Genomic DNA, 57,671 nt, shown 5'->3' with positions numbered 1-57,671 from the left:
TCCCAAGAGCACCAGTACGCGCCTGTGCGAGAACTTCGTGGTGCGGAACTGTCGGGTGGTGAGCCACACCTCGGCCTTCAAGCTGGGCACTTCCTCGCGGGGCGGATTCCGCAATATGCTGGTAACGGACTGCGACTTTTCGGATACGCGAATGGGAGCGATAAAGCTGATGATCGTAGACGGTGGTTTGATCGAAGGAATTCGTATCCAAAATATCGTGGCAAACAACGTGGAAGGGCCGCTGTTCATTCGCCTTGGAAATCGAGGGCGAGCCTATGACGCGCCCACCGAGCAAATCTATGCGACCGATGCGAAATCGGAGGGCGTGCCTCCGGGGATCGTGCGCGATATACATATCAGCAACCTGAAGGCCACGGTGGTGAGCGACGATCCGAAGCGTTGCGGTATCATGATTTCTGGGATCCCGGGGCATTATATCGAGGACGTCCTTCTCGAAAATATCGAAATCTCCTTTCCCGGCGGCGGCACGGCTGAGGACGCGGCAAGGGTCGTTCCCGAGCGGGAGGCCCAGTATCCGGAGGCTTTCTTCTTCGGGACGCTACCTGCGTGGGGCGCTTATATTCGGCATGCTAGGAACGTCGAATTCCGCAACGTGCGCCTGAGCGCGCGAGCCCCGGACTTGCGGGAGCGCGTTATCCTGGAAGACGTGCAGGACTTCACGCAGCGGTAACCCCCCGCCAGTAGACTTCTTGAGTTGGAGGGCTATTCGTCGTTGAAGAGCCCAAGCTTGTAGGCTTTGCCGACTGCGGAAGGAGCGTTTCGAACCTGGAGTTTTTCGTAGATGTGCCTGACGTGGGTATCGACCGTGGTGTAGCCGATGCCGAGCTGGTCGGCGATTTCCTTCTTCACGAGTCCTTCTCCGAGCAGGGTTAGGATCTCCAGTTCGCGTTGGGAGAGTTCGATGCCCAGCGCGTTTTGAGGGATGTGCTTTTTGAGCTTTTGCAAGAGGAAGTGGGCTACGCTCGGGTCGAGGGTGGCGGCTCCGTTCTGTACGGCGCGAATGCCGCTGACGATTTCGTCCAGGGTGGCGGATTTGAGCAGGTATCCGGAGGCGCCTAGGGATATGGCGTTGAGGACGTCGGATTCGCTGTCGGAGAGGGTGAGGACGATGATTTTAGTTTTGGGCGAGTAATCCTTGATGAATGGAATGGCTTCGAGACCAAGCATCCCCGGGAGCCGGAGGTCGAGGAGGATGATGTCAGGGCGTTTGTTGGAGAGGTCTTGCAGGTAGCGGAGGGCGATTTCGCAGGTGCCGAATTTCTCTTCTAGCTCGAGGTCTTCTACCTCGGCTAGGGCGAGTTTTATGACATCGCGGTATTCCTGGTTGTCCTCGATTAAGACGATGCGGGTAGGGGGCGTGTTGCTCATTGAGAATGGTTGGGGGCTGATGGCTTAGAGGTTCATCTTCAGTTTTATGGAGGTGCCTCCTGTTTCGTTGGAAGATAAGGTGACCTTTCCGCCGATTAGCCGGGCTCGCCGCGCTAGGGAGCGAGGCGGGGCGCTTGCGTGTGGGGCGGGGAGTCCTTTGCCGTTGTCGGCTATTTCGATGGAGAGGTCTTTGGAAGTGATGGTTAGCTTCGAGCGGGCCTGGGTGGCGTTGGAGTGCCTGAGGAGATTGATGAGGCTTTCTTTATAGAAAAGGAAAAGGTCGATCCGCTTCCGCTGCTTTACTTTATATAGAAAATTTTCGCCCTCGATTTCTAGGGTGTGTTCGAGGTCGGGCATGAGTCGCTTGGCGATTTGTTTCATTTCCGTGGGTAGGTCCTGGTATAGGCCTTTCGTTTCGAGCATGTTGGTGCAGCGCTTGACGGCGGCCCCGGTGCGCCGGACGAGGACGCGGATGCGTTCGACGTAGGTAGCGGATTTCTGGGGCTTGTCCTTCGAGGCAAGGGCGAGGTCTCCGAGAAGCGCGATGGCGTGTAGGTTGGCTCCGAGTTCGTCGTGTAAGTCGGCTGCGATGCGTTCGCGGGTTCGGTAGATGGCGCGTTGGCGGAGGATGCGGTCGATCAGGAATATGAATACGGCGAGGGTGGCGAATGCGACGGCGCTCCAGGTCCAAATGCGGAGGTTTCGTTTTTGGGATTCAACGCGGAGCTCAATCGCTTGGTTGATGAAGGGGAGTTCGTACTGGAGGTCGTGGCGGCGGGCGAGTTGGTTTAGCCACTCTTTGAACCCTAGGATCTCGCCGAATATGTTGTGTCCGTCGGTGGCAAGCGAGAGGGGGCGGTGGCGTTCGAAGAGAGGGTCGTTGAAGCTGGAGCTTACGGGTTTGCCTTTGGCCACGTTTGTTTCGCGGGAGAAGATTTCGACTTCGGCGAATCCGATTCGAGTGCCGATGAGTGGCATGCCGTTGTCGGCGTACCCTTCGAATATAAACGGTTCAATTTGGCGGAGGCGGATATAGCGGACAGGAGGGGAGGCTTCGATTCGTTTGGTGATGATCGGCGATATTTCGAAGAGGTCCTCGTGTTTGAAGTCCCAGAGGAGGATGGCGTCGGAAAAGTCAGGGTTGTTGGCTCCTTCGAATAGGAAGCGTTTGGGAAGAGCGAAATTTGGTTGGAGGGCGTGCGGGACGGTGTCTGCTTGCTCTATGGTGTGTATCCGAAGTTTGGTTATGGGGTGGGCGTCCACCAGGTCGAATATGATGCTGGATGTTTCGCCGATTCCGATACCGCTTAAGTAGGGATTGCTCTTCGTCCCCTGCGCCGCATCCATGATGTAGGGAAGAAATCCGTCGACTAGGTTGGCGCGACGATAGGCAGCTCCGACGCCGGCTCTCTGTTCGGAGGATGAGGATACCCGTTGGTTGAGCGCGACGTTGTCGGATTCGCTGAAGACCATGATTTCGGAGAACTGCAGAATGTAGCTTCCGTCATGGAATCTCGGCGTGAGTTTTTTGGATTCGATACGTACCCAGGATGCGGTTACGTTTTCTAGGGGGATGATAAGGGGAGCGACTCGCGGTATGTGGTGCGGACCGGCTTTGACCTCCTTGATAATGGTTCCGTGGGGCGTCTTCGAATTGCCGGCGACGATTAGGAATTCGGTGGGGAAGCCGTCGTCCCGGTAGCCGTTTTCGTTGTCTCTCCAGATTGCTGGGACGAGGGCGACTTGGTCGATCTCGTACTCCTTGTCGAAATCGATCTGCACCCATTCCGGCGCGTCCTCGCTGGACTGGGGCATGGAACGGAAGCAGATCGAACCGATGCCTACGCGAAGGTTGAAGTTCGCGAGCTGCGTCAGTTCGGCTTCGATCTCGTGACGGCGCGTCTGCAGTTCCTCGAGGGAAAGTTTGCTGATGCCTTGCGGAGTCGCGTGGGCGATGCAGGCCATGGCGAAGCAGGCTAGCAGCAGGATAAGCTGCCGGAGGGGCGGCCTCGCGGTGAAAGGGTTAAGGGGGAAAGGGAGGGGCATTGCGGGAAATAAGCTTAGGTCGAGGGAAGGGGGAGTCAAACCGTCGTAGGGAGGGTAGATCAACCAGTTTGTAGGCGTATCACGTGAATACGGGATAACGGAATCGAGGGCTTGCGGTATCTTCGTTTCGGTCGTTGGGCGCTGGAGCCCCGGCCCTACCTCGAACCCTTATCCCTTACCCGCGAATGAAGACGTATCTTGTTGGGCCGCTTGCTGCGCCCGTCATCGCGCCTGGGCGGCAGTTGGGAGGAGCGAGGGCAGGGCTGGACTACGAGAATTAACAATTTCGATGAAAAAGATTAAAAGACTTACGGTAGGATTTATGGCTGCTTTTGCTCTGCAGTGTTTGGCTGGGAGCAAGAACATGGACGAGATGTGGGGTGGGGAAACCACGAGGCAAGGGGCTGCGGATAGCGAACGCGTGGCCTTGTTTCGGGACGGGAACTATGGCATGTTCATTCACTGGGGCCTGTATTCGAAGCTTGCCGGCAAGTGGGAGGGAAAGACCTACTACGGGATTGGGGAGTGGATCATGAATCCGCGCGTGGCGGGAATCCCGCCCAAGGAGTACATGAAGGTCGCCGCTGACTTTAACCCGAGCGAATTCGACGCGCGTTACATCGCAAGGGTGGCCAAGGAGGCGGGCATGAAGTGGATCATCATCACCTCCAAGCACCACGAGGGGTTTGCAATGTTCAAGTCCGAGCACCCTTTCAATATCGTGGATGCGTCGCCGTTTAAGAGGGATCCCATGAAGGAGTTGGCGGAAGCCTGCGAGGAGTTCGGTCTCGGATTCGGATTCTACTATTCGCACAATCAGGATTGGACGGCGCCGGGCGGCTCTGGAGGACCGAAGGTCAACGAGGATGGGACGCCAGCGACCTTTGCCCAATACTTTGAGGAAAAGTGCTTCCCGCAGGTGAAGGAAATTTGCACGCAGTATGGAGATTTGGACTACATCTGGTTCGATACGCCGGGAAATATCCCGAAGGAGTATGCCGAGAAGTTGGCTCGGTATGTTGCGGAGGTTCAGCCAAATGCGCTGCTTTGCAGCCGTATCGGACATGGCATGGGCGACTATGCGAGCAAGGGTGACATGGATGTACCGGTGCGAAATGCTGATGGCCTCTGGGAGTCCTGCGATACCACTAACGACTCCTGGTCTTACGCTTGGTACGACAGCAACTGGAAGGATGCACACGAAATACTCAAGCGAGTCGTTTCGACGGTCGCTCGTGGCGGAACCTACTTGCTGAATATTGGGCCGGACGGATCTGGGAGGGTGCCTGAGGAAGCGGTAAAGTACTTGCTTGAATCCGGTAGGTGGATACAGGAGAACCCGAGCGTCGTTTACGGTGCGGACCCGTCGCCCTGGGGACGTGCCTTGCCTTGGGGGGACGTCACCGTGCAAGGGAATACATTGAATCTCGTCGTATTCGACTGGCCGGATGACGAATTGATCTATCTCCCCGGCCTTCGCAACGACATCAAGTCGGCAAAGGTTGTAGCTAAGGGGAAGTCTGTTCCGGTGGAGTGGCGCAAGAAATCTGGATGGGTGGCCTTGGACTTGGCGGATGTCCAGCGATCCAAGGTTGCGACGCTTGTCCAGGTCGAGCTTTCCGGAGCCCCTGAGGTGGACCAAACGTTGGCGGTGCTTCCCAATTCGCGGTCCGATATGTATGTCGAGTTCGCAGAGGTCGAAAACGCGGTGAAGGAAGAGATCCGTTGGATGGAGAAGTTTGGCGAATGGAAGCACATGAACCAGGTAAGCAAATGGTCGAATGGCGGGAAGGCTGTATGGACTGTCGATGTGGCGGAGCCGGGCGACTATTACATCGACCTTACCTACAAGGGGACGGAGCGATTGACCTGGAGGATCGAGGGCGGTGAAGGCCGGATCCTGCAGAACAATCAAAATGCGTCGCACGTTTACCATCGATACCCGATGGGGCTGCTGCGATTCGATTCCCCTGGAAGGCATACCCTCAGCGTCAGCCTTGTAGATGGAAACCCCGACACGGCTAGCTTGAGCTTGCTGTCTATTCGTCCGACGCGCTGACGAAACCGCGGCGCGTATCCTGTAAAGACGTGATGCCGGGATTGGATCCCATTTGATATCATAGCGCCCTAGACGGTGGTGATCCAATCGATTGCTAACCGTAAAAGCTATCCCTCAAGTTTGCCCTCATTTTGCTTCGAAAGGCGTGACGCCTTCAGTCCATTGTCTCGGTAGCTGTCCGGCTTTCGAAGTAAACCTAAATGATATAACCCCAGATTTCCCTAGGAAAATGCAGCAATATTGAACCTTCGATTTCTGTATTTAACTAGGAGAATGTTATCAAATAAACGAACCCATAAATTATGAATAAAGAACAAACAGTATGTTCCAATCGCCGATTGCGGTGGTTGTTACCCCTCTGCGCTGTGGCAGCAACCGGAGTTTTGTACGGACAAGAGGAGGAAGAAGAAGAGATCTTCGTTTTGTCTCCGTTCGAAGTGAACGCGGATTCCGATGACGGTTATCGCGCCACCCAGACGCTTGCTGGTGGCCGACTCAATTCCAAGATCGAAGACATCGGCACTTCGATTCAAGCAGTAACCAAGCAAATGCTAGAGGACCTTGCGGCAACGTCCACCGAAGAGTTGCTGGTATATACCACCAATACGGACACTGCAGGACCCAGCGGAAACTTTACTGGAACGGATAGTTCCGGGGTTCAGAACGATGGCGAAATACGTCAAAATCCTGCAGCCGGAAACCGTATCCGAGCTCTTGCGGCTCCCACCCGTACGCGCGGTTTCTTCGAGACGGACATCCCTTTTGATTCTTATATAACAGATCGAGTCGACATCCAGCGCGGCGCCAACTCGTTCCTGTTTGGTCTTGGCTCTCCGGGAGGCATTATCAATAGCGATGTTGCTCAGGCGAACTTCTCTGACTCTACGGAACTCGGGTTGCGTTTGTCCACGGACGAGTTTGACGGAAATCTAAGTACGCGTGTTGACTTTAACGTAAACCGAGTGCTTGCAGAGGATCGATTTGCAGTGCGGTTCGCTGCGTTGAAGGAAGATCAGGAGTATCTGCAAAACTCAGCGTTCCGGGATTCGACCCGATTCTATGGAGCGATGAAGTGGCGTCTGCTCGATGAGAGCAACACCTTCCTGAAGCTCAATTTCGAGACGGGAAAGATCAAGTCGACTCCACCGTCTTCGTTGGGACCTTTGGAAACCTTGTCTACTTTGATCGACAATACCATTGGCATTGAGATGCCGAACGGCGAGCGCTTTAGCTTGGATGGATTTGGCAACGTCGTGAACGGGAACGTAGACTTCGAGGGTCTCGATGCGAACGGCGAACAGATCGATATCCTGACCTCCGGTACGGCGGCGGGCTCCGAAGTCAGCGCTCGCTTTTGGGCCAACGTTTTTGATGGGACCTCTAGGAATGGGCTGCCAGCCTATGCGTTCCAGACTACGGTAGATGGTGGCGCTTGGGGCGCTCCCGACGGAAATGGCAATGTTCCCATCGGAAATATAACCTATGACCCTGACGGAAACTGGACGGGATCCGACGCCGCCGTACGGTTTATCGGTATGCCTAATTACGGCGACCTGGTTACCGGCTACACTTCCCAAGGATTGACGAACCTGGAAACCTTCGACTTCCGGAAGAACCTCTATTCGGGCGGTTTGGATCGTTACGATAACGATTTCGACGCGTTGAACCTTTCGTTCACAACGGAAAGCAAGGATGGAAACTTTGGCCTCGAGCTTGCATACGATGCACAGAACTGGAGTCGCAATAGTTTCGTTATGGGTGGTTCGCCCACGATCTATTTCGACGTGAACAAGACATTGCCGATCGGTCCAAACGACTTGTTCGGCGCGACGAACCCGAACTACGGGCGTCCCTTTATCGCTTCCAAGTCTTCGAATACAACCGATCTATCGACGGATAGGGAGACGATTCGCGCTACCGCTTTCGCGCAGATCGATTTCGAAGATAAGTTCGATAATGGTATTCTACGTTGGTTGGGCTCGCACCGCGCCGTGGGGCTATTCGATGAGAATAGGGTTGATAGCGTGAATAAGCAGTACCGGATGGCGAGCAATGGAAACAATGCTGCGGTGAATCTGATCCAGCCCGATGCCACTGCGTTTCAGCGTCAAAACTCGAATATATTCTATGTGGGACCTCAGCAGCTAAACGTATTCACCGATCCGAACCTGACCATCGAGGACGTTATCATCACTGGAGTGGAGCCAGGCGTTACCCTTGAATATCCTGCTGGCTTGGAAGTGCCTTTGGCGTACTTCGACATGACTGAGGGTGTTACCAAGGTTGGAACCTATACGCCGGAGTGGGTCAACTTCTCCGGTCGAATGGAGGAGACTAAGGTAAGCAGCCAGGCCCTAAACCTGCAGAGCTTCCTTTTGAAGGACCATCTCGTTGCCAATTTGGGTTGGCGTAAGGACAAGTGGGAAAATGCGGTAGCTACCGCTCCGGCCGATGCCGAAGGGATCCGTTTGTTTGGTGCCGAGGACTTCAACCTTGATTCCAGCCCGATCAACACGGTCGAGGGCAATAACTTCTCCTATAACCTCGTCGCGAAGCTGCCAAAATCCTGGCTGCCGGACGGTACGAGCTTGTCCTTCCACTATGGAGATTCCTCGAATTTCATTCCTAACTTGTCGGGGGGGAATATCCGCGGCAATCCCTTGCCGAGTCCATCTGGCGAGAGTATTGACTATGGCTTCACCGTCACGGCCTTCGATGAAAAGCTGATCACGCGAGTCAACTGGTACGAGTCGACGATCCGAGACGAGCAGTTCCATCCGGTTTCCTTTGGATACAACTGGACGACGAACGTATCCTTGATACGCGGTTGGGGCGAGTTGTATCGCGAGACCTTGCGTTACGACAAGGACGGCGACCGTCAGTTTGACAATCCCGCATTCGACGCGGATGGGAATGGGATTATCGACCAGGTCAATACCTCGGCGGGTCAGGAGTACATGACGCTAGATCAACTATGGGACCTGAGAGAAGCGTATGAAGCGATCTTCCCCAATAGTTACTTGTTGGATACAGCAGAATTCTCCTATACGCCTCACCCAACGAATCCCGACCAAAACGGAAGCTTTACGGTTGGGACGGCGCTTTGGTCGATTCTGGCCGATACCGCGGACGTAAAGGGCGAGGGTCTGGAGGTCGAGACGATCTTCAATCCCACCAAGAACTGGAGAATCTCTGCCAGCATCGTCCAGCAGAAGGCGGTTCGTACCAATCTGGCTCCCGGTTTCACGGAAGTGTTTACCGGCCTGATGAACGCTCTTGAGAGCGTAGAGAACGCAAAGGGCTCGATCTTTGGGGCTAACAAGCTGCGTACCCCGCTTCAGGATCCGCTGGCTGGCGGCACAGGCTGGAATCAGCTTATCCTTGGAGCCTATGCCGGGAATGCCTATTTCTCGAACACGGCTTTGGATGGAGCGGATAATCCTGAGGTTCGCGAATGGCGGGCAAACATCATCACGAACTATCGTTTCACCGATGGTAAGATGAGGGGTTGGAACATTGGTTCGGCCTACCGCTACGTTGATTCGGCCTCGATTGGCTATGCGCTTACGACCTTGCCAGGCGACGTTATTGCTCCGGACGTAACCAAGCCTATCCAAGGTCAAGATGACCATACTTACGATTTGTGGTTCGGCCGATCCAAGAAAATCAAGAACGATACTATTAATTGGAGAGTTCAGCTTAATATCCGCAACCTGTTCGCGGGAGATGGCGTTGAGGTCATCCGCGCTCAGCCGGATGGAACGGCCGCCCGCGTAAAGGCCGAAGCCCCGCGCACCTTCGTGCTCACCAACACCTTCGAGTTTTAGTTTGTAGCATGTCCTGAGGGTAGCCCGCTTGGATTGCTCTCAGTCGTTTAAAATCGGCCTCGAGACGGATTCGTCTCGAGGCCTTGTAGTTTAAAATTCATTACATCTGAACATGATCAGATGTTACTATCTGGTTCTCGTGATGTTTTAAGAAGTATATCGTGTATATGGAGGATGGATAATTCCTCTGGATTTAGGTATATTGTTTTACCCTGTGGTCCCCTGCTTTGGGGGTAGCTATCGTTGATGCGGTTAGCCCTCAAGAAACTTGTCTGACATTGATTCGTTTATGCCCATGAAAACCCGAATGATTGCGAACCTTTACCCTGTCGTGTTTAGAACTTTTTTCCTCTTGTCCGTATTTGTTTTGCTGGGGCGATCTTTGCCCGAGGTGAATGCAGCGATGAACCGAAACTATACTTATATTAGTTTCGAAAATGGTTATCCGATGAGGGTCGGTTGGCCTGGTAGCTCCCTTGCTCGGGAGAGTCCTAATCTAATCGTACAGACGGGTTACTATAGTCTGAAGCTTGAGTGCAAGACGATGCAGCTTACTGGCTACGACGCACTCGAGGGAAGCGATTACGAGTCGGCATTGACGGAGGACGTTACGCAATTCACACCGGCAACCCTAAATTTGTATGCGTATGTTGGAGACACGCGTTACCGCTGCGTTTCCGGTGTGGTGCAGGACAATACAGGACGAATGTATGTGCGCTTGATTGAAAGCGGGCAGTATGTGCAGCGTTTCGACCACTTGGGGCTAGTTTTTGAGGATGCGAATGGGAACGTGCTGGTCGGCAACCCTCGTTTAGAAGTTACCGCATGGGCAGATCACGTTACTTTCAAACTCGATTTGGAAGAGGTGCCGGGAGCCACGCGAGCGACGATTCAGGTTGTGTCGCCCTCGAACGTGCAGCATTTGGCCGATGCGCTCGGGAATGTGGCCCGTCTGTCGCTGAGTCCTCACACCGATACCGCTTACGAGCAGATGGAGGTAGGCGACTATCTGAGCGATGCCTTGGATCTAGGGTCGGGATCACCATTGGATTCCGAGTACGATACGGATGAGATGGCGATCAAGGCGATCGTCCCAGCGGGAAGCGTGAGCTACCCTCGAGATACCAACCGGTTGGACGAATATCAGTTTACGGTGAGAAATCCCACGGATGAAGAGATCGAAGTGCCGATGATCTTCGATCCGATTTCGGCGAGGGCGGTTACGGGTACGGTTATGCTTTTGACCGAAGTGGACGGAAGCCCGCTGGGAATTCCGGTGCAGATCTCGAAGAACTGGCACCAGAGTTTGGATACGGTCCATATGGGAACCTGGCTGCGCGGTTACACGATGCTTCCTTTGGCCCCGGGGGAGTCCAAGACCTTTCGCTTGCGAGTGGTCTACGGGTACTGGAGCGACGGCACGGTCGCGGCAGCATCTCACTCCTTTCTTTCGATCGTAGGCTGGAACGATAAGGCGAACTGGAAATGGGACGAGTCGGCCCTCGGAGCCTGGGGGGAATCCTTGACTTATGATCCGACTCGTCATGCTGGGCGAGCTCACATGGCCGATGTGCGGCCTACCTTTACTACCAGCACGGGCGGCGGCGATCACGGGTGGACGGAGAATATGGGGGGAGGCAACTTCCTCCAGTATTACGACAGTTCGAATACCTTCCGTTTTAGCAAACTCATGAAGACCTGTTACAAGTGGTCCGGTCCGAACGTTACGGAAGTTTTGTATTCGGGGATAAGCGACGACGGGAAGATCCGCTACGTAAACACGGTGCGCGGAGTGGCGGGCCTGGACTACCACCGGAAGTTCAACGCCTTTCGTTACGAGTTCTTGGACGACGTGACCGACCCGAGGCGGCTTATCTTTTTTCAGATGGGAGCCGATGGCTACAACGGGCCGCAGCATACCGCTTATCACCACGGGAGTGCGGAGGGGTTGACTCAGAGTTACGCCAGCTCTCCTGGAGGCAATCAGTACAAGGGGGATCCGCTTTTGTTTAGGGATAGCTGGGTGATTCCTAACGATACGACTGCCTGGAATGGAGGAGTCAACTATGCGTATCGGGGATTTTTGGCCCTGAGCTCGACCTTGAACGGGGAACCGTTCGACTTGTACATGCATCCGTATGGGTTGAGCGCCAGCACGCCGAAGATGCTCTTCGACCTCAGCTCCGAATCGGTAGGCCGTTCCTATGCGGCAGGCGATGTGGTGGAAGGCGAGATGGAGTTCATGATGCCTCCGAAGAACGCTGAATCCTATTGGGGCGCGGATGAGGAATTCAGGTCCCGCTTGGCTGCTTACACCAGCGAATGGGGTGCCGTGTACGATGAATTCAGGTACAATCGGGATCTTGAGGTCGTCGCGACGACAGGTTCCGTGTTGAGCAATTATCCTTTGGAGATTTCTTCGGAGTCTGGCGATGTCTTGGCCGACTTCACCATTGATGGCGGAGGCATTGGCCATGTACCTGTCATTTTGAGAAACGTTTCGAAGGAAGCGGTTATCGGAGTGCAGCGCTATTTGGATGGCGAATGGGTTTGGTACGAGGATGGTTCATTTAATAAACGAAACTATTTTCAGGGATTCTATAACGCGGAGGGCTCTCTCGATTGCGCGTTTAGTTTCAAGCGTCCCAGCGAGGATTTGAGCGAAAGTTGGCGAATCCGTATTTTGGGCAATGCAGTGTATGACGGAGGAGGAGAAGGGGCTCTCGAATCGGAGATAGAAGGGGAGGACTATACCTCCACTTCCGGCTGTCTCCTGAGGACTGACAGTCCTGGTTACTCGGGCGCTGGCTATATGGATATGGGTGGCGCAGGCACGTGGCTGCAATGGGAAGGAGTCGGTGGCGGCGCTGGTGGAGAGGTGAAGTTGACCTTTCGATATGCCTCCGCAACGGATCGATCCTGTACGATAACGGTTAACGGTATCGCGATCGGATCCCATGTCTTTAGCTCGACGGGCACTTGGGACAATTGGCAGGAGAAGACGATCGTGGTAGCATTGTTGGCTGGCGAGAACACGATCCGTATTACGGTGAATACGGATGCGGGCGGCCCGAATGTCGACCGCATCTCTCTTGCTGCGAACCGTTTGAGCGCGGGGGAGCAGTTCCAGGTTTGGGCTCAAGCAAAGGGCCTTTCCGGAAGCGATTTGGAGCTATCGGCAGACCCGGATCGGGACGGGGTGGTGAATCTCGTGGAGTATGCCTTGGGCGGGAATCCGCTCTCAGGGGAAGATCGCGGGATGTTTCCGCTTTTGCAGAGAAAGGAGGAAGGCCTGGAATTCGTTTACCAACGGCGTCGGGACGCTGAGGATAGAGGGATCGTGTACTCGATTATGGATACGCGGCCTGTTGATTTCCTAAACTGGAAGGAGGGTGCGGTAACGGAAATCGCTAGGGAAACCGTTGACGCAGACTATGAGCGCGTCCGCGCGACGACGCCGGACGATGATGCCTTCTTCATGAAGCTGAAAATAGCGCTGCAGGATTAGGGATGAAGCAATGTTTGTGTAAATCTAAAGAATAATTATCAATATGAAGAACTGTTTTATAAAAATACTAGTATTGCTTTCCGTTCTGGGAAGCTTGCCCGCGGTCGCCTCCGGCGAAGTGGTCTTGAATGTGAGGGATTACGGAGCGGTTGGGGATGGTGTTGCGATGGATACGCTTGCCCTGCAGGAAACGATCGATGCCTGCGCTGAGAAAGGGGGCGGTACGGTTTGGGTGCCAGCAGGGGATTATCAGATCGGCTCTATCAAGCTTAAGAGCCATGTGACCTTGTCGCTCGATTACGGAGCGACCTTGCTGGGAAGCCAGGATATCGCCGATTACGTAAACGATATGGGAAAGAAGCGGGAGGGCAGCGGACATTGCCTCATTTACGCGGTAGACGCTACCGATATCAGGATCGAGGGCTTGGGCGAAATCGACGGGCGTGGCACGCCGGAGGCATTTCCGAGAAAGCAGGGGTCCCCGCGGCCTCATCTGCTAAATATCATCAATTGCGAGCGCGTAACCTTGTCGGGCGTGACTTATAGAAGGCCCGCTTCCTGGGGATTGCATTTCGTCGATAGCAAGGACATCCATATCGATGGCGTCACGGTTCGGTTTCGGAATAATGGATACAATAACGATGGTCTAGACTTGGATGGTTGCGAGAATGTGTTGATCGAAAACTGCGATATCGATGCGGGCGACGACGGGATTTGCTTGAAGAGTTCCAAGAACCCGTGCCGCAATTTCGTGATTCGCAACTGCAAGGTAGCCAGCAATACGGCCCCTTTGAAGCTGGGGACTTCCTCTCGTGGCGGATTTATAGATATCAAGGTAACGAACTGCTATTTTTACGATAGTCCAATGGGAGCGATCAAGTTGCAGCTGGTTGACGGAGGGCGTTTGGAGAACGTGGATATTTCTCGAATTGTCATGGAGGACGTTGGGAATCCGATCTTCATTCGTTTGGGCAATCGCGGACGTTCCTATGAGAACTTCAAGGGGCAGAAGTACAATGCGGACGTGGAGCCGGAAGGCGTGCCGGTTGGGACTCTTCGCAATGTGCGTATTCGCGATGTGAATGCGGTCGTAACGGTGGAGACGCGCGAGAATGCTTATCGCGCTACGCATATGAAGAAGGACCTGATGAAGCGTTCGGACGAGGAGTGGGAGAAGATGGCGAAGACGAAATCGGGCCCGATCATGATATCTGGAATTCCCGGTCATCTGGTAGAGGACGTTCTTTTGGAAAACATTAGGATTTCGTTTCCGGGAGGAGGGACCGAAGAAGATGCGGCTCAAGTCGTTCCCGAAGACATCGCACGCTATCCCGAACAGTTCTTTTTCGGCGTGCTTCCGGCCTGGGGCGCGTATGTACGGCATGCAAAGGATGTTACGTTCAGAAATGTAGCGTTGGAGCTTCGGGAACCGGATGCTCGTGAGCGGATCGTTTTGGAAGACGTTGTTGGATTTACTGAAGAATAGCTTCGGTTCCGTAGCGGAACGTTGCCGAGAGCCGGCTCCGTGAGGGAGTCGGCTCTTTTTTTGCTGGATAAGGGCCTCTGGGGAAGGGACGGAATCACGAGAAGGAGGAGGGCGGAGCGAGAGCCAACTTGGGAGGTTGGGTGCCGGTGTGCGTTTTGGAAGCCTTACCTTGCCGGCGCAAAAAAGCGACATCCCGAGAGATGTCGCTTGGCCCTTGTTTGGTGAGCTTAGTTGTTATCAGTTTCCTGATACTTCCAGTTTATCTATGTTGGGTCCGCCGGCCGCGGTGTCGGCGGTTACGCGGACGGTATTATTTCCGCTGGATAGATTTACGGTGATCGAGTCGCTCTGCCATGCAGTCCAGGCGCCGGTGGCTGCGAATGCCACGGAGCCGGCGGGGGTTCCGTTTACGCTGATTAGGCAGGAACGGGCCTTGCTGGTGGCGTAGGTGAAGGTGAGCGTGGCGTTCCCGCCGTTTCCTCCGTCGATGTTGTTCCACTCGAAGTAGGATCCGTTGCCGCCCATGTCGACGTATCCGGAACCGGTGTATCCAGCGTGGGCGCTCTGGGTCGAGCAGCCTGAAGTCGAAGTGTAGCTTTCGGCTTGGGCGGTGCTGGTCGGTACGGAGCTGCCGCTGGAGATCGACAGGGTGTCGAAGACGGCGCTGCAAAGCGTGCCGTCGTTGTGGGATGTTACAGCCAGCCCCGCGTAGGCCGAGGAGTTCATTGAGATGTTTTGGGCGCTTCCGATCTGGGTCCAGGGGCCGGTTGCGCTGTTGGTGGAATAGTACCCGGCAAAGCTGTTTCCGGAGCGGACCAAGCGCAGGTATTTGGCGGAAGCGGTACCGCCAAGGAGGGAGGCGTTCCATGCGGCGTTGCCGCCGGTGGCGGATCTCCATTGCAGGCAAACTTGATTGTCGGGCCTCTGGACGACGGAGACGAACTTGGAATTGGCGTCGAGGCTTTCGCGGATCATGATGCCAGCTTTCGCCCAGGCGTTGGTGTTTTCGACGCTAAGGACGCGAGCGATGATTTCGCCGTCGCCCTCCAAGCTGTCGTGCACGAATCGAAATTCGTCCGCGGTGTTCCAGATGTCGGCTCCGGATCCCGCTACGGTGTAGGTGCCGTTGGACAGGGAGGTGCTTCCGCTGGCTCCGACGGCTCCGATGTCCTGGGATGTCAGGCCGCCAGTGGTGGGGCCGCCTTGTCCGAGAATTCGGATACGCCAGGAGCTGCTTAGGTCCGAGTTCGGGCGCTTCAGGCTGAAGGCGTAATCCATGTTTCCGTTGGCGTTCAAGTAGCCCTGGTAGTAGTCGTGTTCTGTAATCGAACCTTCGTCGTACCAGGTCCATGCTCCATTAAGGTAGCGTTGTACTTGAATATTGGATATGTTGGAGTCCACGTTTTTCAGTACCATCGGCACGTGGCCGATGCCACCTGCGTTTATGGTAAAGTCGGCTAGGACGGTATTGGAGGTGGAAGCGATTTCGATTGGGTAGCTGCTTAGGAGCGTGCCTTGGTTTGCGGTGACGCTAAGGTTTCGGTTGTATCTAAATTCATCGTGCACGGCGCTCCAATTGTTCGAGTAGGACGCGAGGCGCGATTGGAATTCTGCATCGTCACCCCAGTAGTCTGCTGCGGTTTTCGCTGGCATGATGAATTCGATTTCGCCCTCGACGACGTCCCCTGCGGAGTAGGAGCGGCTAACGGAGTTGGCGCTCAACTCGAATTGCATTCGATCGTCGCCCCAGGTGCGACCGTAGCGATGCATATGGGATTGCAGGCTAGCTCCGTTGAGTTTGGAGGAGAGGGAAAGGATGCCGCGGTTGGCGTAGCATGTGTCTCCGCCGAATGTCGTGGTATCGTCGATCGAGAGCCAGCGGCTGTCGAAGAGCAGGGGAGTATCGACGTATTCGTTGCCACCGGGGTCGGCGGTGTAGCTGGAGAGGAGGCCGCTGTTGTTTCCTCGGTAGTAAGTCGTGAATTCGGGTCCGATATAGTAGTCTGTCGCCATCGAGAAGTAGGTAAGGCGAGTCGGGTTGATGACGTCCTGGAGGAACTCGTATTTGTATTTATGAAAACGGCGGTGGTAGTCCGTGGTTCCGACGGACCGAGCTTGGTAGGTGAACTTGATCTTATCGTCGTCGGTGGTTCCTGAATACAGGACGTTCGTAAGGAGCGGACCTGCCCAGAGGTAGCATGTTTTTAGTTTTTTTGCCCAGCGGAAGGTATTGGCGTTGTCGTAGTATACGAGGAAGTCTCCGCCGCCGGTGTTCTCGGTCCAACCGTATTCTCCGTTGTTTCTGCTGGTGGTGAAGTTGGGACGAACGTCTGCCATGAAGGCTCCTGCTGCATGTTGGGTGGGATCGTAGGTGAACGCTTCGCCCCATGCTCCGAGGGCGGATTCGTCCCATTTCCAGCTAGAGTTGGTGGACCATCCGATGACGGAAAGGAAGCTATGGGTAGCGGCGGCGATGTCACCTCCGGCGTAGAATCCATAGACGACGCGCAGTTTGAAGGTTCTCGTCTCGCCTGCTTCGAGGGGGATCATGGTGTATCCGCGTAGCCATGACCCCATGTGCAAGGTTGTGTGGGAGGTATGCCAATTTTTAGAGATTTGTACGGGGATGCCAAGGGGGCTTCCGTCTTGGTTGGCCAGCATCATCATGGTACCCGTAATAGCGGTCCCTCTGCCTTGGTCGAAGATGAGTGGAAGGTCGATAGCGTTGCTGGTCGGGTTCGTTACGGTGACTTGGATCTCGTCGACTCGATCCTTGTCGGCGGGGTAGGAAATGGGATTATTTGGAATGTCGATTTTGAAGGCATCTTCTTCCGAGTCGAAGCTGGTTGCGAGGGGGGTGCCACTGGGCAGGGCGCTTGCAGCTGTTATGTAGTTTGCAGCAGCTCGATCTTCGAGCTTGGTGTCGGTGTGGGGCTCGAGCGTTAAGCTGGTGTGGTCCGCGAGGGTGTCGGAAAGGAGTTGGGTCCCCGAGGGAGTTATGAGTTGTATGGTGGTACGTTCCACGTTTGGTACGTCGACGAAGTCCAGCAGAAAGGTCACGTGGTCGGCCCATGCTGTGACTTCTAGGCGGCCGGTGACTCCTAGCTGGTTTCCTTGGCTATCGGTGAAGACCAAGCCAAGGTGGTCGAATCGTTGCACGTATTGTCCGCTTTCGATGAGGCGAACGAGCTGGTCTGCGCTATTCTGAACGATACCCGATGTGCATTGGTATCTCGTTCCGTTAACGTAAACGAAGAGGTTAAGCGTGGCTGGAGTGAAGGTGGTGACATCTTCGGTGAGGGCCGAAAGGTAGTCGGATCCGTTGGCTGCGTTGTATCCGGCAAGCTGCATGGTGTCGCATTCCAACTTGAGGTTGTAGTAACCGGTTTGGATGACGAGGTCAGGATTGTTGCGAGCGGCGACGTTGGCCTGCGATTGGGGGCGTCGCGTCGAGAGTGGGGTTGGGTATCCGTTTTCGAAGTATATATAGGTATAGTTAAGCTGAGACGATGCTCGCGCTTGGGTAGGAGCTTGGGCGCACCATAGCGAGGTCGCCAGTAGGGAGACCAGGAGCGGTATTCTTATTTTCATATATCAGTATTGGTGGGGTTCTTGGTTCGAAGGGGACTTCCCTTTTGAAAGGCGCTGCGAGTAAGTCGAAGCGGAGCGATTTAGGGGATGGCGTGATAGGCGACCATTGAGCCTCCGGTGCGGATCGGGGGGGGGAGATCCGATCTCGTTCTCGCTTTTGCTTTGGGGGTAGACGTGGGGGGATCGGGGGCGGGTACAGTTTGCCATCAAGCCGCATTCCCGCCCATCCTGTAAATACAGGATGCCGAGTTGCGAGTGCGGGCGGGAGACGCGTGGGACGTTCCTTGCATTTCTTTGCTGACTCTGCCCCTAGGGGAGGGATGATGATGCTACCCCATGGATAAGATCGATTTTAAGAAGGAACGTAAGGATTTGTATGCTCCCTCCGCGAAGGAGGTTTCGGTGGTCGATGTGCCGGCAATGAATTTCTTGATGATCGATGGGGCGGGGGATCCGGGAACGTCCAAGGCGTTTATGGAGTCCATCGAAGCGCTCTACCCGCTGGCCTACACCTTGAAGTTCATGGCGAAGCTCGGTCCCGTCGGGCAGGACTATGTGGTCCCGCCGCTGGAGGGGCTTTGGTGGGCGGACGATATGGGAGCCTTCGTCGAAGGGAGGCGGGACGAGTGGAAGTGGACGCTCATGATTATGCAGCCGGAGTTCGTTTCGCAGGCAATGTTCGAGGAAGCGGTGGTAACCGTGCGCAAAAAGAAGAATCCGCCGCTCTTGGAGAGCGTGCGCTGGGAGCGTTTCGAGGAGGGGGAGTCTGCTCAGATCTTGCACGTGGGGCCGTTCGACGAGGAGGGACCCAAGATTGCCCGCGTTCACGAAAGGATCGAGCAGCTGGGCAAGCGGCTCGCCTTGAAGCACCACGAGATTTATCTCAGCGATCCGCGTCGCACGGCGCCTGAAAAGCTGAGGACCGTGTTGCGGCAGGCAATGCGCTAGAGCGTGCGATGAAGTATTCGATCGGCGAGTTTTCCCAGATCGCGCGGGCTTCGGTGAAGGCCTTGCGCTTGTATCACGAGAAAGGCGTTTTGGTGCCGGACTTCGTGGATCCGGAATCTGGATACCGATATTATTCGCAAGAGCAGGTGGGCGAGGCTCGGGTGGTTGCGAGTCTTAAGGAGCTGGGCTTCACCTTGGCGGAGGTGAAGGAGATCCTGGATAGCTGCGAGGAGGACGGTGACTTGGTGGAGCGCTTGCAGGAAAAGCGTCGGGAGCTGGAGAAGCGGGTGAAGCGTTTCCAGGATTCGATTGCCGATATCGAATGGGTGGTGAGCGGCCAGTTCGCGGAATCGGGTCTCGCGGACGCGGGGGAAGCGGTTATCGAGAAGTCCTTGCCGGACCTGTTGGTAGCGGGGCGTCGCATGTGCGGTCGCTATGCGGATGCAGGAGAGGGCTTTCGGACTCTCGCTCGGCGAGCGGGACGGTATATGACAGGCAAGCCGATGTGCTTGTATTACGACGGCGAATACAGGGAGGATGACGCGAACTTCGAGCCCTGCTTTGAGGTCAAGAAGGTCGTGGAGCATGAGCAGCTGCATTGTCGGGAGCTGTCCGGCGGCAAGGCCTTGACCTTGTTGCACCGGGGCCCCTACGAGTGCTTGCATGAGAGCTACGCGAAGTTGTTTGCGGAGGTGAAGCGTCGTGAGCTGAAGGTGCTTTGCCCCTCTCGGGAGGTCTACCATAAGGGCCCGGGCATGATTCTGCGGGGCAATCCGAAGAAGTACCTGACGGAGATCCAGTTTCTGGTGGGCTAGGGTGGCAGGGATGCTGTCGCTAGGGGATCGCGTTTTTTTTTCAGTTGGGAGCGGATGCTTCGCTCGGGCCTCAACATACCAGGGATCGCCCCGGAGCTTCAGTAGGACTATCTGTCTGCCTGAGCTGGGTCCGCAGTGAAGGCGGCTAAAACGGATTTGCTGAGGGATTGCCGCGTGCTCTTGAAATCGCTCCAAGGATCAACCTCGAGGGAGGAAAGGCGATCCCAGGCGTTTTCGATGGTATATCGGTTCGATTGAAGACTTTCGGTTGCTTCCTCCCAGGAGAGCGGCATTGCGACCGTGGCGTTTTCGCGAGCTCTTGTCGAGTAAGGGACGATGGCGGTAGCTCCACGACTATTTCGCTGGTAGTCGATGTAAATTTTTCCGCGTCGTTCCTTGATGCTGGATCTCAGAGTGAAGGCGTTAGGATTCTGCTGGCGCAAAAAAATGGATACGGATTTACTGAACTGCTTTACCTCTTTCCATGTCGGCCCTCGACGAAAGGGTAGTACGACGTGGAGACCTTTTCCACCGGTCGTTTTAAGGAAGCTTTTCAGGCCGGCCCGATCCGCCAAGATATCGCGGAGGAGAAGGGCTGCTCCGGTGGTGGTTTCGCTTGGAAGGTTCTCAGCTGGATCGAGGTCGAATACGAGGATGTTTGGCTTTTCTACGGCGTCGACCGTGCTTCCCCAAGTATGGATTTCAAGCGAGCCCATTTGTAGGAGGGCAATGAGACCTTCCTCGTTCGTGATGTAGCCGTAAGTGGAGGAACCCTTCGACGCTTCGATAGTGACTTGTCGGATTGCTGTGGGGAAGGAGGAATCTATGTGCTTTTGGAAGAATCCTTTCTCCTGCCTTCCGCGCGGGTGCCGCAGCAGAGAAAGCGGTCGATTTTTAACATAGGGCAGCATCCAGTTCGCTACGGCTTCGTAGTAGCGGGCAACCTGCATTTTTGTGGCTCCAATGCTTGGATACAGAATTCGACTTGGGTGGGTTATCGTTATGCCGGCGACTTCGGTATTCGAATCGCCTTTCGCTGGGGATTGAGTCATTGTAGGCAATGGTTTGGCTGCCGCCTTTGCCTCTGCTTTGGGGAGACGAGGGGAAGACTCAGGTGTCGCAGCTGCTTCGTCGCGTATGGTCTTGGGGGCTTTGTCTTCGCGGATGCCTACGAAGCTGGCTTGGCGGAGGAGGCCCGCGGGGGTGCGTTCCGCGTATTTGATTTCGACGACGATTTTCGGTTTGGCCCAGATAGTATTTCTGCTCCCCCGTGGCGGCGGGTTGAGCGGAGAATTTTTTGTCGCTAGCAAGTCCAATCGCTTGCGCAGGAGGTCCTGGGTCCCTTCGTCGAACCCTGTGCCTACTTTGCCCACGTAGAGAAGGGTTTGGCCGTCTTCCGCGTAGCTTGCGAGATGAAGGGCGCCGAAGCCTCGGTCGCTGCCGGCGGCCCGGGTGTATCCGACGACGAGGAATTCTTGACGGCAGTGGCATTTAATTTTCAGCCACGATCTTGAGCGTCCCGGTAGATAGGGGCTGGAACTGCGTTTGCTCATGATCCCTTCCAACCCCATCTGGCATGCTTGTTTGAAAACGGCAGCTCCGTTTCCTTGGATATTGTCGCTGTACCGTATGGGGCTGCCAGGAGGCGAGTTCGATAGGAGCTTTCGGAGTTGGCTTCTTCTTTCGGTGAGGGGTAGGTCTCGGAGATCCTTACCGTTGTGAAAAAGGAGGTCGAAGACCATATACCGTAGTTGGTAATCGGACCGGTCGCGTTGGTGAATGAAAGATTGAAGTAACGAAAAACTGGATACTCCGTCTTCGCCGATAGCTATGAGCTCGCCGTCGAGAACGCATGCCTGCAGCGAGAGCGATTTGAGGGCGTCTGCGATGGGGAGGAACTTATCCGTCCAATTTTTCCCGGATCTCGATTTAAGGCTTACCCGCTTATCCAGAGCGTAGGCGAGGATACGGTATCCGTCGTACTTTATTTCGTGGATCCATTCCGCGCCTTCCGGTGGCGATTTGGCTAAGGAGGCGATTTGCGGCTCGATCGCTCGAGAGAAGAAGGATGCATACGAATCGGATTTGGGCTTGGCCGCGAACTGCTTCCGGTCTGCGGCCGTTTCGTTTGCGATCTCGCTGAGTTCGCGACCGGTGAGGACGCTCTTCGACTGGTCTTCCACGAATCGCTCGTTGTGTTTTCCTGCGGCGGAGTCTTTCGCTTTGACGAGAAGCCAATTTTCCTTGCTCCGTTCTCCGCCCATCCGATTCAGGTGCCAGCGTCCCTTCAGCTTCTCGCCGTGAAGCTCGAAGGTGAGTTTGCCTTTTCGCAGGCCCTCCTCAACTTCGCCTTGTGGAACCCAGTACCCCTTGTCCCAGACGAGCACGGTCCCTCCACCGTATTGCCCCGCGGGAATGTTACCTTCGAAAGTGGCGTAGGTGAGCGGGTGGTTCTCTACCCGCACGGCCAGTCGTTTATCCCTGGGATCGATGCTGGGCCCCTTGGGAACTGCCCAGCTAAGCAGCGCTCCGGCGTGCTCCAAGCGAAAGTCGTAGTGGAGGCGACGCGCTGCGTGCTTTTGGATGACGAACTCAGCTGCGTTCGCGCTAGCTTCGCGGGCGGCTGCCTTTTCGTCTGGGGGCTCAGGGGTTTTCTCGAAGTCTCGTTTGCGGGAATATTCGGCTAAGCTCATCGTCTGAGATGTAGTTGTAAACTGGCGACGAGTAAGTAGCTAGCTTGCCTTTTTTCGGGAAGCGGAAGGTCGTTTCTTAGCGGTTTTTCGGGTGGTCTTCTTGGCGGTTTTCTTCGTGGCTTTTTTGGTGGTCTTCTTTGCTTTCTTCTTTCCGTCGGTGCCCTCGTTTTCGCGGGATGCGACGCTGCGTTTCAAGTAGTCCATAAGATCGACCACCTCGGCGGAATCGTTGTCATCGTCTTCGTCCACTAGATCGGGGGCGGTGCTGAGGTGTCCCTCGGAAATTTTTTCATTGATCCAATCGAGAAGCTTATCGCTGTACTCGTCGCGGTACCTTCCCGGATCCCACTCTAGGGTCATCGATTCGATGAGCTGGATAGCCAAGTCGACTTCGCGCTTGGTGAGCTTGTTGCGTTTGAGGCTGTCGTCGGGGATCTGATAATCGTTGAGGTCTCGTAGTTCTTGGGGAAAGCGCAGCAGTTCGATCACAAGGTGACCGTTGCGTGAGAGGATGGCGCAAAGGTGTTGGCGAGAACGAATCACCACGCGGGCGATTCCCGCTTTGCCGGAGGCCTCCAGGGATCGTGCCAACAGGAGGTAGCTTTTTTCCCCGTGCTTTGCAGGTTCCAAGTAGTAGGGCTTGTCGAAGTAAAGCGGGTCGATCTCCTCGAGACTTATAAAGTCTTCGATATCTATGGTTTTGGTAGCCTCCGGGCTTACCTTGGCCATTTCCTCGTCGGAAAGAAGTACATATTTGTCATCCTCGTATTCGTAGCCCTTGACGACGGAGTTCCAGGGTACCTCCTCCCCTGAGGATTCGTTTATGCGTTCGTAGCGCACCCGTGCGTTGTTGCGGCTGTCGATCATGCGGAACTGTATGTCGGAGCGCTGTTCGGCCGAAAATAGCGCAACCGGAATGTTGACCAGTCCGAAGGAGATGCTGCCTTTCCAAATAGCTCGGGCCATGGCGTGATCAATGGTTTCGCAGGGCGTCTATAAGTTCTTCTTTGGACATGGAGGAGCGGCCCTCGATGTCGACTTCCGCCGCTTTTTGGTAAAGGTCCTTTTTCGTCCACTCTTCGTACTTGGGCGATTCGCCGCCTTTCTTCGCGGTTTTGCTCCGGTCCGAGTTCGCGATGCGAGCAGCCTTTTCCTTGCTCATTCCTTTCCTGCGCAGCGCTTCGTATTGTTCGTCGTCCTTGATGCTGGGGCCGTGGTCTTTGGTAGGCATGGATTTGGTCTCCTCTAATTTTTGTATAACGCTCAAAGGGGCGTCCGGCGCGGCGCGTGGGTTTCGCTCTGCGGCCCAGTTGTAATGCATAGGAAGGGCCAACTCACGGAAGTTGGGTATAAGGATAGCGAAATCCGGGCGTGCGTTGCAGGCTGCACCGGACGCGAATGCGCGATGCCATCAACCTTCGGGGTCCGTAGCCAGGGCTGGAATGGCTCGAAAGCTGTTTTTTATCGCTACGCGGCTCGAATGTGATCGCCCCCATTATAGAGCAATGCGGTTCGAAAGTAAGCTGGCCTAGAATCTGCAAGAGGCACGGTCACATTGCTATCAGCTCTCTAGAGACTCTCTATAGCGGAGCTCTCGGAGTTCGTCTCGGTGGCGTATATATCGTGTCGCGGCGGGCACCCAAGCAAGACATCCAGACTATAATGAAATTGATAAATCGAGACGAAGGGGCTCTCGCGAGAAGTCCTAGCTCTGAGGAGGTAGCGCAGACCTCCATCGAGCTCAGGGTGAATGGGCGTAGGCAAGTGGTGGCTGTGGAACCTCGTGAGGTGTTGTTGGATACCCTGCGCGAGCGCTTCGCGTGCACGGGAGTTAAGAAAGGCTGCGACCATGGACAGTGCGGCGCTTGTACGATCCTTCTGGACGGACGACGCGTGAACGCTTGCCTTATGCTCTCTGTGATGGCGGAGGGGTGCGATCTGCGAACGATCGAGGGCATCGCTTCCGAAAACGGCGAGCTGCACGCCATGCAGCAAGCGTTCCTCGACCACGACGCGTTCCAGTGCGGATACTGCACCTGCGGTCAGATCGTTTCGGCGGTCGGAATGTTGAACGAGCCGTGGTCGGCGGACCCGCAAAGCTTGGCGGAATCCATGAGCGGCAATCTCTGCCGTTGCGGGGCGTACAGGAATATTCTTGCTGCTGTTTCGGACGTGAAGCGGGCTGGAAACCGGAGGGAGGCGTCGCGCGACGAGGATCTATGAAACCGTTTCATTACGAGAGAGCGAGCACCGTCGAGGAGGCCTGCTCCATGTCGACGGAAAGCGAGGAAAGCTGCTTTTTAGCTGGAGGAACGACCTTGATCGATTTGCTCAAGCTGAACGTCATGCGTCCGGCTAAGGTAGTCGATGTCCGTAATGTCGATATGGATACCGTGGATCTACTGGAGGATGGCGGGATCCTTATCGGCGCCAATGTCCGCAATAGCGACCTTGCTTGGCACCAGAAAGTAAGGAGAGACTACCAAGCCTTGTCCGAAGCGCTGCTTTCGGGCGCTTCTCCGCAACTGAGAAACATGGCCACGGTGGCGGGCAACGTCATGCAGCGGGCTCGGTGTCCCTATTTTCGCGACAACTACTCGCCTTGCAATAAGAGGTCGCCGGGGAGTGGATGCGCGGCTTTGGGAGGCTATGCGAGATCGCATGCCGTATTAGGAACGAGCGAGCACTGTATCGCGACGCATCCGTCTGACATGTGTGTGGCGTTGGCGGCCTTCGAGGCTAAGGTTCGTGTGGAAGGGCTGGCGGGAACTCGCGATATACCCTTTTCGGATTTCCATTTGTTGCCGGGAGACAGGCCGGATCGCGAGCATGCGATTGATCCGGGCGAGCTCATCACTGGGGTCGTGCTTCCGCCCAACGTGGAAGGGGCCTCTAGCGTGTATTTGAAAAGCAGGGACAGGGCGAGCTACGAGTTCGCTCTGGCATCTGCCGCAGTCTCTTTTGCCCTGGTAGAAGGGCGAATCGCTGCTGCCAGAATCGCTCTGGGCGGAGTCGCGACCAAGCCGTGGCGAGCGTTCGAGGCTGAAAATTGCCTGGAGGGAAACGAGCCCAGTTCGGAACTCTACGAGGAAGCGGCAGCGCTGGCCATGGAAGGAGCGATCACCCAACCGGATAATGCGTACAAGGTGCCGCTCGCTCGCGGATTAATCGTGAGGGCTCTGGCGATCGCGCGAGAGAGGGTCGAGGCGCAAGTATGAACTCTGGGCGTTGAAGCGAATGGATACGAATATCATAGGCAGGCCTTTGAATCGAAAAGATGGGCATTTGAAGGTAACGGGGGCGGCACTCTATGCGACCGATCACCAAAGGGAGGGTCAGGCGTACGCGTGCGCGGCCCACAGCGAAATTGCTTCCGGAGAGCTGCTTGCGGTAGACGCAACGGCTACGCTAGCCCTCCCGGGAGTGCTGACGGTGTTGCATGCCTTGGACGCGCCGAAGTTATTTCGCTGCCCTGAATCGCTTAACGTAGGGGAGCGCAGGCCTCCTTTCGAAGACAATCGCATTTATTATGCGGGACAGATTCTGGCCTTAGTCGTCGCGGAGAGTTTCGAGGTCGCTCGGCACGGAGCGCAGCTCCTGGAGCTGAAGTATAAGGAGGATGAGCAGGTGAGCTTGGACTTCGAGCGCGATCTTCGGGAAGGCAAGATCGAGCAGACGGATGCTTCGAGTCGAGGGCAGGCGGCGGAGGCCTTTGACCGAGGGCACGCTCGTATCGACGCGACCTACGAGACTCCGGTAGGGATCCACTGCGCGATGGAATTGCATGGGGCGGTTGCGTGGTGGGAGGAGGAGCGTCTAGTGGTGGAGGACAGTACGCAATGGGTGGTCGGACAAAGTAAGGCTTTGGCGAATACGTTTGGCTTGCCTGAAAGCGACGTCGAGGTGCGCTCTCGATTCGTGGGCGGCGGTTTTGGCGGCAAGCTGTTTTTGTGGTCTCCATCCATTCTTGCAGCCGAAGCTTCCCGTGTAGTGGGAAGGCCGGTACAATTTTCGTTGGATCGTCGCGGTCAGTTTACTTCTGCCGGACACCGTCCGCGTACCCGCCAGCGTTTGCGCCTCGCAGCGGATGAGGACGGGCATTTGGTTTCACTGCGTCACGAGGCGGTGAATCAGACATCCCAAGTGGACCAGTACGAGGAGTCGTGTCCCGATGTGAGCGCTTCCTTGTACCAGTGTCCGAACGTTTCGATTTCGCAGGGTGTCGTCAGGTCGCACGTAGGGACGCCTACTCCGATGAGAGGTCCGGGGGAGACGCCTGGCTTGTGGGCGTTGGAGAGCGCCTTGGACGAGCTGGCAGTCGAGTTGAAGATCGATCCGCTGGAGCTCCGCTTGCGAAACGTGGCTCAGCGAGACGAGGCGAAAGACCTTCCTTGGTCGATCAACTTGCATGAACGCTGCTTGAGGGAGGCGGCGGCACGATTTGGTTGGAGTCAGCGAAACCCTGAGGTGGGATCGATGCGCGAGGGGAGCGAGGTCATCGGGTGGGGGATCGCCTCCACGTCGTGGGCGGCGATGCGTTCGAGCGCGACCGTGACCGTGGATTTGCTGCAGAGCGGAAAGGCTCGGATCTCGTGCGCGACCCAGGATATCGGAACCGGAACCTATACGGTTTTCGCTCAGATGGTGAAGGAGTTGACGGGGCTGCCCTTTGATTCGATTGAAGTGCGCATTGGAAATTCGCGTTTGCCCACCGGTCCCATTTCCGGTGGGTCTATGGTGACGGCCACGGTTGTTCCGGCCATCGCGGAGGCGACGGAGAAGGCAATCGACGCTTTGCTCGACTTGGCGGTCGCCGAGGATGGGCCGTTTGCGGGCAGCGATAAGAAGTCGCTGAGGATGGTGGGAGGCAAGCTCTGCTCGCGTTCTGGTGGAGCGTCCCGGAGCATTGGGGAGGTCTTGGAGAGCAAACGGCTTTCCTTCGTATCCGGAAAAGGCGAAGCCTCGCCGGGCGAAGAGCAGGAGCGCTATTCGTTTCGCAGTTTTGGCGCGCACTGCGCGGAGGTGCGTTGGGATGCGGGCCTCGGGCGTCTTCGTGTGAGTCGAGTTACGAGCGTGATCGACTCCGGACGCATCATAAATTTGGATACAGCCAGCAACCAGGTTTACGGCGCTATTGTAATGGGAGTGGGAATGGCATTGTTGGAAGAGTCGGTCTACGACAAGCGCACCGGCAGGCCGGTGACGGATAATCTTGCTGACTACCTGGTACCGGTCATGACGGATTGCCCGGAAATCGATTTAAGCCTATTGAACGTCCCAGACCCTCATATTGGAAAGCTCGGGGCGCGGGGCATTGGGGAAGTCGGGCTGACAGGAGTCGCGCCTGCTATTGGTAACGCCGTTTACCACGCGACAGGAAAGCGAATCCGTACCTTGCCGATCAGGATGGAAGACCTGATGGGGTAGTTCGAGTCGAGTTTGTATCGGGAGCGGGCATGCCGCGAAGTGCTGAGTCCGGTGTTTTTAACCCCCGGCGCTACAGGATTGATCGGCGGAGGGATTTTGTGGAGATTCAGGCATGCCCCGTTTATCTACCCTTTTCCTCCCGCTGTGCTTCGGCGCGGCGTTTTGTTTCGCTTCCAGTTCCAGGGATTGGAGCGCTTACCTCGGGGATCGCTCCTCGAGCCAGTTTTCGGAGCTTTCGCAGATCAACGCCGATAACGTTTCCCGCCTCGAAGTCGCGTGGATTTGGAACGGCGACCCAAACGGCAGGCCGGAGGGAAGCCGTTCGGAGATGCAATGCAATCCCCTGGTCATAGACGGGGTGCTCTATGGCACGGATGCGAACATCGACCTCATCGCTCTCGATGCCCGCACGGGGGAGCTGCTCTGGAAGTTGGATCCTTACGATGGCTTGGAGGTTTCGGAAGGGCGTGGTGTGAATCGCGGCTTGGCGTATTGGGAGAATGGTGACGCGTCGCGAATCCTTTTTGGCGTGAGCCGGTTCTTGATCGCCGTGGATCCGAGGACGGGGCAGCGGATCGAATCCTTTGGGGAAGCGGGGCGGGTTGACTTGAAGGCGGACTTGGGACGGGACACGGAAGGCTTGCAGGTGATGGCCAATACGCCCGGGGTGGTGTATGGCGACTTGATCGTGATGCCGATGCGGGTGGGAGAGGGGCCGGCTCCGGCGGCTCCGGGAACGATCCGGGCCTATAGCGTGCGCACGGGCGAATTGGTCTGGCGTTTCAATACCATTCCCCAGCCGGGCGAGCTTGGCTACGACACTTGGCCGCCGGAAGCTTACCGGAGCGTAGGCGGGGCCAACGTGTGGGCGGGGATGAGCGTAGACGTGGAGCGGGGGATTATCTTTTGCCCGACCGGTTCGGCGGCTTTCGACTTTTGGGGCGGGGATCGGTTGGGGGAGAACTTGTTTGCCAACTGCTTGATTGCTTTGGACGCGGCGACAGGGGAGCGGATTTGGCACTATCAGTTCGTGCGGCACGACCTGTGGGATCGGGACTTGCCGGCCCCTCCGAATCTCTTGACGGTGCATCGCGAGGGAAAGTCCATTCCGGCGGTGGCTCAGATCACGAAGTCGGGCCATGTGTTTCTCTTCAATCGAGTGACGGGCGAGCCTTTGTTTCCCATCGAGGAGGTTCCGGTGCCGTGGTCGGACTTGCGGGGCGAGCAGACTTGGCCGACCCAGCCGCTGCCCACGAAGCCGGCTCCCTTCGCGCGGCAGCAATTTTCGGCGGACCAGATTACGGATATATCGCCGGAGGCGCATCGGGAGGTGATGGACCGTTTCGTGACCTTGCGTCCGCACCTGCCCTTCATGCCGCCGAGCAAGGAGGGCACCATCATCTTTCCAGGTTTCGATGGCGGCGGGGAGTGGGGCGGAGCGGCAGTGGATCCGAACGGCATTCTCTACGTCAATGGCAACGAGATGCCCTGGGTTTTGACGATGGTGGACGCGACTGCGGCGGAGAGCGAGGGGCAGCGGCTTTTTATGCAAAACTGCGTGGGCTGCCATGGGGCGGAGCGCGAGGGAAGCCTAGCCCAGAACGTTCCCGCTTTGACCGGTATCCAAGATCGCATGACGCGAGAAGGGATTCTCGAACGCATCACCCAAGGCAAGGGAGTGATGCCCCCGTTTGGCTTTTTGGAGAAGCGGGACCTCAATGCCTTGGTCGATTTCCTGGTGAGCCGCGAGGGAGGGGATCGCCATGCCGACAGAGCTGCGAAGAAGGGCGAGGGAAAGTCGCGTCCGTGGACGCATACCGGATACCGACGTTGGTTCGACTCGAAGGGGTATCCGGCGGTGAAGCCGCCTTGGGGCACGCTCAACGCGATCGACATGAATACCGGGGAGTACCTGTGGAAGACGACCTTGGGGGAATTCGAAGAGCTGACGAAACTCGGTATCCAGCCGACGGGTACGGAAAATTACGGCGGACCGGTGGTGACGGCGGGCGGCTTGCTGTTTATCGGAGCGAGCAAGGACGGGTATTTTCGTGCCTTTGACGCGGCTACGGGCGAGGAGCTCTGGAAGCACAAGCTGCCAGTGGGCGCCTATGCGACGCCCGCAGTTTACGAGATCGAGGGGCGCCAGCATGTGGTCGTCGCTTGCGGCGGCGGCAAGATGGGCACGCCGCGCGGGAACTATTACGTCGCGTTTGCCTTAGGCGATTAGAGGCCGCGCCCGCGATCGGCGGAGGCCCGCAGGGCTAGGGCGACGTCTCGCGAAAGGCCGCTCCTGGAGGGATGGCCTATTGCTCGAGGCAGTCGCAGACGCTTTCGCAGAGGCCGATGAAGGTTTCTTCCATGAGGGAGAGGCGGCGGCCTTTGAGGTAGCAAACGCCCCAGGTTCGCTTGAGTTGCTTGCGGCTGGGGGCGAGCAGGTGGATGCTGCCGTCGGCTATCTCCTTTTGGGCGACCCAAGGGGCGATGATGCCGACGCCGATGCCGATTTTGACCAGCTCCTTGATGGCTTCCATGGAGCCGAGCTCGATAACCTTGTTGAAGGAGTGGCCTTCGGCCCGGAAGTGGCGGCGGATGGACTCGAAGGTCATGCTGCCCTTGCTGTAGGTGACGAAGGTTTGCTCGTCGATTTCGCTCGGAGGAGCGACTTTGCGGCTGGCCCAGGGGTGGGAGGGAGCGACGGCGAACTGGAGGTTGTCCTCGAAGACGGATTGGCTATCGATGTCGTCGCTGGTCTGGGGCGAGAGGGTGAGAGCGAGGTCGATCTCGTTGCCGCGCAGTTCGTCCATGAGCTCCTTGGCGTTGTTGGGAGAGATGGAGAGCTGGCAGTCGGGAAAGGTCTGGCGGAATTCGCGGATGACGGTAGGCAGGATGTATTGGCAGGCGGTGGTGCCGGCCCCGATGCGCAGGCGTCCGGCGCCCCAGCGGCTGAGCGCTTCGAGCTCGCCGCGCACGCTTTGCATGCGCTGGTGGATGCGGTCGGCGGCGGCCAGGAAGATGTCGCCCGCCTCCGTGAGGTGTATCTTCCGGCCCAGTCGATTGATGAGCGGGCAGCCGAGATCATCTTCAAGCGCCTTGATGGAATGGCTTACCGCGGACTGCGTAAGATTGAGCTGTTTGGCTGCCAAAGTGAAGCTCCCCGTCTCGGCGAGGGTCTTGAAGGCTAGGAGTTGGCGGCTGTCTATGATGTCTTCTCGCATGAATGAAATTGTTGAGTGGAGGGGTTATATAAAAATAATTTGGATTTCAAGCGATAAGACGAAATTGGCGCGAAGGTCGCTGTCTGGGTTCCCAATGGACGAATTTGAGAAAAAGGATTCTGAAGCAATTGCTATGCCCAGACTGGTGGGTAAGCGAAGATCGGCGATCCGTCTGGGCTATATCGGCTTGGTGGACGCTGCTCCGCTGCTGGTGGCCGACCATTATGGGTTGTTCGAAGGCAAGGGCTTGGATGTGGTTTTGAGCCGTGAGGTCGGTTGGGCGACGATTCGCGAAAAGGTTCTTTTTGGCGAGCTGGAGGCGGCCCATGCCTTGTCGACGCTTCCTTTCGTAGCGACATTGGGCTTGGGCTCGGCCGCGGTGCCTTGCGTTGCGGGCATGGTGATCAGCCGCGGCGGCAATGCGGTGGTCCTGTCCGAGGAGCTGCGCCATCGCGGGGTGAAGAACAAGGAGACCTTGAAGGTCGACGTGGATAATCGGAAGGCGTTTCGCAAGTACAAGTTCGCCACGGTGTACGCTTGCTCGCCGCACAACTTCCATTTGCGGGAGTGGTTGGCTTCGGCTGGCATCGATCCGGATGCCGACGTGGAGCTGGTAACGCTGCCGCCTGCCCAGATGTGCCGCAACTTGGCGGCCGGTACGATTGATGGGTTTTGCGTGGGCGAGCCCTGGGCGAGTCGGGCGATCGGGGAGAAGATTGGCTGGTCGCCGGTCAACTCCGAAGACTTGAGCCCCGGCCATCCGGAAAAGGTTTTGATGGCTCGGGAGGATTATGCCCGCGACCATTTCGAGGAAAACGTCGCTTTGATCGCAGCCATCGTGGAAGCCGGCGCCATTTGCGAGGATCCGACCCAGCGGGGCCGTATCATCGAGCTGCTCAGCGACCGGAAGCGAGTGAACTGCCCTCCCGAAATTTTGGACAAGTGCTTGTCGCCAGCTTTCAACTACGGTTTAGGGCGGGTGGAGCACCGGCCCGGATTTTTGCGTTTTCACCATGGCGATTCGGCCCGCCCGACGGACTCGGATACGGATTGGGTCTTGGATCGATTGGGCCGTTCCTGCGCCAAGGCGGCCGAGTCGGCGCGACTGGAAAAAGCGAGGAACGTGTTGCGGCCGGAGCTCTACGACGCGGCCATGAGCTTGCCCTGCTAAGCGGGAAGAGCAGGGGCTCCATGGACTGATGACGAGGATCTGCCGCGGGTAGGTCCTCTTTTTTTGTGTCTAGGTCTTGGCCGAGAATCACGCTTCCCGAGTCACGGTTTTCGATAAGGAACCAGCGGGGAGAATTCCTCAGTCCCGAGGCGCGTTTCGCACAGTGGCGGCGCAGCTGTGAGGTTTCGATGGGGGTGGGGTGAAAACCCTTGCGCTCAAATTCCGCCATGAGCGCTTTTAGGCAATCGCTCAAACTTGCTTCGATCCTATGGAATCCAATAATTCCTTGGATGAATGATTTTCATTAAGGAGGGGTAGGATAAAAAATCCTAATAATTTGAATTTGTCGGGGAAGGATCTGTAAGTTGTTCCTTTCCAGTGGATAGCGGGAGTGGCTGGACGGCGGGTATCGGCTTGTCGTGTGAGAACGGCTGTGCGTTTCACGAATTTTGGCACGCAGGAGGCTATTGTTGGGTATCAGGTTTCTGACTGATTTTGCTCACCGCCTACCTCGCGGATGTAGTGGGAGGGTCGATACGGGAGCCGTTCTTTATTAGCCTAAATACACAATCACCGGAATAAAAACCAGAATGATCAACCTAAAGAAATGGATCACCACTGCCAGCGTCTCGCTGGCGCTTTCCTCGCTTCACGGCGAGCAGCTCGACCTCGAGAAGGACGAGCTCAAATTCGGTTTCATCAAGCTTACGGACTGCGCCCCGATCGTAATCGCTAAGGAAAAGGGCTTCTTCGAAGACGAGGGGCTTCAGGTGGAAGTTATCGCGCAGCCGAACTGGAAGCAGCTTCTCGACAATGTGATCAACGGCGAGTTGGACGGAGCCCATATGCTCTCGGGCCAGCCGATCGCGGCAACTATTGGCTTCGGTACCAAGGCTCACATCGTGACTGCCTATACGCTTGATTTGAATGGCAATGGCATCACGGTTTCCAACGCGATTTGGGAGCAGATGCAGGAGAACGATCCGGCTCTCGATACGGACACTCCTGCTCATCCGATCAAGGCGGACGCTCTGGCCCCGATCGTGGAGGAGATGCTCGAGGAAGGCGAAAAGTTGCAGATGGGTATGGTTTTTCCTGTATCCACTCACAACTACGAACTTCGCTACTGGCTAGCCGCGGCGGGCATACATCCGGGTTTCTACACGTCGGAGGACAAGAAGGGATTCACCAACGCTCAGGTGGAGCTCTCCGTAACGCCTCCGCCTCAAATGCCAGCCACGCTCGAAAGCGGAAACATTAGCGGCTACTGCGTGGGCGAGCCTTGGAACCAGCAAGCGGTCGCCAAGGGCATCGGAGTTCCTGTTACTACGAACTACGACATTTGGAAGAACAATCCGGAGAAGGTTTTCGGCGTGAACGCCAAGTGGGCTAAGGAGAATCCGAACACCCATATCGCTGTAGTTAAAGCGTTGATACGTGCAGGGAAGTGGCTGGACGAGACGGACGAGGACGGGATTCTCGTCAACCGCGAAGAGGCGGTACGCATCCTTTCGCAGCCTAACTACGTGGGTGCGGACTTCGACGTGATCAAGAATTCCATGACCGGCTATTTCTACTTCCAGAAGACCGACAAGCGCGAGATGCCGGACTTCAACGTCTTCTTCAAGTACCACAGCACCTACCCTTGGTACAGCGATGGCGTCTGGTTCCTGACGCAGATGCGTCGTTGGGGTCAGATCACCGAGCCTAAGCCAGCCGAGTGGTACGACGAAGTAGCCAAGGAAGTTTACCTGCCGGAGGTTTATCTGGAAGCGGCCAAGCACCTGCTCGAGGAAGGCTATATTTCGGAGGAAGACATTCCCTGGGATACGGATGGCTACAAGCCGGCGACCGACGAATTCATCGATGGAGTCCTCTACGATCCGAAGGATCCGATCGGTTACCTCAATTCCCATAAGATAGGAAACAAGGACTAGAATTTGTTTTAGGTAGTATGAGTTAACTAGGGGGCGATCTAGCGAGTACCTGTCTGCGAGATCGCCTCCTTTTAGAACCTGCAAGTCCCACCTTCAAACCTCTCTCTCTAAGATGGCTGAATCTACTAAGGATAAAATTAAGTATCGCATTCTCAAGACGCTCGACGTGAGCGGCTTCACCGCGTTCGACCCGGTCATTCGATTGATCTTTGGCGAAGAGCCGCAAAAGCAGTTCGCCGCTATTGTTAAGTACCTCGTGATCCCTGCCTTTTTTGTGCTCAGCTGCATCTGGTTTTGGTCTTGGATAGGCCCGCGCCACAAGACCAAGTCGGGCGAGGTGCCGACCCCGGATATCGTTTGGGAGTCGGTGCAGATCAACGATACCATAGCCGAGCGAGAGAAGGTGAAGCGGAGCGATTTCCAGCTCAAGGGAGCGGAGCGCGAAGCGGCTCTCGAGCAAGTGGCCCGCGAGTACGAGATCCTTAGCGAGGAGGTCAAGGCTGCCAAGGCCCTGGTCGCGGAGAAGGAGGCCGAGAAGAAGGCTCGCGAAGAGAAGCTGATCGCTCCGCTGGAGGCGAAGTACGAGTCGCTAAAATCTGAATACAGGGATGCCGCTAAGGCTCGCGACGCTGAGATCGCCCGAATCTCGGAGGAAGTTTCCGAAGGGAAGCTGGAGGCTTCGGCTTTGATCGCGGCCATCCGCAACGACGGAATCGCGACAGATAGGGAGCGCTCCGAGCTCAATTCCTACAAGTCTCGCATCGACGAAATCCGTTCCCAGAAGTACAAGCCGCTCGATCAGGCCCGTAAGCAGTACGACAGCGTGGCGGACAAGCAATTTTTCATGAAGACGCGCCTCGAGTTTCTCGATGACCGTAACTTGTACGTGAAGCTGGACGAAGCTCAGTCCGAACTAAATGAATACATGGCTGAGCTCTCGACGGCTGGCTCGGCGAAGGATGCCTTGAAGATCGCGAAGCGAGCTGTGCGAGCTGAGGAGAGCGTGGCTCGCCTGGAGGGGCAGGAGTATGCCTCGGCCGTTACGATCTACCACCAGACGAAGCGTTCGATCTTCACGGTATTCGTGGGCTTTTTCATGGCCGCCTTCGTGGCGATACCGGTGGGGATCATGTGCGGACTGAACAAGATCTTCATGGCCTGCATGACGCCGATCATCTCGGTGTTCAAGCCGGTGTCTCCGGTGGTGTGGCTGCTGATTTTCCAGATCGTTGTCGGGGCGTTCTTTCCGGATCCGGAGAACCATGCCTTGCTTAACTTCCTGAATAACCTGCCGCTAATTTCGTCGCTCGAAATCAATCCAGCCCTGATCTTCTCGGCCTGTACGGTAGCGATGTGCGCGGTTTGGCCGGCATTGGTCAATACGGCGCTCGGCGTCGCGTCGATCGACCAGGACCACGTGAACGTGGCTCGTGTGCTCCGTCTCGGTTTTTGGAGCCGCTTGTTCAAGATCGTCATCCCGTCCGCCTTGCCGCTGGTGTTCGCAGGCTTGCGCATTTCCTTGGGGGTAGGCTGGATGGTTTTGATCGCGGCGGAGGCGCTTTCCTCGTCGGACGGACTGGGCAAGTTCGTTTGGGACGAGTACCAGAACGGCTCTTCGCTCACTTTCGCGAACATCATCATGGTTTGTTTCGTGGTCGGTATCATCGGATTCTTCCTGGATCGCATGATGATTATCCTGCAGCGCTTCGTCTCCTTCGACGGCGGTGGCACATCGGTATAAATTGAACGGATACGGAGAACGCTAGTTATGGCTTACTTGGAATTGAACAATGTATCGATCGGCTTCGGTCCGCCGTCAAATCGCACCGAAGTGCTGAAGGATATCAATCTGTCGGTTGAGGAGAACGAGTTCGTGGCAGTGATCGGATTTTCCGGGAGCGGAAAGAGCACGCTGATGTCCTTGCTCGCCGGCTTGCAGAAGCCCGACAAGGGGCAGGTTCGCCTGCATGGCTCCGTAGTTGAAAATCCAGGACCGCGCTTGGGCATCATGTTTCAGAACTATTCCCTGCTGCCGTGGCTGACGGTTTTCGGAAATATCGAGCTCGCGGTGCGGCAGGTGTTTCCCAAGTTCAACAAGGCTCAGGTCAAGGAGCACGTGGAGCGCTACGTGGAGATGGTGAGCTTGACGCCCGCCTTGGAGAAGAATCCGCACGAGCTGTCCGGCGGCATGCGGCAGCGCGTTTCGCTGGCTCGTACCTTGGCCATGCAACCGGAGGTCTTGCTCCTGGACGAGCCCTTGAGCGCTTTGGACGCTTTGACGCGAGCGGTCTTGCAGGACGAGATCATTCGCATTTGGGAAGAGGACAAGCGCACGGTGGTGATGATCACCAACGACGTGGACGAGGCGACGCTGATGGCGGACCGGATCGTGCCTTTGACGATCGGGCCGGAGGCGACCTTGGCAGAGCCGTTTCCGGTGACGATGGAGCGGCCCCGCGACCGAGCGAATTTGAACAAGAACCCGGAGTTCATGAAGCTGAAGAATTCGGTGACCCGCTTCATGGTTGGCATGAACAAGGAGTCCAAGGACCTGAAGGTCGATACTTCGGTCAAGATGCCGAATATCATCCCTCACGATTTCACCCCGCCCAGCCGTACCTCCGTGAAGGTCAAATAAAGGAAGGACAAGAACGATGATTGAAGATAGATACGTAGAGCTGTTCGAGGTCGTGAAGGCCTATCCGAACCCTTTTGGCGAAGCGATCAAGGTGGTGGACGGTTTCAACTTGATGGTGAAGCAGGGGGAGCTGGTCAGCGTGATCGGCCACTCCGGTTGCGGCAAGTCGACGGTGTTGAACATGGTCGCGGGCTTGATTCCGATCAGTTCCGGCGGCGTGATCGTGGCGGGTCGCGAAGTGACCGGCCCCGGTCCGGACCGGGCGGTGGTTTTCCAGGCTCCCTGCTTGCTGCCGTGGCTGACTTGCTACGGCAACGTGATGCTGGGGGTGAAGCAGGTTTTTCCGGATGCGTCGAAGGCGGAGCGCCAGCAGATGGTGGAGTATTCGCTCTGCGCGGTCGGGCTGAAGGACTCGATGCACAAGTATCCGAAGGAGATGTCGGGCGGAATGCAGCAGCGCGTGGGCATCGCTCGAGCGATCGCCTTGCGTCCGAAGATGCTTTTGCTCGACGAGCCTTTCGGGCGACTCGATTCGCTTACCCGCATGGAGTTGCAGGAGGTGATCCTGAACATCCTGAACTTCGAGAAGATCACTACCATGATGATCACGCACGATCCGGACGAGGCGGTCTACATGTCGGACCGGATTTGCATGATGACCAACGGCCCTGGGGCCAAGGTGGGAGAGGTGATGGATATCGAGTTCGAGCGCCCGCGCGATCGCGAGGAGATCATGGAGACGTCGCAGTTTTATGAATACCGTCGCCGCTTGCTGCAGTTCCTCGACGACTGCGAGAAGGAGAAGATCGCCCGCAAGAAGGCCAAGGTCGGGTAGGGCAGCGGAGCGAGCGTTCGTCGCTTGCTCCGTTTCGTTTCCGGGCAAGCGTTTCTTGTGGAAACGTTCCCCTCGTTGAGGGTGGAGTCAGTTATGAACAAAATTACAGTTTTCGCTTAAAAAATCGAAGTGGATTAATTTGAGCGCCGGGAGCCTTTGGCATGGGCATAGCTAAATGTTCGAATTGACGCAGTTCCGGATTGGCGGAGCGCGGTAGAACTCCCTCAAGCAATGTCACAAAGCAAAATTAACATCTTCAAGATTTCCGACCCCCGGATCTTCACGCTTCATATTACGTGGTTCGCGTTTTTCCTGACCTTCGTGATGTGGTTCAGCCATGCGCCGATGCGCGATGCCATCATGGCGTCCTTCGACATGACGACGGCGCAGTGGAAGGCGCTCCTGATCCTGAACGTGGCCCTTACGATTCCCTCTCGTATCGTGGTGGGCATGTTGGTGGACAAGTTTGGCCCTCGCCACGTCTACAGCGGTTTGCTGCTGGCCGCGGGCGGGCTTTGCCTCTTTTTCTCCATGGCGAGCAGCTACGAGATGCTGGCCCTGGCCCGACTGCTGATGGGCTTCATCGGGGCCGGCTTCGTGATCGGGATTCGCATGATCGGCGAGTGGTTTCCGGCTAAGACGGTGGGCCTGGCGGAAGGCATCTACGGCGGCTGGGGCAACTTTGGCTCGGCGGCTGCGGCCTGGACCTTGCCGACTTTGATGCTCTTCTACGGCGGTCCTGACGGATGGCGCTACGCGGTCCTGACTACTGGGGCGATCGCCGTTTGCTACGGAATCTTCTTTTTCCTGAAAGCCCGCAATACGCCGAAGGGCTCGACCTACTTCAAGCCCAAGAAGTCCGGCGGCCTGGAGGTCACTTCCAAGCGCGACTTTTATTTCCTGATCGGGATGACGGTGCCGATGTACGCTTGTTTGGCGGTACTGGCCTGGAAGCTGTCTCCGTCCGGCGTAGCCTTGCTGACGCAGGGGGCGACCTACGGGATCTATATTGCATTGGCGGCGCTCTTCGTCGTGCAGACGACTTCGATCTACAAGGTGAACAAGGACATGCTGAAGAGCGGGGTGGACGAGCAGCAGCGCTACAAGTTCAAGCAGGTGGCGATCCTCGACATCAACTACTTCGTGACCTTCGGTTCGGAGTTGGCGGTGGTTTCCATGTTGCCGGGATTCTTTATGGACACCTTCGGGCTGACGCCGCAAATGGCGGGGCTGTTCGGCGGCGGGTTCGCTTTGATGAACCTTTTGGCGCGTCCTTTTGGCGGTCTTGTATCCGATAAGTTCGGACGCCGCGCGACGATGTTGATTCTCATCTGCGGATTGGCGGTAGGCTATTTCGTGATGGGCATGGTGGACGGGACGTGGCCCTTGTTGCTCGCGGTGGCGGCTACCATGATGTGTTCCTTTTTCGTGCAGTCGGGCGAGGGTGCGGTCTTCGCGATCGTGCCGCTGGTCAAGCGTCGTCTTTCCGGTCAAATCGCCGGCATGGTGGGCGCCTACGGAAACGTGGGCGCGGTGACCTTCCTCACCATCTACAGCTTCGTGGACGCGTCGACCTTCTTCATGGTTATCGGCTGCTCCTCGGCCCTGGCGTTCGCGGCGTCCTTCTTCCTGGAAGAGCCTCAAGGCCATACGGTCGAGGTCTTGGACGACGGCACGGTGCAGAAGATCGAAGTCGCTTAGCTGCCCGATGTTATTTTGATATGTAGTTTCGTTTATTGTAATTGCGATGGGCGCTTCCGCTTGGGAGCGTCCATTGCTGTTTTCGCATTGAGCGATTTAGCTCGTTTGGCTTAACTCGCTTCTACTCCTTTCGTTTTCTGATGCCCCATTCCCCCTTTCAAATAAAGTCCGCCCTGAAGATCGAAGCGGGCATGTCCAGCGATGCGGGACCGAACGAGCAGAACGACGACTGCCTAGGCGTGCGAGTGCCGGACGGTCCGGAGCTCGGGACCAAGGGGGTGGCGGCGGTCATAGCCGACGGCGTGAGCGCTGCGGAGCACGGCAAGCAGGCCGCGGAGATTTGCGTGCAAGGTTTTCTCAACGACTACTACGACGCTCCGGAGGCCTGGACGGTGGCGACCTGCGGCAACAAGGTGCTACACTCCCTGAATCGTTGGCTCTACGGTTTGGGGCAAAGCAATTCGCGCGACGGCCGCGGCTACGTGACGACGATGACTTCCTTGGTCTTCAAGGGGGAGAGCGCTCATATCTTCCACGTTGGAGATACCCGCATCTACCGCTTGCGCGGCAGCGATTTCGAGCAAGTGACGCGGGACCATTCCTTCAGCTATGGAAAGGGCGGTTCGGGCTTGGCTCGCGCCATGGGGATGGATACGGGGCTCGATATCGAGACGTCCAACTTCCCTCTGGAGGTGGGCGATCGCTATCTCTTGTCGACCGACGGTATCCATGGATTCCTGACGGATTCGGTTTTGAAGGAAGCAGTGAAGTCGGCGAAGATCGGGGCCTTCGACCAAGCCTGCGAGGCGCTTTGCCGAAAGGCTCTCGAGGCGAAGGGCAACGATAATTGCTCGGCGATCCTGATCGAGGTGCAGGGGGTGGGGACGGCTAGCAAGCGAGAGCACCAGCGCCATTTCAAGCGATTGCCCTTTCCTCCGGAACTTGCTCCCGGGATGAAGATGGACGGCTACGAGATCGAGAAGGAGCTGCAGGCGACCAGCCGCAGCCAAACCTATATCGCTCGCGAGATCGAAAGCGGGCGAAAGGTGGTCATCAAAACGCCGTCGGTGAACTTCGAGGACGACAACGGCTACATCGAGCGTTTCATCATGGAAGGGTGGATTGGGAAAAAGCTGAACCATGAACGGCTGGCAGGCGCTTTCGTGCCGCCGCATGGACAGAATTTCCTGTATACGGTTCTCGAATACATTGAAGGCGTTTCCTTGGAAGGCTGGATGCGTGAGAATCCGAAGCCGGACGTCAGGCAGGTTACTAACATTGCGCGAGAGATTCTGCAGGGCTTGCGGGCGATGCACCGTCAGGAGATGCTGCACCAGGACTTGAAGCCGAGCAATGTGATCATCCATCCGCAGCGCGGGGCAATCATCATAGACTACGGTTCGACGCGGGTCGCGGGCTTGCAGGAGATCGATGCTCCGTTTTTAGGCGAGCATGCTTTGGGCACGCTAGGCTACAGTGCTCCGGAGTATTTTTTGGAGAAGAAGCCGAACCGCAGGTCGGACCTATTTTCCCTGGGGGTCATCGTATACGAAATGTTGACGGGTAAGCTGCCTTACGGGGAGAGGTACGAGCGGTGCCAGTCGGTGCGGGACTTTTCGGTGCTAGAGTACCAGCCTGCGACCAAGTACAACTCGCACGTGCCGGTATGGTTGGATGGCGCCTTGCGGAAGGCGGTGGCGATCAATCCTCAGCTTCGCTACGAATCGTATTCGGAATTCGAGTACGACCTGGAGCATCCGAACCCGAAGTTCCTACCGGAGAATGCCGGACCCTTTATCGAGCGCAATCCGGTATTGTTTTGGAAGCTGGTAGCAGGGGGCTTGCTGGTGGCGGAAGTGGCGACGCTGTTTTGGTTTTTGCGATAGCGCACCGTAGCGCGGCGCTTTAGCCCGCGTCCGTGGAGGATGGAGCCTGCAGCGCGGACGCGGGCTGCAGGATCCGCGCTACGGGATTTTGCGACAACTCGTTGTTTAGCTAAACTGGATCAGCAGCTTTCCGTCTTCCTCTTTGATGGGGTAGGTCTTGAGGCAAGCGGTTTCCTTGTCGGTGAGGCATTCGCCAGTGTTGAGCGAGAAGGAGCGCTTGTGCAGGGGACAGGTGATTTTGGGTTCGCCGTTCAGGTCGCCGGTGAGGCCGCGGCTGAGGACCATGCGCTTGTCGTGCGGACAGAGGTTTTGGGTGGCGTACCACTCCTTTTCTCCGGAGAGCTTGAATACGGCGATCTGTTCGTCGTCGATTTTGATACAGACGCCAAGGTCGGAGTTGAACTCGTCCGGCTTTCCGATAACGGTCCAAAGGTTCGAGGAAATGTTGTCAGACATTTTGTAGTGGTTTTTGGGTTACGCGTTGGCGAGCTCTTCTTCTTTGGCGGGGCGAATCTGGTCTCGCTCGATGCTGTGCTTGATGGTGGGATCGCTTTCGTCGCTGTTGCCGAAGTGGCGGAAGCGCTTGAGCTTTTCGGGGTCCTCGATCGCGTCCTTCCACTCGCAGTGGTAGGTGTCGACGAGGTGCTGCATTTGCTGGTCAAGCTCGTCGCAGATGCCGAGGGAGTCTTCGATGATGACTTGGCGGAGGTGTTCGATGCCGCCCTCGAGGGAGTCGAGCCAGACGCTGGTGCGGGTGAGCTTGTCGGCGGTCTTGATGTAGAACATCAGGTAGCGGTCGATGTACTTGATGAGGGTGTCCTTATCGAGGTCGGCCGCGAAGAGGTCGGCGTGGCGAGGCTTCATGCCGCCGTTTCCGCCGAGGTAGAGGTTCCAGCCTTTTTCGGTGGCGATGATGCCGAAATCCTTGCTTTGGGCTTCGGCGCACTCGCGGGTGCAGCCCGAGACGGCGGACTTGATCTTATGCGGGGCGCGGATGCCCTTGTAGCGGTTCTCGACTTCGATGGCGAGGCTGGTGGAGTCTTGCACTCCGAAGCGGCACCAGGTGGAGCCTACGCAGGACTTCACGGTGCGGAGCGCTTTTCCGTAGGCGTGGCCGCTCTCGAAGCCGGCGTCGATGAGCTTCTTCCAGATGGCGGGCAGGTCGTTGACCTTAGCGCCGAAGAGGTCGATACGTTGGCCGCCGGTGATCTTGGTGTAGAGTCCGTACTCCTTGGCGACTTCGCCGATGACGATGAGCTTTTCGGGTGTGATCTCGCCGCCCGGGACGCGTGGAACGACGGAGTAGGTGCCGTCCTTCTGGATGTTGGCGAGGAAGCGGTCGTTGCTGTCCTGCAGCTTGCGGTTGTGGGGAGCGATAACCTTGTCGTTGTGAACGCTGGCGAGGATGGAGCCGACGGCGGGCTTGCAGATTTCGCAGCCGCGGCCGCCGTTTCCATGGGTGGCGAGTAGGGTATCGAAATTGTCGATACCGGTGGCGCGTACGATTTCGTAGAGGCCTTGGCGGGTGTGGCTGAAGTGTTCGCAGAGGTCGGTGTTCACCTCTTGGCCAAGTTCCTTGAGGGTGTGGTTGAGGAGGTTGGTGACGAGTGGGACGCAACCGCCGCAGCCGGTGCCGGCCTTGGTGCAGCTTTTGAGGGCGGGCAGGGTGGTGGCTCCGTTTTCTATGGCGGAGCAGAGGTCGCCCTTGCTCACGTTTTCGCAGGAGCAGATCTGGGCGGAGTCGGGCAGAGCGGCGGGGCCGAAGGCAGGCGCCGCTCCGGTGCCGGCGGGCAGGATGAGCTGGATCGGGTCCTCGGGGAGCTCGATCTGGTTGAGCGTCATCTGCAGGAGGTTGCCGTAGGCGTCGGCGTCGCCGATGAGGATGCCGCCGATGAGCTGCTTGCCGTCCGGCGAGGTGATGAGGCGCTTGTAGGTGCCTTTGACCGGATCCGTAAGGACGATGTCCTGGTGCGGCTCTTGGGTTTCGATGTTGCCGAAGCTGGCGACGTCGGTGCCGATGAGCTTGAGCTTGGTGGACATGTCGGCCCCGTGGAACTCGGCTTGGCCGCCGGTGATCTGGGTGGCGACGATGTCGGCCATGTTGTAGCCGGGAGCGACGAGGCCGTAGATGAAGTTATTGTAGAGTGCGACCTCGCCGATGGCGTAAATGCTGGGGTCGCTGGTTTGTAGTTTGTCGTCAACTACGACGCCGCCGCGGGGTCCGACTTCGAGCCCGCACTCGCGGGCGAGCTCGTCGCGGGGACGAATGCCGGCGGAGACGACGATCATGTCGACGTCCAGGCTGGAGCCGTCCTTGAAGCTCATGCCGGTGACTTTTCCGTCGCCGAGGATTTGCGTGGTCGCCTTGTTGAGGTGGACGGTGAGTCCTCGGGACTCGATGATGTCCTTGAGGATGGCTCCGCCTGCTTCGTCGACTTGGCGTGGCATGAGGCGGGAGGCGAATTCGACGACGTGGGATTCCAGTCCGAGGTCCTGGGTGGCTTTGGCGGCTTCGAGTCCGAGCAGGCCGCCGCCGATGACGGCGGCTTTGCTGGCGGCGCGGGCGTGCTCCATCATGCCTTCGAGGTCTTCGATGGTGCGGTAGACGAAGGCGCCTTCCTTTTCGATGCCGGGGACGGGAGGAACGAAGGGGGCGGAGCCGGTGGCGAGCACGAGGGTATGGTAGCGGACCTCGACGCCTTTGGCGGAGCGGACGATCTTGGCTTCGCGGTCGATCTCGACGGCCTTGTCCTCGAGGTGAATGGTGATTCCGTTGTCGGTGTACCAGTCGATAGGCTGCAGGGTGAGGTCTGCGGCCGTCTTGCCGGAAAAGTATTCGGAGAGGTGGACGCGGTCGTAAGCCGGGCGCGGCTCCTCGCAGAAGGTGATCAAATTGAATCGCTGCTCGGTGTCCCTCTGCAGCATGGCTGCGAGGAATTTGCAGCCAACCATGCCGTTTCCGATGACGACGATGTTTTCTGTGCGCATAATATGAAAGTGGCTCGGGTTAGGGATGAAAAGAAATACGATTACACGTATGGAAGTGTAATTATATTAATAAGCCGATTTCATGCCGGACGGGCCGGATGCGGAGAATTGAGCAGCGGTTTTTTGGGTAGGGAGAAGCGGGGCGGGAGGGGTGCAGCTCGCGCCCGCGAAGAATGTGATCCTGCAGTGTGGTCGCCGGCTAAAGCTCGGCGCTACGGGTGGGGCTTTCGTTTATCCGACGATGATTTGCTCGCCTTCGACCGTTACTTTGTAGCGTGGAAGGGGGCGAGGGGGCGGGCCGGCGAGCACGGCGCCGGTCTTGGCGTCGAAGTAGCCGCTGTGGCAGGGGCAGACGATTTGCTGCTTGGCTCCGTCGTAGTGCACGGGGCACATGAGGTGGGTGCAGGCTTGGCTGTAGGCGACGTATTCGTTTTCGGCCAGGCGAATGAGGATGCAGGGCTGGGTTTCGGGGTATTTGAAAAGCTTGGACGCTCCGACTTCGAGTTCGCCGACTTTGGCTACGACGGTCTTGGGGCCGGAGATGGGATGGGTGAAGAGCTTGTCCTTGATGAGGTAGCCGCCGGCCGCGGCGAGCAGCGAGGCGCCTATCAGCTTGGTGAAGCCGCGGCGCGAGGTCTTGTGCTCGGCGGTTTGGCGGATCGGGTACTGGGTTTTCCAAGCGGGTTCGGAGGGAGTGGTCTGGTCGGACATTGTCGTGTGAAATTGGATACTTTGCGGTTGGCGGCTCGCCCGGCGGTCGAGCCCTACCTTTTAGACGTGGAGCTCTTCGACGGGTTGGTCTTTGGCGAGGCGGACGATCTCCGGGAGTTCGAAGACGGCGCTGAGGGCGGCGTCGGGGGCTCCGCTGCGCGACTGCGGTAGTTGGAAAGTGGATCCGGCCATGAAGTCGGAAATGTCGACAGGGACGTTGTCGGCTTCGGGCGCGGTCATCATGTTGACCTTGGTCTTGACGGTTTGCATGCCGAACTGGAATTCGTTGACGGGCTTTTCTTGGCGGATGCGTTCGATCTCCTCGCGCTTGCCGAAGAAGAGAGCGTCGCTGGGGCAGACGGTGGCGCACATGGGCTTCTTGCCGACGGAGGTGCGGTCGTAGCACATGTCGCACTTCATCATGAGCTCGTAGCCTTGGTTCATCTTCGGCACGCCGAAGGGGCAGGCGATGACGCAGTTGGAGCAGGAGACGCAGCGCGGCTTGGCGGCGGAGTGTACGATGCCGTCGTCGTCTTGCTTGATGGCGTCGGCGGGGCAGACCTTGGCGCAGGTCGGGTCCTCGCAGTGCATGCAGACGACGGGGGCGGTTTGTACGCCGGTGGGACGGTCGATGTATTCGAGGTGAATCATCGCGTGTCCGCGGTGGGTGTCGCACTCGCCGCAGGCTTGCACGCAGGCTTGGCAGCCGATGCAGCGTGACTGGTCGAGGAAGAATTCGTTTTCTTGGAAGAAGGATGAAACCATGGCGGAATGCTGAATTTGAGATTAGGAATTCGCGAAGCGCTCGGGTGGTTTCGGGTAGAACTTGACGGGGGCGCTGGGCGGCTTGCCGGCGATTTGTCCGGCGAGCGGGATGAACTTGGTGGGCGCGTCCTCGAGCTTTTCCACCTTGCAGGCGCAGATCTTGAACTCGGGGATTTTGGATATTGGGTCCAGCTTGCGGTTGGTGAGCTGGTTGGCTGCTTTTTTGTCGGCCCAATGGTAAGGGATGAAGACGGTGTCCGGACGGATGGTTTGCACGACTTGGGCGGGCAGGATGATGCTGCCGCGGCGCGAGCTTACTTTGACTGTATCCCCGTCCTTGATACCGAGTTGCTCGGCGAGCATGGGATGCATTTCGCAGAGCGGTTCCGGGTATTGGTCGACGAGGCTGCCGATGCGGCGGGTCTGGGTGCCGCTGAGGTATTGGGAAACGACGCGACCGGTGGTGTACATGATCGGGTACTCTTCGCAAACGTCTTCGGCGGGCGGGCGGTAGTCGAAGCCCTTCATCTTGGCGCGGCCGTTGGGATGGTAGAACTTCTTGTCTTCGAAGAGGCGGGGCGTGCCTGGGTGGGAGGGCGAGGGGCAGGGCCAGAAGACGCCCTGTTCCTGCTCGATGCGTTCCCAGGTCATGCCTGAGTAGTCGTTGACGCCGCCGGCGGAGGCCCGGGCCAGTTCCTCGAAGATTTGTCCGGTGTTGGTGTAGTCGAAGTAGTCTTTCTTGCCGAGTCGGGCGGCGAGGTCGCAGATGATTTGCCAGTCCGTTTTGGCATCGCCCGGCGGGGTGACGGATTGGTTGAGCTTGACGCAGCGTCCTTCGCCGGTGGTGACGGTGCCTTCGTCCTCTTCCTGTAGTGATCCTGCCAATACGACGTCAGCGTACCGGGCGGTCTCGTTCATGAAGAAGTCGATGCAGCCGAAGAACTCGAGCTTTTCGAGGGCTTTGCGGGTGCGGTCGGAATCGGGGATGGACACGAGCGGGTTGAAGCTGATGGAGAGCAGGCCCTTGATCTTCCCTTCTTCGATGGCGTCGATGATTTCGCAGGCGGTGAGGCCTTCGTAGGGGAGGGATTGCTCTTCGACGCCCCAGATCTTGGCGATGTGCTCGCGGTGTTCCTTGTTGTTGATGTCGCGTCCGCCCGGGAGCTGGTTGCAGCGTTGGCCGTGTTCGCGTCCGCCTTGGCCGTTGCCTTGGCCGGTGATGGAGCCGTAGCCGCAGCCTTCCTTGCCGATGCGGCCGGTAGCGAGCACGAGGTTCATGTAGCTGAGCACGTTTTCCACGCCTTTGGTGTGGTGCTCGATGCCGCGGGCGTGCAGGAGCATGGAGGTGTCGACGGGGCCCCAGAGCTCGCCGGCCTTGACGACGCTGGCGGCGGGGACGCCGGTGATCTTTTCCGTGTATTCCGGAGTGAACTTCTCGACGGTGGCGGCGACTTCGTCCCAGCCATCGGTGTGGTTGTCGAGGTAGTCCTGGTCGATCCAGTCGTTTTTGATGAGTTGGTGGAGGATGCCGTTGGCGAGGGCGCTGTCGCGTCCGGGTTTGACGGGCAGGAAGAGGTCGGCGGTGCGGGCGATCGGCGTGATGCGCGGGTCGATGACGATGATCTTGGCTCCGTTGTCGCGGGCTTGCCAGATGTACTGGGTGAGGACGGGGAAGCACTCGGCCAGGTTGGTGCCGGCGAGGATGATGGTCTTGGCCTTGGGGATGTCGGACCAGGGGTTGGCGGCTCGGTCGATGCCGAAGGCGATCTTGTTGGCGGCGCCGGCGGAGACCATGCAGAGGCGTCCGTTGTAGTCGATGTTGGCGGTCTGGAGGGCGACGCGGGCGAACTTGCCGTTGAGGTAGGCCTTTTCGTTGGTCATGGAGGCGCCGCCGAGGAAGGCGAAGGCGTCCTTGCCGTACTTTTCTTGGATACGCTTTATCTCGTCAGCGGTTTTTGAATACGCTTCGTCCCAGCTCGCTTTGCGGAAGCCGGTGATGGAGTCTGCGACGAGGGGCGACTTGAGTCGGTCCGGGTGTTCGTTTTGTAGGTAGCGCTTGACGCCTTTGGGGCAGAGCTTGCCTTTGTTGACGGGGAAGTCCTCGCGCGGCTCGAAGCCGATGACCTTGTTTTCCTTCACCTTGAGGGTAACGCCGCACTGGACGCCGCAGAAGCAGCAGTGGGTGTCGACGAGCTTGTCCGGCTCGCGGGTGTCCCAGCCGTCTTCGGGCTGGTAGTTGAGGTGCGGGCCGAACTGGTCGGCGTAGGATTCTTCGGGTAGTGAAAGTTTAGCCATGGAAAGTGGTCGTTAAGTGTTTGCTGCTGGATTGCGGGATCGCTGCCGCTGGGCGCTATCTCTTCAGGGCCTTGCCTTGGTTGAGGGCAATGAGGCGGCGTCGGCCCTTGGGGCTGATGTCTTGGTAGTGGACCTCTTGGCCGTCTTCGGTGGTGTAGCGGTAGTTGAAGCCGAGTTGGTCGAGCACGATCTTGAGATCGTCGACGTGGCGTTGCGGGGCGTAGTCTTCGCCGGTGACGAGGCACTTGGCCTGGGCTTCGGCGCCGCCTTTTTTCTTGTAGGCGGTCACGGCCAGGGCGCAGGAGCGCTGGAACATATGGAAGAGCTTGCCGAAGGGGATGTAGAAGATGAGAGCGACGACTGTGATCAAGTGTATCCAAACCATGGATCCGTGGTAGAGGCCGTCGAAGAACTTGTAGCTGATGGTGAGGGCGATACCGGTGACGGTGACCGCGGCGATGAGGATGAGGGGGAGGATGTCTTCGTAGAAGGTTTGTACGGCACGTTCTCCAGCGTCGGTGAGGCGTCGGTAGCCGGCCATGACGAGTCCGATGAGGACGAAGACGGCGGCGATATTCAGGGCGTTGAAGGCGAGGAATGCTTTTACGCTGTGTATTGAAAATGTGTCTACAGTGATGCCGAAGGCGATGACCTGGTAGGTTTCCGCGTCGTCGAGCGGGGTGCCGAAGTGTATCCAGCCGAACACGAGGGGAAAGGTGACTGCGAAGGCGAGGGTACATCCGCCGGATAGGCAGAGGTGCATGATCCAGCGGAAGTAGCTGCGCTTGCGGATGAAGTTCTGGGCGCCGAAGTTGACGGCGGCGGACTTCGCTATTTCTACCTCGGCGGAGGGGGCTTTGGCGGCCGCGTACTTGGGGCCGGAGCGCAGCAGCATTTGCAGGGCGCGCTTGAAGTACATGCGGGAAGGCGGGCGGCTAGCCCAGAGGGTGAAGCGGTAGCCGACGGCAAAGGCGGCGAGGACGGAAGCGATGGCGTACCAGAAGAGGGCGGGGTCGAAATGCTCGAGTTGCCCGGAGCCGAAGTAGATGCCGCCAACGGTCAGGAGGGCTGCGGTGGCGCCGATTGCGAGTGCTCTTGCTTGTGCGTTTTGAGACATGGTGACTTGGAAAGTTACGGTTCGCTCGCTGGTGTGAGGAGCGCTGCTGTCGGTTTTAGCAGTAAAGGGGCCACTCCACGTTTCTTGCCGGAAAATCAGGATCTTTTTCCGAATATCCCGCACTTTTATTAAAAATGAGCGGAATTCATGGATTTAAGAAAGTTATGTAATTCCATGAATGGAAAAATGAGCGCAGCAGCGCTCGTTTTCTTGGCGTTGCACGCTTAAAAAGAAGCGTATTTTCGCTACTTAAGCTGTCATATAATTTTCATGTGATTCGTAAGCTGTTGGTGTATAGCTATAAGGAGAGAGCTCTTTCGTCGCGGTCAGTTTTCGCCAGCGATAAGCTTTCCTAAAGCCCGAGGGGTTCTGGGAGGTTGGCATCGCGGATGCTAACTCATGGGCAACAACCAATATCGGCGGGTCCAAAAAAGTGGAAAACCCCCTTGAAGCTCAGCGATTCGCCTTCGACCGATGAACAACAATCAGACATTTAGTTTGGAGCAAAAGGAGTACCTCGCGGGATTTTTCGCGGGTGCGGGCCAGCGAGGATTCACTCCCTTCCTGGGCAAGCTCTCGGATGGTAGCTATACAGGCGACGCGGCTTCCGCGGGTACGGGAGTCGAGACGGTTTACGGGACGCCGGTGGAGGACCTCTGTAAGGAAGAGCGGTTCAAATTCGAGAAGGACGGTCTCGATTCCTACGAGGATCTTTGTCGCTACGCGGCGGAAGACAAGCTGCCGGAAGGGGCAGACATGTTTCGCATCAAGTACTACGGACTTTTCAACGTGTCTCCGGCTCAGGAGGCCTTCATGCTGCGTTGCCGCATCGCCGGCGGGATCATGCACGCCCACCAGATGGACGGGATGGCAGAGATGGCGGAGGATTGGGCAGGCGGATACGCCCATGTCACGACCCGCGCGAATTTCCAGCTGCGCGAGATCCAGCCGCGCAATGCGGTCAAGGTGCTCGACAAGCTAGTCGACATCGGCCTGACCTCTCGTGGGGCGGGCGCGGACAACCTGCGCAACATCACCGCTTCGGCGACGGCCGGTATCGATCCGGACGAAATTTTCAACGTGCAGCCGCTGGCGAAGGCGATGCATCATTTAATTTTGAATACACGCGAGTTCTATGGTTTGCCGCGTAAGTTCAATATCTCTTTCGACGGCGGCGGTCGTATGAGCGCATGCGCCGATACGAACGACATCGCCTTTTACGCGGTTCGCGTGGGCGAAGGGCAAGCGGTGGAGCCAGGCGTCTATTTTCGCGTGCAGTTGGCCGGTATTACGGGCCACAAGCAGTTCGCCAAGGATTGCGGCATCTTGATCAAGGCGGAGCAATGCCTAGCGGTCGCGGCGGCGATGATCCGCGTCTTTATTGAGAACGGAGATCGCACCAATCGCAAAAAGGCTCGCCTCAAGTACTTGATCGACGATTGGGGTGACCAGAAGTTCGTAGAGGAAACCGAGAAGAAGCTCGATTTCGATTTCGTGCGCATGGACCTGAAGGATTGCGACTACAAGCGACCGGTTCGTCGTCACAGTCATCTGGGCGTGCACCCGCAATCCCAGGAGGGGCTCAACTACATCGGCGTGCGTATTCCGGTGGGCAAGATGTTGCCTGACCAGATGCGAGGAATCGCCAAGGTGGCTCGTCGCTATGGCACTGGCGAAATTCGTCTCACCGTTTGGCAAAACCTTTTGATCCCTCACGTACGTACTGAGGACGTGGATACGGCGATCGCCGAGATCAAGCAGGTCGGTTTCGACTGCGATGCGGATCCCATCCTCGGCGGCTTGATCGCCTGCACGGGCAATTTCGGATGCAAGTATGCGTCGGCGGATACGAAGTCGAATGCGGTGGAGCTCGGCGACTACCTTAAGAAGGAAGTCGAAATGGATCTGCCGATCAACATTCACATGACCGGCTGCCAGCACTCCTGCGCCCAGCACTACATCGGCGACATTGGCATGCAGTCGGTTAAGGTGAAGGTCGGCGACGAAAACGTGGAAGGGTACAGCATCGTGCTCGGCGGCGGCGTGGAGAACGAGCAAGCGATCGCCAAGGAAGTTTTCAAGAGCGTGCCGTTTACGGAGGTGAAGCCCTTGGTGGCGAGCATCATGAAGCGCTACCTCGCGGAGCGCCAGGAGGGAGAGACCTTCGTCCAGTTCACCAGCAGCCGCAGCGTGGAAGAGCTTCAGGAGCTCGCCGCAGTCGCAAACTAGTAGCGCGAAACCGAATACAGAAAAGTTTTCAAAATGAGTTCACCCTTTATTCCAGATACCGCCCCCTTTAGCGTCGAGCAGCGAGCTTGGCTTAACGGCTTCCTTGCCGGGATGTTCTCGTCGCAAGACGGGGGCCAAAGTACTGTCGTCATGGAGGCGAAGCCGGTCAGCATCCTTTGGGGATCGCAGACAGGAAACAGCGAAGGCTTGGCCCGCAAGATTTCCAAGGCCCTGGGCAACAAAGGCTTCGCTCCGACCGTGTACGATATGGACGATTACGACGTAGCGAAGCTGGCGGAGGAGTCGATGCTCCTGCTGGTGACGTCTACGTTCGGGGACGGGGAACCGCCTGACAACGCGGCCGCCTTCTACAACTGGTTGCTCAGCGACGAGGCTCCGCAGCTGCCAAATCTCAAGTATTCTGTGCTGGCTCTGGGCGACTCGAACTATCCAGAGTTTTGCAAGTGCGGCATCGATATCGATCTTCGCTTCAAGGCGCTGGGCGCCACTCCGATCGTGGAGCGCGTCGACTGCGATGCGGATTACGACGACGCGTTCGAAGCGTGGCTGAAGTCGGTCGAGGACGCGGCCGGCGCTGCGGCATCGGCAGAAGGGAGCGAAGAGGCCGCTCCGACGGAGCCCGAGTTTGGCAAGAAGAACCCGTTTCCTGCGAAGTTGCTGGCCAACTACAATCTCAACGCCGAGACCTCGTCTAAGGAGACTCGCCACGTAGAGCTCTCGCTCGAAGGTTCGGGCATGAGCTACGAACCCGGCGACGCCCTTGCGGTGATGCCGGTCAATGACGCCGGCTATGTGGAAGACCTGCTGCAGGCGACCGGTTTTACCGGCGAGGAGGCGGTGGAGGGAAGCACGCTTCGCCAGCTGCTCACGGAGACCTACGATATTACCAACCTCACGCTCAAAACCTTGAAGGCTTACGCCGATCTGAGCGGAAGCGAGAAGCTCGCGGAGCTCGCTGAGGACAAGGACGCCTTCAAGGCCTATTCCTGGGGACGCCAGTTCATCGATCTCTTGATCGAGGCTCCGGTGCGTTTCGGCAAGCCCGAGGAGCTGCTCGCCCTCCTAGGCAAGCTCGCTCCCCGCCTGTATTCAATTTCCTCTAGCCCTCGAGCGCACGAGAACGAAGTGCACGTCACGGTCGGGGTGGTACGCTACGACTCCCACGGTCGCGCTCGGAAAGGCGTTTGCTCGAACTTCCTGGCGGACCACGGGGGCGAGGATCCGGTGCGTATCTACTTTCACCATACGAAGACGTTCAAGCTGCCGACCGACGCGAACGCTCCGGTGATCATGGTCGGACCCGGAACGGGCATCGCTCCCTTCCGCGCCTTTCTCGAGGAACGCGCGGCTACGAAGGCGGCCGGCAAGAACTGGCTTTTCTTCGGCGACCAGCATGCCGCCAGCGACTTTCTCTACCAAGAGCAACTTAGCGAATACCAGGCCAGCGGAGTGCTTACTCAGCTGGATACAGCCTTCTCGCGTGACCAGGAGCAGAAGGTCTACGTGCAGGACCGCATGCGGGAGAAGGGCGCCGAGCTGTACGAATGGCTCGAAGCGGGCGGGCATTTCTACGTTTGTGGAGATGCGTCCCGGATGGCGAAGGACGTGGATGCAGCTTTGCATCAAGTGATCGCGGAACACGGAAACAAGACCGAAGAGGAAGCCGCCGCCTACGTGGAGGCTATGAAAAAGTCTAAACGGTACCTGCGCGACGTCTACTAGTTGATTAGAGCTGTTGCTCGTTAGTAGCAATTGTTATTAAAATTTCTCATCAATTGATGAGGGGCTGGGCTTATTGTGCCCCGAAAAAACAACGACTACAAAAATAGAAAACAAACAGATGAATAAAACATCACTTGCGAAGCTCGCTCTGAGCTCGATCAAAGCGCTAGCAATCGGTTCGCTCGTCGCCTCGGCGGGAGCTGCCTATGGACAATCCTTTTCGAGCGTCCTCGATGGTTTCAAAGAAGGCAGCAAGGCTTCCCTGAATGTCCGCGCTCGCTACGAGTACAACGAAACTCCCGCTAGCGAAGTGAATGGCTACAGCCTTCGCACCCGTCTGGCCTTCGAGACGGGCGAGTACGAGGGCTTGAAGCTCTTCGTGGAGATGGAGGACCTCAGCTTCAACAACGACGACGACCGCCCCGGCCTCGATGTGCCGACCACGGAGCTCAACCAGGCTTGGTTCAGCTACGAGGGCGCGAAGGTGGGCCGCCAGATTTTCGTCTTGGACGATCACCGATACATCGGCCACGTGGGCTGGAGGCAGAACATCCAAACCTATGATGCCGCGTCCTACAGCTACGACATCGACGAAAAGAGCAAGTTGACCTTCGCCTACCTCGACGCGGTCCACCGCGTGAACGCGACTTCGCAAGACCTCTCCGGCATCGTCCTCAACGGAAGCAGCAAGCTGACGGAGAACTTCACGCTTACCGGCTACGCCTACCTCCTCGATTTCGACCGTCCAGTCCTCTCGTCCAGCGACACCTACGGCATTCGTGGCGCGGGCAAGATCCCTGGCGACGAAGTGACTTACAACTACAGCTTCAGCTACGCCAAGCAAGTGGACAACAGCGGCAGCGTTCGCGATTTCGATGTGGACTACCTCGCGGGAGAGTTCGGGGCAGCCTTCGGGGGCTTGAGCCTGACGGCTGGCGTTGAGATCCTCGATGGCGACGGCGTTATGGGCTTCACCACACCGCTCGCGACCGTGCACAAGTTCAACGGTTTCGCCGACGTTTTTGCGGCCAATTCGCTCGGCCTTGCCGGCGGTCTTCCCGAAGGCTTGGAGGATTACTACCTGACCTTCGGCTTCAAGGCCGGAGACGTACCGGTGAAGCTTACCTACCACAGCTTCGATACGGCAGGTTCCGGCGAGTACCTCGGCTCGGAAATCGATTTGGTCGCTTCGTATAAGCTCAACGAATACGTAACCTTGATCGGCAAGTTTGCGGACTACAGCACCAATGGTGGAGCCACCGTTTCCTACGGAACCGCTGACAAGCAGGTTCTGACTGTGGAAGCCAACCTCGCCTTCTAGTCGTCGAGCTCAGCCTAATTTCCTTCCAGCCCTCGCGCCGCTCAGGCGCGAGGGCCTTTTTGCGTCCGGCGAGCGGGGACGGGAGCTTCAGGAATTTCTTACAAATGTTACGTTTTGGCTGAAAGGCCCATAGCGGCTTGAATGTTACGCGAAGGTGACGTTAGGTTACGGAAACGTTACAAAACATTTTAGAAAGGACCCCAAACCTCATGAAATTGAAGAAGATCATAACCATCGCTCTGGCGCAGGCAGCGGCTTGCGGAGCGGCTTTTGCAGGAACTGGCGAAACGGCGGAAACGGAATTCTCCCAAGTGAATAAGACGGACGCTTACGTTCTGGAGACGGTTTCTCCCAAGTACCCGAGCGAAATGTTGCAGCGCGGCAAGCAAGGAAAGGCCTTGCTGATGCTTCGCGTCAACGAGCACGGAGAAGTTAGCGATGTCAAAGTCCTCGCGAGCTCGAACAAGCTATTCAGCGAAGCGGCAGTGGCCTCGGTGCAGAAGTGGTATTTCCAACCGGGAACGCTGGATGGAGTTGCGATTCCCCAAACCGTTACGGTCCCCGTAAACTTCGAGATCGAAGGAATGGATACGCCATCGTTGGCTAGCCTCTAACGAATTCCATTTCGTTCGCATCTCGAAAAGCGGAGGTATCGCAGGGCGCGGTACCTCCTTTTTTGTGGGTCGACTGCATGCTGGTTCGAGGGGATCTCAGCTTGAGCAGGGTTCGGCTAGGCTCCGGTCGCTGCGTTGTTGGGGCCTAGGCTTGGGCTTAAACTTATATAAAGTAAGTCGGGAGCCCATGTTCGTGGGGAAAGAATAATATAATAAAATATACAAAATGATATTGACGGATCCTCGGTAGGATCTATCAGTCCTTCTCCACAATGAAACAGTATCCCTTAAACGACATGCGCCGATTCGATTCGGATCACTACTCAGCTTTCGAGCTCGAGTGCGGGAGCGTTGTCGTTGCAGAGATTAACCAGCAGAAGCGGGAGGCCGCAGCGCTATAGCTCGAAACGAGACTAGCAGGACGCCGCCCGTATCTCAGAAAAGAGAACGGGCATTTTTGTGCTCAAAGGAGATTTTACGATGTATAGTTTTAAGGAAAAGGCAGAGTTAAGGCACTTGTTGGCAGCGATTTACCAATTCGGGTTCCCGAGTTCGGATAGACGCGATGGCAATTTTAGCATCTCTGCAGAGACGATTCCAGGCCCGAACGGGCGAATAGGGGAGCAAGGCGCTTAAGGAAGTCGCTCTTGCAGCCAAACCTATTTGCCCGCGGTCGAAACGACGCGGGCTTTTTTTGTATCCAGTTTTAGGAGGCTTTTAATATTGCGCCCACAGAAGCAATAGAACGACCGGATAAAATCCACCGGCCGACCAATCCGTTGTGCAATGATATAACGAGAGGGACGAAGGTGCGTGTTCTTTTAATGGATAATTATAATAATATAGAATGCCCTGATCGTCTAATCGGTTAGGACGCCACTCTTTCAAGGTGGAGACGCGGGATCGTAACCCGCTCAGGGTACCAGACATTCACGACCGATTCCAGCAGCGCAGGACGCCGCCTCGCGCGTCGCGTCCCTGCGTTCTGTGAGTGGGTTCGTAAACGGCGTGAATACCATCACGATGATGTTAGCTCAGTAAGGTAGAGCACATGATTGATAGTCATGCTGTCGCCGGTTCGACTCCGGCACATCGATAACGGAAGAGGCGTAAGCCTTGGGTTCGAATCCCCGCTCGGCGGCGCGTTAGCCGTCTCCAGAGGAAGAGCCCCTGAGGCAGCGCCTCGGTTTCGTGTCAGCTCTATTCGGATAGCTGTTTTCGGCGTTTCGAAGAAGGCAGCCTGTGGAAGGCCAGGACTTGCTGGATACCGTAGGGTTTAGGTGGGATCGAGACGACTACGCGGCGAGGAGGTGGCTTCGGCTCGCCCTTGCCGGCGCTTGGGCGTCGAGGTCGCGCTGCGGCCCGACTTAAAGCAAGTCCCGCGTGAAGCGGGCGGCGCGAGTCGAGGCGTCGCAGAAGGGGCTCCCTTATTTTTGTTACGAAAGAAGTATATCACTTAACCCGGCGGCCGGAAGGCTGCCACTAAGCAGAAAGGAGTGACCTATGTTGTTACCCATAAGAAAAACGATCAAATACGATGAAATCGGACTCGTCTTCCGCAACGGACGATTCGTGAAGCAGGTGGGCGAGGGGAAGCATTGGTTCTTCGACTTCCAGAACGCTTTGCGAGTAGAGGTCCTAAACCTGAGGACGCCTTGGATCCGATCGGCGGATCTCGATCAGCTGAGCCAATCCGCTTCGCTGGCCGACAAGGCGGTTTTCGTGGACCTGAAGGACAACGAGCGAGCCATTGTCTGGGTGGACGGGCGACTGGAGTCGGTTCTGGGACCCGGACTGTACGGACTGTGGAACCAGCTGCGTCGAGTCCAGATCGATCGCTTCGACGCGAACGAGCTGCGCGTGACCCGCAAGGATATCGTGACGGTTCTGAAGAACCCTTCGGCGGCCCAGTTCTTCGACGTGACGGAAATCGCGGAAGGCAAGGTCGGGGTTCTCTTCGTCGACGGCGTCTACCAGGAAACGCTTGCCGCCGGTAAGCATGTTTTTTGGAAGGACGTGACCAAGGTAAAGATCCAGCTCGTGGAAAAGCGCGAGCAGGTGATGGACGTATCCGGTCAAGATATCATGACCCAGGACAAGGTGACGCTGCGTCTTAACGCGGTGCTCGCTTACCGGGTGGTGGACGAACGCAAGTACGTCGAGACCTCGCAGGACGCGAGCCAGTCCCTCTACCGGGAGACTCAGCTGGCGCTTCGCAGTGAGGTAGGTACTCGAAATCTCGATACAATGCTTTCGGGCAAGGAAGACCTGGCCCGAAATGCGAAGCAATGTGTGGCTAGTGTCGCAGACAGCTTCGGTGTAGAGGTGGTGAGCCTAGGCGTGCGGGACGTGATCTTGCCCGGTGACATGAAGACCTTGCTCAACCAGGTGATCGAAGCTCAAAAGGCTTCCGAAGCCAACGTGATCAAGCGTCGGGAAGAGACTGCGGCCATGCGTTCGCAGTTGAACACCGCGAAGCTGATGGAGAGCAATCCTGTTCTCATGAAGCTACGCGAATTGGAAGTGCTCGAGACGGTATCCAAGACCTCGAACCTGCAGGTCGTCCTAGGCGATCGCAGCTTGAGCGAGTCGCTTGCCAAGCTGATCTAGCGGTCGCCTCTCCGCAGTGGGGAGGCGACTTTTCTTCCTTAGCGCGGAGCTTCAGCCCGCGTCCGTGGAGAATTGATCTTGCAATGCGGCCGCGGGCTGAAGC

36 protein-coding genes and 2 tRNA genes (1 of these 38 running past the window's edge) are annotated in these 57,671 nt (G+C 57.2%); 25 read left to right on the top strand and 13 right to left on the bottom strand.

Going from position 1 to position 57,671, the window contains the following annotated elements:
* Positions 1-691: the 3' portion of a glycosyl hydrolase family 28 protein gene (locus QEH57_RS21630; protein WP_309008878.1), read on the top strand. 692 nt of this gene lie to the left of the window's left edge; 691 of the gene's 1,383 nt are visible here — the last part of the coding sequence; its start codon lies beyond the left edge, outside the window; it ends in the stop codon at positions 689-691.
* A gap of 32 nt (positions 692-723) precedes the next feature.
* Here QEH57_RS21630 and QEH57_RS21625 read toward each other — a convergent pair whose 3' ends face one another.
* Together QEH57_RS21625 and QEH57_RS21620 are read right to left on the bottom strand one after the other, a co-directional pair.
* Positions 724-1,389 carry a response regulator transcription factor gene (locus tag QEH57_RS21625; protein ID WP_309008877.1) on the bottom strand — a complete coding sequence of 222 codons (666 nt, stop codon included), beginning with the start codon at positions 1,387-1,389 and terminating at the stop codon, positions 724-726.
* Between the two features lie 24 nt (positions 1,390-1,413).
* Positions 1,414-3,435: a histidine kinase gene (locus QEH57_RS21620; RefSeq protein ID WP_309008876.1), complete on the bottom strand. Its 2,022-nt coding sequence runs from the start codon at positions 3,433-3,435 to the stop codon at positions 1,414-1,416.
* 322 nt (positions 3,436-3,757) lie between these two features.
* Between QEH57_RS21620 and QEH57_RS21615 the strand changes: the two genes are divergently transcribed.
* The 4 genes from QEH57_RS21615 to QEH57_RS21600 all read left to right on the top strand — a co-directional run bounded on the left by QEH57_RS21615 (position 3,758) and on the right by QEH57_RS21600 (position 14,315).
* Entirely contained in the window at positions 3,758-5,494 is a 1,737-nt protein-coding gene (locus QEH57_RS21615; RefSeq protein WP_309008875.1) for an alpha-L-fucosidase, read from the top strand.
* A gap of 365 nt (positions 5,495-5,859) precedes the next feature.
* Positions 5,860-9,321 (top strand): TonB-dependent receptor plug domain-containing protein, encoded by a 3,462-nt coding sequence (locus QEH57_RS21610; RefSeq protein ID WP_309008874.1) that lies wholly within the window; start codon positions 5,860-5,862, stop codon positions 9,319-9,321.
* A gap of 544 nt (positions 9,322-9,865) precedes the next feature.
* Positions 9,866-12,829 (top strand): carbohydrate-binding protein, encoded by a 2,964-nt coding sequence (locus QEH57_RS21605; protein WP_309008873.1) that lies wholly within the window; start codon positions 9,866-9,868, stop codon positions 12,827-12,829.
* Positions 12,830-12,872: 43 nt separating this feature from the next.
* Positions 12,873-14,315: a glycoside hydrolase family 28 protein gene (locus QEH57_RS21600; RefSeq protein WP_309008872.1), complete on the top strand. Its 1,443-nt coding sequence runs from the start codon at positions 12,873-12,875 to the stop codon at positions 14,313-14,315.
* Between the two features lie 237 nt (positions 14,316-14,552).
* Here QEH57_RS21600 and QEH57_RS21595 read toward each other — a convergent pair whose 3' ends face one another.
* Positions 14,553-17,906 (bottom strand): carbohydrate-binding protein, encoded by a 3,354-nt coding sequence (locus tag QEH57_RS21595; protein WP_309008871.1) that lies wholly within the window; start codon positions 17,904-17,906, stop codon positions 14,553-14,555.
* 336 nt (positions 17,907-18,242) lie between these two features.
* Here QEH57_RS21595 and QEH57_RS21590 point away from each other — a divergent pair, with 336 nt between their 5' ends.
* Together QEH57_RS21590 and QEH57_RS21585 are read left to right on the top strand one after the other, a co-directional pair.
* Complete coding sequence (locus QEH57_RS21590) at positions 18,243-18,854, top strand: GyrI-like domain-containing protein (RefSeq protein ID WP_309008870.1); 612 nt, start codon at positions 18,243-18,245, stop codon at positions 18,852-18,854.
* An 8-nt stretch (positions 18,855-18,862) separates the two neighbouring features.
* Positions 18,863-19,669: a MerR family transcriptional regulator gene (locus QEH57_RS21585; protein ID WP_309008869.1), complete on the top strand. Its 807-nt coding sequence runs from the start codon at positions 18,863-18,865 to the stop codon at positions 19,667-19,669.
* A 107-nt stretch (positions 19,670-19,776) separates the two neighbouring features.
* Here the strand turns inward: QEH57_RS21585 and ligD are convergent, their stop codons facing one another.
* From ligD to QEH57_RS21570, 3 genes are read right to left on the bottom strand one after another with little or no spacing between them, the layout of a single operon-like run.
* Entirely contained in the window at positions 19,777-22,362 is a 2,586-nt protein-coding gene (ligD, locus tag QEH57_RS21580) for a DNA ligase D (protein WP_309008868.1), read from the bottom strand.
* A gap of 39 nt (positions 22,363-22,401) precedes the next feature.
* Positions 22,402-23,328, bottom strand: coding sequence for a Ku protein (locus QEH57_RS21575; protein ID WP_309008867.1), 927 nt, complete (start codon positions 23,326-23,328; stop codon positions 22,402-22,404).
* Positions 23,329-23,335: 7 nt separating this feature from the next.
* The gene (locus tag QEH57_RS21570; protein WP_309008866.1) at positions 23,336-23,593 is read right to left on the bottom strand and encodes a Rho termination factor N-terminal domain-containing protein; all 258 of its coding nucleotides are present in this window, start codon (positions 23,591-23,593) and stop codon (positions 23,336-23,338) included.
* A gap of 431 nt (positions 23,594-24,024) precedes the next feature.
* Here QEH57_RS21570 and QEH57_RS21565 point away from each other — a divergent pair, with 431 nt between their 5' ends.
* The 4 genes from QEH57_RS21565 (at position 24,025) to QEH57_RS21550 (ending at position 30,019) form a co-directional block, all read left to right on the top strand.
* Positions 24,025-24,585: a 2Fe-2S iron-sulfur cluster-binding protein gene (locus QEH57_RS21565; protein ID WP_309008865.1), complete on the top strand. Its 561-nt coding sequence runs from the start codon at positions 24,025-24,027 to the stop codon at positions 24,583-24,585.
* Positions 24,582-25,580, top strand: a complete 999-nt coding sequence (locus tag QEH57_RS21560; protein WP_309008864.1) for a xanthine dehydrogenase family protein subunit M — start codon at positions 24,582-24,584, stop codon at positions 25,578-25,580. Before QEH57_RS21565 ends, QEH57_RS21560 begins: the two co-directional genes overlap by 4 nt.
* A gap of 46 nt (positions 25,581-25,626) precedes the next feature.
* On the top strand, positions 25,627-27,789 hold the full coding sequence (locus QEH57_RS21555) for a xanthine dehydrogenase family protein molybdopterin-binding subunit (protein ID WP_309008863.1): 2,163 nt from the start codon (positions 25,627-25,629) through the stop codon (positions 27,787-27,789).
* Positions 27,790-27,901: 112 nt separating this feature from the next.
* A complete protein-coding gene (locus QEH57_RS21550) occupies positions 27,902-30,019 on the top strand; it encodes a PQQ-binding-like beta-propeller repeat protein (protein ID WP_309008862.1) in 2,118 nt (705 codons plus the stop codon).
* A 76-nt stretch (positions 30,020-30,095) separates the two neighbouring features.
* Here QEH57_RS21550 and QEH57_RS21545 read toward each other — a convergent pair whose 3' ends face one another.
* Positions 30,096-31,007, bottom strand: coding sequence for a LysR family transcriptional regulator (locus QEH57_RS21545; RefSeq protein WP_309008861.1), 912 nt, complete (start codon positions 31,005-31,007; stop codon positions 30,096-30,098).
* A gap of 133 nt (positions 31,008-31,140) precedes the next feature.
* Between QEH57_RS21545 and QEH57_RS21540 the strand changes: the two genes are divergently transcribed.
* The 7 genes from QEH57_RS21540 to QEH57_RS21510 all read left to right on the top strand — a co-directional run bounded on the left by QEH57_RS21540 (position 31,141) and on the right by QEH57_RS21510 (position 41,175).
* Positions 31,141-32,178, top strand: coding sequence for an ABC transporter substrate-binding protein (locus QEH57_RS21540; RefSeq protein ID WP_309008860.1), 1,038 nt, complete (start codon positions 31,141-31,143; stop codon positions 32,176-32,178).
* 590 nt (positions 32,179-32,768) lie between these two features.
* A complete protein-coding gene (locus tag QEH57_RS21535; RefSeq protein ID WP_309008859.1) occupies positions 32,769-34,115 on the top strand; it encodes a CmpA/NrtA family ABC transporter substrate-binding protein in 1,347 nt (448 codons plus the stop codon).
* 112 nt (positions 34,116-34,227) lie between these two features.
* Positions 34,228-35,856 carry an ABC transporter permease subunit gene (locus QEH57_RS21530; RefSeq protein ID WP_309008858.1) on the top strand — a complete coding sequence of 543 codons (1,629 nt, stop codon included), beginning with the start codon at positions 34,228-34,230 and terminating at the stop codon, positions 35,854-35,856.
* A 27-nt stretch (positions 35,857-35,883) separates the two neighbouring features.
* A complete protein-coding gene (locus QEH57_RS21525) occupies positions 35,884-36,753 on the top strand; it encodes an ABC transporter ATP-binding protein (protein ID WP_309008857.1) in 870 nt (289 codons plus the stop codon).
* Between the two features lie 16 nt (positions 36,754-36,769).
* Positions 36,770-37,588, top strand: coding sequence for an ABC transporter ATP-binding protein (locus tag QEH57_RS21520; protein WP_309008856.1), 819 nt, complete (start codon positions 36,770-36,772; stop codon positions 37,586-37,588).
* Positions 37,589-37,819: 231 nt separating this feature from the next.
* Positions 37,820-39,289 (top strand): MFS transporter, encoded by a 1,470-nt coding sequence (locus QEH57_RS21515; protein ID WP_309008855.1) that lies wholly within the window; start codon positions 37,820-37,822, stop codon positions 39,287-39,289.
* A gap of 140 nt (positions 39,290-39,429) precedes the next feature.
* Positions 39,430-41,175, top strand: coding sequence for a bifunctional protein-serine/threonine kinase/phosphatase (locus QEH57_RS21510; protein WP_309008854.1), 1,746 nt, complete (start codon positions 39,430-39,432; stop codon positions 41,173-41,175).
* 105 nt (positions 41,176-41,280) lie between these two features.
* Here QEH57_RS21510 and nirD read toward each other — a convergent pair whose 3' ends face one another.
* The 6 genes from nirD to QEH57_RS21480 all read right to left on the bottom strand — a co-directional run bounded on the left by nirD (position 41,281) and on the right by QEH57_RS21480 (position 49,051).
* The gene (gene nirD / locus QEH57_RS21505; RefSeq protein ID WP_309008853.1) at positions 41,281-41,631 is read right to left on the bottom strand and encodes a nitrite reductase small subunit NirD; all 351 of its coding nucleotides are present in this window, start codon (positions 41,629-41,631) and stop codon (positions 41,281-41,283) included.
* Between the two features lie 18 nt (positions 41,632-41,649).
* On the bottom strand, positions 41,650-44,163 hold the full coding sequence (gene nirB, locus QEH57_RS21500; protein WP_309008852.1) for a nitrite reductase large subunit NirB: 2,514 nt from the start codon (positions 44,161-44,163) through the stop codon (positions 41,650-41,652).
* A gap of 231 nt (positions 44,164-44,394) precedes the next feature.
* Positions 44,395-44,874 carry a Rieske (2Fe-2S) protein gene (locus QEH57_RS21495; protein ID WP_309008851.1) on the bottom strand — a complete coding sequence of 160 codons (480 nt, stop codon included), beginning with the start codon at positions 44,872-44,874 and terminating at the stop codon, positions 44,395-44,397.
* 60 nt (positions 44,875-44,934) lie between these two features.
* Entirely contained in the window at positions 44,935-45,639 is a 705-nt protein-coding gene (locus tag QEH57_RS21490) for a 4Fe-4S dicluster domain-containing protein (protein ID WP_309008850.1), read from the bottom strand.
* Positions 45,640-45,660: 21 nt separating this feature from the next.
* Entirely contained in the window at positions 45,661-47,934 is a 2,274-nt protein-coding gene (locus QEH57_RS21485) for a molybdopterin oxidoreductase family protein (protein WP_309008849.1), read from the bottom strand.
* A 55-nt stretch (positions 47,935-47,989) separates the two neighbouring features.
* A complete protein-coding gene (locus tag QEH57_RS21480) occupies positions 47,990-49,051 on the bottom strand; it encodes a respiratory nitrate reductase subunit gamma (RefSeq protein WP_309008848.1) in 1,062 nt (353 codons plus the stop codon).
* Positions 49,052-49,525: 474 nt separating this feature from the next.
* Here QEH57_RS21480 and QEH57_RS21475 point away from each other — a divergent pair, with 474 nt between their 5' ends.
* From QEH57_RS21475 to QEH57_RS21445, 7 genes are all read left to right on the top strand, one after another.
* Positions 49,526-51,280, top strand: a complete 1,755-nt coding sequence (locus tag QEH57_RS21475; protein WP_309008847.1) for a NirA family protein — start codon at positions 49,526-49,528, stop codon at positions 51,278-51,280.
* A 33-nt stretch (positions 51,281-51,313) separates the two neighbouring features.
* Positions 51,314-53,023: a sulfite reductase subunit alpha gene (locus tag QEH57_RS21470; RefSeq protein WP_309008846.1), complete on the top strand. Its 1,710-nt coding sequence runs from the start codon at positions 51,314-51,316 to the stop codon at positions 53,021-53,023.
* A 118-nt stretch (positions 53,024-53,141) separates the two neighbouring features.
* Positions 53,142-54,344 (top strand): alginate export family protein, encoded by a 1,203-nt coding sequence (locus QEH57_RS21465; protein WP_309008845.1) that lies wholly within the window; start codon positions 53,142-53,144, stop codon positions 54,342-54,344.
* A 209-nt stretch (positions 54,345-54,553) separates the two neighbouring features.
* On the top strand, positions 54,554-54,958 hold the full coding sequence (locus QEH57_RS21460) for an energy transducer TonB (protein WP_309008844.1): 405 nt from the start codon (positions 54,554-54,556) through the stop codon (positions 54,956-54,958).
* Between the two features lie 849 nt (positions 54,959-55,807).
* Positions 55,808-55,883, top strand: a tRNA-Glu gene (locus QEH57_RS21455).
* 98 nt (positions 55,884-55,981) lie between these two features.
* A tRNA-Ile gene (locus QEH57_RS21450) sits at positions 55,982-56,052 on the top strand.
* Positions 56,053-56,461: 409 nt separating this feature from the next.
* Positions 56,462-57,568 (top strand): slipin family protein, encoded by a 1,107-nt coding sequence (locus QEH57_RS21445; RefSeq protein WP_309008843.1) that lies wholly within the window; start codon positions 56,462-56,464, stop codon positions 57,566-57,568.
* The last annotated feature ends 103 nt before the right edge of the window (positions 57,569-57,671 follow it).

The sequence above is a fragment of the Pelagicoccus sp. SDUM812005 genome (assembly GCF_031127875.1).
GTDB lineage: Bacteria > Verrucomicrobiota > Verrucomicrobiia > Opitutales > Opitutaceae > Pelagicoccus.
Note: the sequence above shows the minus strand (reverse complement) of the source record. Positions and strands in the feature narration are given on the sequence as shown.

Coding starts and splice junctions, on each gene's coding strand:
- QEH57_RS21625 (WP_309008877.1), bottom strand. CDS start 1,389: ATGAGCAACACGCCCCCTACCCGCATCGTCTTAATCGAGGACAACCAG.
- QEH57_RS21620 (WP_309008876.1), bottom strand. CDS start 3,435: ATGCCCCTCCCTTTCCCCCTTAACCCTTTCACCGCGAGGCCGCCCCTC.
- QEH57_RS21615 (WP_309008875.1), top strand. CDS start 3,758: ATGGCTGCTTTTGCTCTGCAGTGTTTGGCTGGGAGCAAGAACATGGAC.
- QEH57_RS21605 (WP_309008873.1), top strand. CDS start 9,866: ATGCAGCTTACTGGCTACGACGCACTCGAGGGAAGCGATTACGAGTCG.
- QEH57_RS21600 (WP_309008872.1), top strand. CDS start 12,873: ATGAAGAACTGTTTTATAAAAATACTAGTATTGCTTTCCGTTCTGGGA.
- QEH57_RS21595 (WP_309008871.1), bottom strand. CDS start 17,906: ATGAAAATAAGAATACCGCTCCTGGTCTCCCTACTGGCGACCTCGCTA.
- QEH57_RS21590 (WP_309008870.1), top strand. CDS start 18,243: ATGGATAAGATCGATTTTAAGAAGGAACGTAAGGATTTGTATGCTCCC.
- QEH57_RS21585 (WP_309008869.1), top strand. CDS start 18,863: ATGAAGTATTCGATCGGCGAGTTTTCCCAGATCGCGCGGGCTTCGGTG.
- ligD (WP_309008868.1), bottom strand. CDS start 22,362: ATGAGCTTAGCCGAATATTCCCGCAAACGAGACTTCGAGAAAACCCCT.
- QEH57_RS21575 (WP_309008867.1), bottom strand. CDS start 23,328: ATGGCCCGAGCTATTTGGAAAGGCAGCATCTCCTTCGGACTGGTCAAC.
- QEH57_RS21570 (WP_309008866.1), bottom strand. CDS start 23,593: ATGCCTACCAAAGACCACGGCCCCAGCATCAAGGACGACGAACAATAC.
- QEH57_RS21565 (WP_309008865.1), top strand. CDS start 24,025: ATGAAATTGATAAATCGAGACGAAGGGGCTCTCGCGAGAAGTCCTAGC.
- QEH57_RS21560 (WP_309008864.1), top strand. CDS start 24,582: ATGAAACCGTTTCATTACGAGAGAGCGAGCACCGTCGAGGAGGCCTGC.
- QEH57_RS21550 (WP_309008862.1), top strand. CDS start 27,902: ATGCCCCGTTTATCTACCCTTTTCCTCCCGCTGTGCTTCGGCGCGGCG.
- QEH57_RS21545 (WP_309008861.1), bottom strand. CDS start 31,007: ATGCGAGAAGACATCATAGACAGCCGCCAACTCCTAGCCTTCAAGACC.
- QEH57_RS21540 (WP_309008860.1), top strand. CDS start 31,141: ATGCCCAGACTGGTGGGTAAGCGAAGATCGGCGATCCGTCTGGGCTAT.
- QEH57_RS21535 (WP_309008859.1), top strand. CDS start 32,769: ATGATCAACCTAAAGAAATGGATCACCACTGCCAGCGTCTCGCTGGCG.
- QEH57_RS21530 (WP_309008858.1), top strand. CDS start 34,228: ATGGCTGAATCTACTAAGGATAAAATTAAGTATCGCATTCTCAAGACG.
- QEH57_RS21525 (WP_309008857.1), top strand. CDS start 35,884: ATGGCTTACTTGGAATTGAACAATGTATCGATCGGCTTCGGTCCGCCG.
- QEH57_RS21520 (WP_309008856.1), top strand. CDS start 36,770: ATGATTGAAGATAGATACGTAGAGCTGTTCGAGGTCGTGAAGGCCTAT.
- QEH57_RS21515 (WP_309008855.1), top strand. CDS start 37,820: ATGTCACAAAGCAAAATTAACATCTTCAAGATTTCCGACCCCCGGATC.
- QEH57_RS21510 (WP_309008854.1), top strand. CDS start 39,430: ATGCCCCATTCCCCCTTTCAAATAAAGTCCGCCCTGAAGATCGAAGCG.
- nirD (WP_309008853.1), bottom strand. CDS start 41,631: ATGTCTGACAACATTTCCTCGAACCTTTGGACCGTTATCGGAAAGCCG.
- nirB (WP_309008852.1), bottom strand. CDS start 44,163: ATGCGCACAGAAAACATCGTCGTCATCGGAAACGGCATGGTTGGCTGC.
- QEH57_RS21495 (WP_309008851.1), bottom strand. CDS start 44,874: ATGTCCGACCAGACCACTCCCTCCGAACCCGCTTGGAAAACCCAGTAC.
- QEH57_RS21490 (WP_309008850.1), bottom strand. CDS start 45,639: ATGGTTTCATCCTTCTTCCAAGAAAACGAATTCTTCCTCGACCAGTCA.
- QEH57_RS21485 (WP_309008849.1), bottom strand. CDS start 47,934: ATGGCTAAACTTTCACTACCCGAAGAATCCTACGCCGACCAGTTCGGC.
- QEH57_RS21480 (WP_309008848.1), bottom strand. CDS start 49,051: ATGTCTCAAAACGCACAAGCAAGAGCACTCGCAATCGGCGCCACCGCA.
- QEH57_RS21475 (WP_309008847.1), top strand. CDS start 49,526: ATGAACAACAATCAGACATTTAGTTTGGAGCAAAAGGAGTACCTCGCG.
- QEH57_RS21470 (WP_309008846.1), top strand. CDS start 51,314: ATGAGTTCACCCTTTATTCCAGATACCGCCCCCTTTAGCGTCGAGCAG.
- QEH57_RS21465 (WP_309008845.1), top strand. CDS start 53,142: ATGAATAAAACATCACTTGCGAAGCTCGCTCTGAGCTCGATCAAAGCG.
- QEH57_RS21460 (WP_309008844.1), top strand. CDS start 54,554: ATGAAATTGAAGAAGATCATAACCATCGCTCTGGCGCAGGCAGCGGCT.
- QEH57_RS21445 (WP_309008843.1), top strand. CDS start 56,462: ATGTTGTTACCCATAAGAAAAACGATCAAATACGATGAAATCGGACTC.